The following is a 57671-nucleotide window of genomic DNA, read 5'->3' as shown; positions in this document are numbered from 1 at the left end:
GCGCCTTCGCCGGGCAGTTCTTCCCAGCCGTATTCGGGCGTGGCGAGGCCTGCCGCAGCGACCGCATTGCGCAATTCGTCTTCGGCCTGATCCCACATTGCTTCGCTGCCGAAACGCTTTTCGGGGCGCAGCGCCAGCTTGATCGAATACGTAAAGCCAAAGTCCTTGTAGATCCGGTCGGCCAGCGCGCAGAAATTGCGCACTTCGTCGACGATCTGGTCTTCGCGGCAAAAGATATGCGCATCGTCCTGGGTAAACTGGCGCACGCGCATCAGCCCGTGCAGCGCGCCATGCGGCTCGTTGCGGTGGCAGCAGCCGTTTTCGTAAAGGCGCAGCGGCAGTTCGCGGTACGATTTGATCCCCTGGCGGAAAATCAGCAAGTGCGCCGGGCAGTTCATCGGCTTGAGCGCCATCCACTGCGCATCGTCGGAGACCAGCGGGCCTTCATCTTCGACATTGGGCACTTCGTCGGGGATGACGAACATGTTTTCGCGATATTTGCCCCAGTGGCCCGAAGCTTCCCACTGGCGCGCGTCCATCACTTGCGGGGTCTTGACCTCGCGATAGCCGGCGGCGTCGATCGCGCGGCGCATATAGGCCTCCAGCTCGCGCCAGATGCGATAGCCCTTGGGGTGCCAGAATACCGAGCCGTGGGCTTCGGCCTGAAGGTGGAACAAGTCCATCTCCGCGCCCAGCTTGCGGTGATCGCGCTTGGCCGCTTCTTCGAGCCGCGTGAGATGCGCGTCGAGCTGCTTCTTGTTGAGCCAGCCGGTGCCGTAGATGCGGCTGAGCATCGCATTGGCCTGATCGCCGCGCCAATAGGCGCCCGACACGCGCGTCAGCTTGAACGCCTGGGGATCGAGCTTGCCGGTCGAGGCGAGGTGCGGGCCCCGGCACATGTCGAACCAGTCGTCACCCGACCAATAGACGGTCAGCTCTTCGCCTTCGGGCAGTTCGCCGGCCCATTGCGCCTTGAAGGTTTCGCCGCTGGCCGTCCAGCGCGCGATCAGGTCGGCGCGGGCCCAGGCTTCGCGGCGCAACGGCTTGTCGGCTGCGATGATCGAGCGCATTTTCGCCTCGATCGCGGGCAGGTCGTCCTCTGTGAAGGGGCGGTCTTTTGGCGCGAAGTCGTAATAGAAGCCATCGTCGGTCGACGGGCCAAAGGTGATCTGCGTGCCGGGAAACAGCGCCTGCACCGCTTCGGCCAGAACGTGGGCATAGTCATGCCGCACGAGTTCGAGCGCATCGGCTTCATCGCGGGCGGTCACCAGCGAGAGCTGCGCATCGCGGGTCAGCGGGCGGGTGATGTCATACAGTTCGCCATCGACGCGCGCGCCGATCGCCGCCTTGGCCAGGCCCGGCCCGATTGCCGCTGCAATCTCCGCCGGGGTGGTGCCGCACGCGACTTCGCGCGTCGAACCATCGGGCAGGGTGATCGTAAGCATTTCGGACATGGGACTGAAACTCGCCTTTTCGCGGTAAGGCGGTCGCTTTGGCAGAAAGCGCGCGGTTTCGGAAGGGGGCAGAAGGCGTTTCAGGCGCGGACGCGGCGCGACAGCCAATCGGCGACGAGCCAGCCCGCGATCAGGCAGACAAACGGCATCGCCGGATAATGAAACCGCGACTGCCCCGAAAAGACCACCGCGATCGCGGTCGGAAACAGCGCGACGACATAAGCGACCATCCACCAGTCGATTACGCGGCGGCCCTCGCCATGCCGCAAGGCCACAATGCGCCAGGGCGCTGCGGCAAAGGCGATCAGCAAAAGCCAGTACCACACCTGATTGGCCGCGCGAACGGCAAGAAAGGCATGCGGCGCGGCGCGGAACGCCCACGATCCGGTTTCATAGGCCCATTGCCCTTCGCCATCCGGGCCCCACAAGTGCCAGACTTTCAGCGGTGCCAGCGCGGCAAACCGCGCCGGATTCGCCTTGATCCAGTCGGTGCCGAGCCGCCGCGCCTGTGCGTCATAGGCCACTTCGTCGGTGTCTTTCAGCGGATCGAGCCGATGCACCAGCGGATCGTCGGGGGTATAGCCGCCGCGCGCGCTGTCGTTGTTTCCGGTCAAGAGGGTGATCCCGCCGTTGGTCGAAACCGTCACCCACGCGCCCAGCTCGCGATGATTGCGCAAGGTCCACGGGCCAATGACCAGCGCGGCGGCAAGCAGGACGACCATCCCCCGCGCGGCGACCAGCGGCATGCGGCGCCACACCTGCCCCTCGCGCAAGAGCATGATGAGCAGGATCGCCGGCACGATCACCAGCGTCTGCGCCTTGACCAGCGTGGCAATCCCGAAAATCAGCCCCGCCGCGCCCGTCGCCGCCCAGTCGCGCCGCGCGACCATCAGCCAGATCCCGGCCATCAACAGCGCGGTATAGGTCGTTTCGGTCAGTGCGAGCGGGACATAGAGGATGGAATTGGGATAGACCGCCAGCGCCAGCAGGCCGATCCGCCCAGCCAGTTCTGACCCGCCCAGTTCCGACCCCGTCAGTCGTCGCCCGAGATCGAGCGTCAGCCATGCCGTCAGCGCCGAGGCAAGCCAGTTGATCGCGCCGACCGTCCAGATCGATACGCCCAGCACGCGAAAGCCGAGCGAAAGCAGCCAGGGCCAGCCCACCGGCCAGAACGCCGTCGGCATCCCGCGCCCGTTGAGATAGCCCAGCCCATGCGCCAGCATCGCGCCATGGCCATAGTACCAGTCGGCATCCGACGAAGGCGTCACCGCGCAGGCGATCATCACTGCGCGCGGGACGAGGAACAGCGCAAACAGCACGGGCAGCGCGCGCGGCGCCATCAGCAGGGCGACAAACCGGTTGGCAAGACGGTCAAGCATGGCGGGGCTATACACCGACGGGGGTTAATTGCGGGATAAGTCCCTTTTCGCCGCCGCCCGGCACGACTACCACGGCGCCATGGTCACGGATCCTTGCGCGCCCCATTCGTTCTATACGCTGCCCGATGGACGGCGGCTGGCCTATCGTCATCTCGCCGGAACCGGGCCGACAGTGGTGTTTCTGCCCGGGTACATGTCGGACATGGGCGGAACCAAGGCGGGCGCGGTGTTCGATTGGGCGGTGCGGCGGGGGCATGGGTGTCTGTTGCTCGACTATTCGGGCTGCGGGCAGAGCGATGGCGATTTTGCCGATGGCACATTGTCGCGCTGGTGCGGCGAAGTCGCGGCGCTGATCGATCATTGCGGGCTCGATCGCGTCGTGCTGATCGGATCGAGCATGGGCGGCTGGCTGATGCTGCTGCTTGCCGAGGCGCTGGGCGCGCGCATTGCCGGGCTGGTGGGGATCGCCGCCGCGCCCGATTTTACCGACTGGGGGCGCGATCCGGCGGCCAAAGCGGCGCTGGCGGCGGGCCAAGTGGTCCATGACGAAAGCCCCTATGGCCCCGAACCGACGCCGATGTATCCCGCGTTCTGGGCCGATGGTCAGGCGCGTTGCCTGCTTGGGCGACCGATTGCCTTCGACGGGCCGGTGCGCCTGCTTCAGGGGCAAGCGGATGCCGATGTGCCGTGGGCAATTGCCTTGCGCCTTGCCGCCGCGCTTCGTTCAGCCGATGTGCAGATCCACCTGATCAAGGACGGCGATCATCGCCTGTCGCGCAATGCCGACATGGCCTTGTTGCTGGCCACGCTGGCGGGGCTGGTCGAATCGGATGCCAAAGGAAGTGCCGCATGATCGTCTTGCTGCCGATTGCCCTGTTGATGCAGATCGGGCCGGATATTCATTCGTACAATCAGGCGCCGCTCCCGGTGATCACGCAACAGCGGCGCGATGCGGCGAAAACCGCTGCGCCGCCGCTCCCTGTCGACCCGCTGGGCGAATGTATGGCGCGTGCGCGCGCCGATTCGACGATCGGCCTCGCTTATGCGCGCGACTGGCTGTCGCGCGCGACGACGCCCGAGGCGCGCGCGCGGGCCGATCAGTGCCTTGGCCTGATCCTGTCGGACACGGGTGATTTCGCCGGGGCACAAAGCGCCTTTGCCGATGCCGTCGCGGCGATCCCGGCCGGGCAGATCGCCTCGGCCGTGCCGCTGATGGCAATGGCGGGCAATGCCGCGCTGGCCAATGGCGATCCGGTCCATGCGCTGGACTGGTTCGACCGCGCGCTGGCCGTGAAGGATTATGACGAGGCCCCGGCGCGCGGGGCGATCGAGGCAGACCGCGCCCGCGCGCTTGTCACGCAAGGTCAGACGGCACAGGCCGCGACCGCGCTGGCCGAAGCGCGGCGGCTGGCTCCGGGCGATGCCGGGGTGTTCCTGTTGTCGGCCACTCTGGCGCGGCGGGGGCATGATCTTGCCGGCGCGCAGGGCTATATCGAAACCGCGGCCACGATCGATCCGCGCGATCCCGCGATCGGGCTGGAAGCAGGGGTGATCGCCGAACTGGCCGGGCACGAGGCGGCGGCGCGCAAATCGTGGAATTCGGTGATCGCCACCGCGCCCGACAGCGTCGAGGCGGGAACCGCGCGCGGCTATCTGTCGCAACTGGGCCCAGACACGTCGGCGCCCCTTGATCCGGCCCTTGATCCTGGGGCCTCCCGCCCCACATCGAGCCCTACACCCTAGAAATATAGGCGATAACGCGATGAAACTCTCGGTGCTCGACCTCGTCCCCGTGGTAGAAGGCGGCACTTTGGCCCGCGCCTTTGCCGATGCCGCGCTGTTGGCGCGCGCTGCCGAAGAGGCGGGCTATCATCGCTATTGGATCGCCGAACATCACGGCATGGAAGGGATCGCGGGCGGGGCGACAGCGGTCGTGCTGGCGCATGTCGGCCATGCCACGCAGACCATCCGCATCGGCGCGGGCGGGATCATGCTGCCCAATCACAATCCGCTGGTGATCGCCGAACAGTTCGGCACGCTCGACGCCTTGTTCCCCGGTCGTGTCGATCTTGGCCTTGGCCGCGCGCCGGGGGCGGATCAGCGCGTTGCGCGTGCCTTGCACAAGGACGTGAACCGCTCGGCCGAGGATTTTCCGGGCGATGTCGTCGAATTGCAGGCGCAATTTGCCGGTGATCCGCGCCTGCCGCTTCAGGCGAATCCCGGCCTCGGCGCGCATCCCGAGCTGTGGATCCTGGGATCGAGCCTGTTCGGCGCGCAGCTCGCGGCGATGCTCGGGCTGCCTTATGCCTTTGCCTCGCATTTTGCCCCCGATCATCTCGACGCGGCGCTGACGCTCTATCGCGAACGGTTTCAGCCTTCGGCGACGCTTGATGCGCCGCATGTCATGGCCGCGATCAACGTGCTCGCCGCCGACAGCGATGAAGAAGCCGTCTTGCTGGCCAGTTCGATGGATCAGTCGTTTGTCCGCTTGCGCAGCGGCACCCCCGGGCGTCTGCCGCCGCCGGTGCCGGGCTATCGCGACAGCCTGCCCGCCCCGTCACGCGCCATGCTCGATCACATGCGACAGGTTTCGGCGATCGGTTCCCCGCGCACGGTTGCCGACCGGCTGGCCGCGTTTCAGGAACGCACCCGCGCCGACGAACTGATCGTGGCCGGCGCGACATTCGACCCGGCCTTGCGCCGCCGCAGCCTGGCCTTGACGATGGCGGCGGTGCGCGATCTGGTCGGCTGACCATGCCTGTACGGATATGTTGGCCGGATAGGCAAAGCCACGAGTGGGGGGCTGCAATCACAGGTTAATGCGCGGACGTTAGGGATTGCAGGCCTGAAGAGGCTTGCACGTCTTGGCGGGTGCGGATAGCTCTATTCGAATAATGCGTAGCTATGTAATATAATAATAAGCATCTCCAGTGAGGGCAGGCTGCGCGGGGAAGGAACATTATGGCCACGCTGACCGATACCGCATATCCCGATCAAGTGTCCGGGCTCTCGCTCGAAGCCACGCTGGCGCAACGGTTCGCCGATTCGCTGCTTCCGTCCGAAGCGGCCGACTTCGATGCCGCCCGACTTGCCGAGGCGGCGCGCTTTACGCTGCGTGCGGCGGCGCGGCGCAAGGGCGCGGAGCCTTCGCTGGCGATCGAAAGTGTGGCCGGGACCGATGCCAGCCCACGTTGCCTGCGCATCGCGGTGATCAATGATGACATGCCGTTTCTGGTCGATTCGGTCTGCGCCACAGTGACTCAGCATGGTCTGGCGATCGATCGGCTGGTCCATCCGGTGCTGGCGGTGCGCCGCGACCCGGAAGGGCGGCTTTGCGCGCTGCCCGATGGCGAAGCGATCGGCGAACTGCGCGAATCGATGATCTATCTCGAAACCGAGCGAGTCGATGCCCGCGCCCGGCGCGCATTGGTCGAGGACATTCACCGCACGCTGGCCGACGTTCATGCCGCCGTGGCCGACTGGTCGCAACTGCAGGCGGCGATGCTCGACGATGCGCGGACATTGCCCGATGCCGAGGCGGCGGCGCTGATGCGCTGGTTGGCCGATGGCATGCTGACCCAGCTGGGCCGGGTGGTGTGCCGCCGCGACGGGAGCCCCGAAGGCCGGCTGGGGATCTGTCGCGCGAGCCATGCCCCGTTGCTGAGCGAGGAATCCTACGCGCGCGCCTTTGCCTGGTTCGACGGCGATGGTCAGGGCGCTCCGGCCCGTGTGCCTCTGGTGGTCAAGGCCAACCGGCTGGCGCGGGTGCATCGCTTTGTCCCGCTCGACTTGTTCATCGTGCCGATAATGGAAAAAGGGCAAGTCGTCGCGCTGTCGGTCCATGCCGGGGTGTGGACCAGCGGGGCGCTGTCTGCCTCGCCCGATCGCGTTCCGCTGATGCGCAGTCAGCTTGAAAGCCTGACTACCCGGCTCGGTATTGCGCCGCAGGGCCATGCGGGCAAGGCGCTGGTCCATGCGCTGACCGCTTTGCCGCACGACTTGTTGATCAGCTTTGCCGATGACGATCTCGAACGCATCGCGACCACGATGATGAGCCTGCTCGATCGGCCTCGCCCGCGTCTGGAGCTGGTCCAGGCGCCGCTCGCGCGGCATCTGTTCGCCTTTGTCTGGCTGCCGCGCGATGTGCAATCGACCGAAGTGCGCCAGCGGGTGCAGGCAATGCTCGAAGATGCCGCCGGGGCGCCGGTGATCGACTGGAGCCTGCAAGTCGATGGCAATGCGCTCGCCATCATCCGCTTTGTGCTCGATATTCGCGACGGCAGCAGCGAACTCGACGCCACCGCGCTCGATCACGCGCTTCAGGCGATGGTGCGCGGCTGGGAAGTCGGGGTCGAGGCCGAATTGGCCAAGTCCGAAGATCCTTCGCGCGCGGCGGCGATCGCGGCGCGCTATGCCGACAGCTTTCCCATCGGCTATCGCCATGCCTATGGCCCGGCGGAGGCGGCGGACGACATTCGCGTGCTGCGCGTGCTTCATGGCGGCGGCGCGCCGCATCGTGCGGCGCGGCTGCACCGGATGGGCGCCGAAGAAGGCTTGCGGCTGAAACTCTATCAGCGCGACGGCGCGATCGTGTTGTCCGACGCGGTGCCGGTGCTGGAAAACTTCGGTTTCAAGGTCATGCAGGAAGTGGCGACTGCGCTGGCCAAGGGCAAGCTCGGCCATATCCACGATTTCCTTGTCGCCGCGCCCGCCGATACCGATGGCGATGCGCTGCTGGCGCGCAAGGGTGAAATCGAGGACGCGTTGGCCGCCGTGCTCAATGGCGGGGCGGAAGATGATAGCTTCAACCGCCTGATCACGAGTGTTGGCCTGTCCCCGCGCGAGGCAAACTGGCTGCGCGCGTGGTTCCGCTATCTGCGTCAGACCGGACTGTCGGCCAGCCTGGCGACAGCGGTTGCCGCCTTGCACCACGCCGCGCCGGTGACGCGCGGCTTGATCGATCTGTTTGTCGCGCGCCACGATCCGGCCTTTGTCGGCCATCGCGACGAGGCGGCTGCGGCAGCCGAAAGCGCGATCCGCGCCGGGCTCGCGCAAGTCGCGGCGATCAGCGACGATCGCCTGTTGCGCGCATTTCATGCGGCCATTGCGGCGATCTTGCGCACCAACGCCTTTGCCCCCGCCGGGCAGGAAGCGCTCGCGTTCAAGATCGATTCCGCAGATGTCCCCGGCCTGCCGCGCCCGGTGCCGTGGCGCGAGATCTTTGTCTATTCGCCCCGTGTCGAGGGGATTCACTTGCGCGCCGGGCCGATTGCGCGCGGCGGCTTGCGTTGGTCCGACCGGCGCGACGATTTCCGCACCGAAGTGCTCGGCCTGATGAAGGCGCAGCGGGTGAAGAACGCGGTAATCGTGCCGACCGGGGCCAAGGGTGGGTTCTATCCCAAGCAATTGCCCAATCCGTCGCGCGATCGCGATGGCTGGCTGGCCGAAGGGCGCGGCAGCTATCAGGTGTTTATCCGCGCGCTGCTGTCGGTGACCGACAATCTGGTCGCAGGCGCGGTGGCTCATCCCGAGGGCGTTGTCCGGCGCGATGGCGATGATCCCTATTTCGTCGTCGCGGCCGACAAGGGCACGGCGACCTTTTCCGATGTCGCCAATGCGATTGCCGAAGCGCACGGCTTCTGGCTCGACGATGCCTTCGCCAGCGGCGGCTCGAAAGGCTATGATCACAAGGCGATGGGCATTACCGCGCGCGGGGCGTGGATTTCGGTGCAGCGCCACTTCCGCGAACTGGGCGTCGATGTGCAGACCGACCCGGTGCGCGTCATCGGTGTGGGCGACATGTCGGGCGACGTGTTCGGCAACGGCATGCTGTTGAGCCAGGCGATCCGGCTGGTCGCCGCGTTTGACCATCGCCACGTGTTTCTCGATCCCGCTCCCGATCCGGCGGCGGCCTGGGGCGAGCGCGCGCGGCTGTTCGCCTTGCCCCGGTCGAGCTGGGACGATTATGACCGCGACCTGCTTTCGCGCGGCGGCGGCATTTTTCCGCGCAGTCTGAAAGCGATTCCGCTCAGCGACGAAGTGCGCGCGATGCTGGGGCTCGCACAAGCCGAGATTGACCCCGAATCGCTGATTTCCGCGATCTTGCGCGCCAAGGCCGATCTCTTGTGGTTTGGCGGTATCGGCACCTATGTCCGCGCTTCGAGCGAAAACAACGTCACCGTGGGCGATCCGGCCAATGACCCGATCCGCATCGCGGCAAACGAAGTGGGCGCGCGCGCGGTCGGCGAAGGCGCCAATCTGGGCATGACCCAGGCCGCGCGGATCGAGTTTGCGCTTGTCGGCGCCGGTGGTGCCGGCGGGCGGATCAACACCGATTTCATCGACAATTCCGCCGGGGTCGATTGCTCGGACAACGAGGTCAATATCAAGATCGCGCTCGCCGCTGCCAAGCGCGCGGGCAAGCTGGACGAGGACGGGCGCGTCGCGCTGTTGTCCGACATGACCGACGCGGTGTCGGACCTGGTGCTGGCGGACAATCGCCTGCAGACTTTGGCGCTGTCGGTTGCCGAGCGCGGCGGCGCGGCGGCGGTGCCCGCGCTGTTGCGGTTGATCGACGTGCTCGAAGATGCCGGTGAGCTCGATCGCGCGACCGAAGGGCTGGCCGAGGCGGAGGAGTATGCCCGGCGCGCGGCCTCGGGCCATGGCTTTACGCGGCCGGAACTCGCCGTGGTGCTCTCGACGGCCAAGCTCGCCTTGCAGCGCGCGCTCGAAGAGAGCGATGTGGTCGATGATCCGGTGCTCGAAAGCGAGCTGATCGCCGCCTTCCCCCCGGCGATGCACGAGGATTTCGAGACGGAGATCGTCCACCATCGGCTGCGGCGCGAAATCATCGCGACAAAGCTGGCCAATCGTATCGTCAACCGGCTCGGCCCGGTGCATCCCTTTGAACTGGTCGAAGAAGAAGGCTGCAGCCTTGCACAAGTCGCGGCGGCTTTCGTTGCTGCCGAGCGACTGCTTGATTGCGACACGACCTGGGCTCTGCTCGATCGGGCGGACATGCCCGAAGAAGCGCGTCTGGCGATGTTCGACCGTATGGCGCGGGCCGTGCGCGGCCATATCGCCGATGTCCTGCGCGCCGGGCACGGGACCGAAGCGATCGATGATCTGATCGAGGATCTGGCGGGCGGGGTCGGCCTGTTGTCGCATACCGCCGCCGAACTCTTGCGCGGCGAGGCGCAGGCCGAAGGGCGGCGGCTGGCGGCGGAACTGGCCGGGGCAGGCGTGCCCGCCGAGATCGCCGCGCGCGTGGTGCATCTCTATGACCTCGATGGCGCGATCGGTCTGGCGCACCTTGCCGCCGAGCGGAAAGTCGATGCGACCGCGCTGACCGGGGCCTTTGCCGACCTTGGCGCCGCGCTCGGGCTCGACTGGGCGCAACAGGCGGCCAGCAAATCGAGCCCGTCGGACCCGTGGGAGCGCCTGCTGGTCGCGGGTCTCGCGCGCGATTTTCAGCAGATGCGGCTGGAATTTCTGGCTCGCGCGGGCAGCGCCGATCCGGCGGTCCATACGGCGGCCTGGCTCAAGACCCATGCCGGGGCGATTGCGCAATTTCGCGCGCTGATCGCCCGCGCGCAGGCAAGCGGCGGCGTCGCTCCGGCAATGCTGGCGCAATTGGCAAGCCAGGCGCGCACGTTTTTGATGCGTTAGGTCTGTTGCGTCAGGCGGCACCGGCCCGCTCTCCCAACCCAACCACCCACAAGGTACGATCGTCGGGTGGTCGGGTGGGGGAGCGGGCCGGTGCCGCCTGCTTCGTGCGAGAACGCAATAAAATTTGCCGATCGCGGCCATTTTTGAAAGCGATCGGTTGACGCGCGGCCCATTTTCCCCAAATCCGGCGCTTCGAACGAGTTTGGGTCGAACGAGTTTGGGGCAAGAGGCACGCAATGGCAGATGTGGTGATCGTGGGGGCAGGACATGGCGGGGCGCAAACCGCCATCGCGCTGCGCCAGAATGGCTTTGCAGGGTCGATCGAAGTGATCGGGCGCGAGCCGGAATTGCCTTATGAACGCCCGCCGCTGTCCAAGGAATATCTCGCCCGCGACAAGACCTTTGACCGGATCATGATCCGCCCGGCGGCGTTCTGGGCGGACAAGCAGGTGACTTTCACGCTCGGGCGCGAAGTCGTCAGCGTCGATCCCGTGGCCAAGAGCGTGACCACCGACGATGGCGAAACCCGCGCCTATGGCTCGCTGGTCTGGGCGACAGGCGGCGATCCGCGCCGGTTGACGCTCGACGGGCATGACCTCGGCGGGGTTCACGCGGTGCGCACGCGCGCCGATGCCGACCGGTTGATGGCCGAACTCGATGCCGGGGCCAAGCGCGCGGTGGTCATCGGCGGCGGCTATATCGGGCTCGAAGCGGCCGCCGTGCTGACCAAGTTCGGCGTGCATGTCACGCTGCTCGAAGCCTTGCCGCGCGTGTTGGCGCGCGTTGCGGGCGAAGCGCTGTCGGCGTTTTACGAGGCGGAACATCGCGCCCATGGCGTCGATCTGCGCACCAATGTCGCGGTCGCCGCGCTTGAAGGCGCCGACGGCAAAGTGACCGGCGTGCGGCTGGTCGATGGCGAAGTGCTGCCCGCCGAGATCGTCATTGTCGGGATCGGCATCATCCCGGCGACCGCGCCGCTGATCGCCGCCGGGGCCAAGGGCGGCAACGGGGTCGATGTCGACGAATATTGCCGCACCAGCCTGCCCGACATCTATGCCATCGGCGATTGCGCCGCGCATGCCAATGACTATGCCGACGGCGCGGTGATCCGGCTCGAATCGGTGCAGAATGCCAATGATCAGGCAACTGCCGTGGCCAAGGGGATCACCGGCAATCCGGTCGTCTACAAGGCGGTGCCGTGGTTCTGGTCGAACCAGTATGACTTGCGGCTGCAGACGGTCGGCCTGTCGATCGGCCATGATGCCACCGTCACGCGCGGCGATCCGGCGACGCGCAGCTTTTCGGTGATCTATCTGAAGCAGGGCCGCGTCATCGCGCTCGATTGCGTCAACGCGGTCAAGGACTATGTCCAGGGCAAGAAACTGGTCGAAACCGGCGCCGTGATCGCGCCCGAACGGCTGGCCGATGCCAGTGTCCCGCTTAAAGAAATGATCTGAGCGCGATCACGGCACCGGCAGCACGGGGACCAGGCGGTCAAGCGCCCAGTCGGCGGCATCGGCGACCGCCGGATCGGGGTCGCCGAGCAGCCGCGTGACCGGCCCGAACAGCGCGGGATCGCCGCTGTTTCCGGCGGCATAGAGGCAATTGCGGACAAACCGGTCGCGGCCGATGCGCTTGATCGGCGATCCGGAAAACAGCGCGCGAAACCTCGCGTCGTCGAGCATGAGCAAGTCGGCAAGGCGCGGCGCGGTCAATTCCGCGCGCGGCAGAAAGGCGCGGTTGGCCGCCGCCGCGCTGGCGAACCTGTTCCACGGACACACCGCCAGACAATCGTCGCAGCCATAGATGCGGTTGCCGAGGCTCGCGCGGAACTCATGCGGCACCGGCCCTTTGTGCTCGATCGTCAGGTACGACACGCAGCGCCGCGCATCGAGCCGATAGGGCGCAGGGAAAGCCCCGGTCGGGCAGGCGTCCTGACAGGCCCTGCACGATCCGCAGCGGTCGGCGTGCGGCGCATCGGGCTCCAGCGACAGCGTGGTAAAGATCGCGCCGAGGAACAGCCACGATCCGTGTGACCGGCTGACGAGATTGGTATGCTTGCCTTGCCAGCCGATCCCGGCGGCAGCGCCCAGCGGTTTTTCCATGACCGGCGCGGTATCGACGAAGACTTTGACCCCGGCGCCGGGCGCTTCGGCAACGATCCACCGGGCCAGCGCCTTGAGCGCGCGCTTGACCACATCGTGATAGTCGGCGCCCTGGGCATAGACAGAAATGCGCGCGTGATCGGGTGTCTGGGCCAGCGCGAGCGGATCGGCGGCGGGGGCATAGCTCATCCCCAGCGCGATCACGCTTTGCGCCTCTGGCCACAGGCCTTGCGGCGACCGGCGGTGCTCCAGCCGCGTCGCCATCCATTCCATCGATCCATGCGCGCCTTCGCCCAGCCACTGTTCCAACCGGCGCGCGCGCAGCGGATCTTCGTGCGCCGGGGCAAAGCCGCAGGCGACGAAGCCCAGAGCCAGGGCCTCGTCCCTGATTCGTTGGGCCAATCTCCCTCGGGCAAATCCTGATGCTCCGTTAACCAAACTTGCTGTCCCGTCCATTCATCGCTTACGGTTAATGCGCGGTTCCATGCGATACGAACCAGCAGCAAGCTTTGTGGGGGAATTGGCCGCGATGGGCAAGGAAGCCGACGTCCCTCAAAATGATCCGCCTCAAGATCTGGCAATCGAGGCGCGCGGTCTGGTCAAGCGATTCGACGGCACAATTGCAGTCGATGGCGTCGATATTTCGGTGCCGCGCGGGGCGATCTATGGCGTGCTCGGGCCCAATGGTGCGGGCAAGACCACGACCTTGCGCATGTTGCTCGGCATTATCGATCCCGATGCGGGCTATCGCCGTGTGTTGGGCACCGAAAACCCGACCGAAGTCGCGCGCCGCATCGGCTATCTGCCCGAAGAGCGCGGGCTCTATCCTTCGATGAAGGCCTATGAAGCGATCGCGTTTCTGGCCGCGCTGCGCGGGGTGCCGCTGGCCGAGGGGCGCCGCCGTGCGCGCCGGATGCTCGACGAATACGGGCTGGGCCATGCCGCCGACCGCCAGATCAGGCAATTGTCCAAGGGCATGGCGCAGCAAGTGCAATTGATCGGCACGCTGATCCACGAACCCGATCTGGTCGTGCTCGACGAACCGTTTTCCGGGCTCGACGCGATCAACCAGGGGCGGCTCGAACAGTTGATCCGGGGGCTGGCCGCGCGCGGGGCGACAGTCCTGTTTTCGACTCATGTCATCGCCCATGCCGAACGCATGTGCGATCAGGTCGCGATCATCGCCGGGGGCAAAGTGCCGTTTGCCGGGCCGGTCGATGTCGCGCGCGACCGCTTGCGCCCGCAAGTCCGGCTTGAAACGCGTGTGCGTGACGGGATCTGGCGCGCCGCGCTGCCCACCGATGCGCGCTGCGATGTCAAGGCGAGCGGCAGCGCGTTCTGGTATTTCACTTTGCCCGAAACCGGGGTCGAGCCTTTGCTGCGCGCGCTGATCGAAGGCGATGCGGGGATTCTCAGCCTGTCGATCGAACGCGCCGGGCTTCACGATGCGTTCGTGGCCATTGCCGGCGAGGCGGCGGCGCGTGCGCTCGAAGAACACCGCGAAGAAGCTGAAATTCTGGCCAAAAAGGGGCGCCGCTGATGTTTGCAGAACGCATGCGGGCCGTATGGGTGATTGCGCGCCGCGATTTCGTGGCGGTGGTCTTTTCCAAGGCTTTCATCTTTTTCCTGCTCGGGCCGCTGTTCCCGATCATCATCGGCTTTTTCGCAGGCGCGATCGGCGCCAGCGTGCAGCATGATCTCGATCGCGCGGTGATCGGCGTGGCCATGCCCGCGCGCGACGGCGACAAGCTGATCATGGCGCGCGATGCCATGGCCGATCACATGACCGGCGGTGTGCCCGACATGGTGGTGATCGACCGACTGCGCCCCGGCGAGCATTTCGATGCGCGCGCGATCTTGAAAAAGCGCCAATTGGCAGCGGTGGTGACGGGCACGCTCGACGCCCCGGTGCTGACCGCGACGCAAGGGCGGATCGACGACTGGCGCGGCATGGTCGCGCTGTTCGCCGCGCGCGCGCGGTCGAGCGAAGCGATCGCCTATCCCGATGTCCGTGCCGATGTCGTCATCACCAGCGCCGCGCACGAACACAACGGGCAAGTGGTGACCGCACAGGCCGGGCAATTGCTGCTGTTCTTGTTGACGATGCTGCTGGCGGGCATGGTGCTGTCCAATCTGGTTGAGGAAAAGGCCAACAAGATCATCGAGATTCTCGCCGCCTCGATCCCGATGGATGCCTTGTTCATGGGCAAGCTGTTTGCCATGCTGGCGGTCAGCATGGTCGGAGTCGCGGTCTGGGGCACCGGCTACGGCATGATGGTCCTGGCCGGGGCGCGCTCGATCCCGCTGCTGGCAACGCCCGCCGTCGGCTGGCCGCTGTTCCTCGCGCTCGGGTTCCTCTATTTTGCGATGGCCTATCTGCTGCTCGGGTCGATGTTCCTGGCGATCGGCGGCATGGCCAACACCGTGCGCGAAGTGCAGACGCTGTCGATGCCGGCGACGATGATGCAGCTGATCGTGTTTTTCCTCGCGAGCTTTGCGCTGGCGCGGCCGGGCACCTGGATCGAGACGCTGTCCGAAGTGTTTCCGGTCAGCTCTCCTTATGCCATGCTGGCCCATGCCGCCGAACATCCCGCGATCATGCCGCATGTCATCGCGCTCGCCTGGCAGGGGCTGTGGGTGGTGATCATGGTGCGCGGCGGGGCCATGCTGTTTCGGCGCACGGTGATGAAATCGGGTCCGGGGCGCGTCCGCAAACGGGCTGCGAACCGGGCGGGGAATCGGGCGGGGCAACCGGCCTGATTCGGTTATTGACATCAATGTAGGTTATCGGAATACTCCGGTCAAAGAGGGGGCGCGGATGACCCCCTTGTGGAGGATTCCAGATGGCCACCCAGCTCGCACCCGAAGCCGGTTTTACCTATCGTCGCTCGCCCACCGCCAACGAGGCGTTCGAGCAATGGCTCAAGTCCAATCCCCAGGCGAAGCCGGCGCATAGCCATCCCTGGGACGTCAGCCGGTCGTCGATCTATGTCAACGACACCTGGGGCCCGATCTTTGCCGAAATGCGGGCAAAGGCGCCGATCAACAAAGTCACCGGCACGCCTTATGGCGATTACTGGAATGTCACCACGCACAAGGCGGTGCTCCATGTCGAATCGCTGCCCGACGTGTTTTCCTCGTCATGGGAACATGGCGGCATCACCATCGGCGATCCGCCGGAAGGCGAAGATCCGGCTATCCTTGCCGAGCGGCAGTTGCCGATGTTCATCGCCATGGACCGGCCCGAACACACCGGCCAGCGCCGCACCGTGGCCCCTGCTTTCACTCCGGCGGAAATCGTGCGGATGGAAGGCGAGATCCGTCAGCGCACGGCCCAGGTGCTCGATGCCCTGCCGATCGGGGAACAGTTCGACTGGGTCGACCGGGTGTCGATCGAGCTGACCACCGGGATGCTGGCGATCCTGTTCGGCTTTCCCTGGGCAGACCGTCGCCTGCTGACATTCTGGTCCGATTGGGCGGGCGATGTCGAGCTGACGCTGGCGCGCGAACTGGCCGATGACCGCTTTGCCATCCTGCAGGAAATGGCGCACTATTTCGGTCGCCTGTGGATGGAGCGGACCGGCAAGGCACCGACGCCCGATCTCATTTCGATGATGATCAATTCCCCGGCGATGAATCACATGAGCCCGCAGGAATTCATGGGCAATCTCGTGCTGTTGATCGTCGGCGGCAACGACACCACGCGCAACACGATGTCGGGCATCATCCATGCGCTGCACACGTTCCCCGATCAGCGCGAAATCCTTGAAAACGAGCCTTCGCTGATCCCCAATGCGGTGCAGGAATGCATCCGCTTCGTCACCCCGCTGGCGCATATGCGGCGCACGGCGACCGCCGATGTCGACTTGCTGGGCCATCAGATCAGCGCCGGCGACAAAGTCGTCATGTGGTATCTTTCGGCCAATCGCGACGAGACGATCTTCGACCAGCCCGACAAGCTGATCGTGACGCGCGACAATGCGCGTCGGCACTTGTCGTTCGGGCATGGCATCCATCGCTGCGTCGGGGCGCGTCTGGCCGAGTTGCAACTGCGCGTTCTGCTTGAGGAAATGCAGGCGCGACGGCTGCGTGCCCATGTCACGGGCGGGGTCGAACGCGTGCGCGCCAACTTCGTCCATGGCTTCCGTCGCATGGAAGTCACGCTCGACCGCTATTGACGCAGGGCAGGGGGCATCCGGTCATCCGGCGTTCATCGGCGGGGCCCCATTCGGGCCTTGTCCCGCCGGTGGATGGCTTGCCCCCCCGACCCTGATCCCCTGCGGGACACCCCCCCTGAATCAACAAGATAGCATCAACAAGATAGCTAGGCGTGCGCGCGATTGTGTGGCAGGCGCCGCCGCGTGCGCCGTCTTGCCGTCATCCTGCTCGCGCTTGTCGCGATCCCGCTGGTATGCTGGCGCGATGCACATCCGCCGCCACCGCCGGGGCCGCGTATCTGGATTCGCGATCTTTTGCCCGGGCTATCCGTGCCGAGGCGCTATGGCCCGTTTGTCTTGGCGGGCGTGTGGCAGATCGGCGGGGATCGCGCGGCGATCGGCAACTATTCGGCGCTGGGTGTGCTGTCGGACGGGACTCTTGCCGGGCTCAGCGACCGGGGCACGCTGCTGACCTTTTCACGTCCGGACCGACCGGGGCCATGGTTTGCGCACAGTGCGCAGCCGCTGTCGCTGAACGACAGCTTTGGGCAAGCGCACAGCGACGGCGAGGCGATGGTGATTCTCCCCCCGCACGACGACGTGTTGCTGATTTACGAAGGCACGCCCGACCTCTTGCGCTTTACCCGCGATCTTCGCCATTTCCAGCGGATCACCGTGCCCGCGCTGTCTGCCTGGCCTGAAAACCAGGGGCCCGAGGCGAGCATGCGGCTGGCCGACGGGCGCATGGTCATGCTGGAGGAAGGCTATGATCCCTGGTGGGACGGGCGCGGCCACGAAGGGCTGGTGTTTCCCGGCCTGCCACGCACTGGGCAAGACCCCGCGCGGTTTCACCTGATCCTGCCGCAAGGCTGGCGCCCGACCGAATTGACGCAGGCGCCCGATGGCACGCTGCTGCTGCTGGAACGCAAATTTACCCTGACCGGATTTCGCACCGCGATCGCCGCCATCGATCCGGCGGCGATTCGCCCCGGCGCGACGGTGCGCCCGACCGAACTGGCGCGAATCGAAGACCCGCGCATTCGCGACAATTACGAGGGCATGACCATGACGCGCGAAGCCGACGGCGGGCTGGCGCTATGGATCATTTCCGACAGCAATGCGATGGTCTGGTTCCAGCGCACGCTGCTGCTCAAGCTTCGCATCATTGGGCCCGTCTAAACCGGGCACATCTAACACGAAAAGCCCCGCCGGGGCGGGGCTCATCATGATGTCTTGCGGCGCCCGTGGGCGCCGACAAGCCAAGTCAGGCGGCGACGGCCACCTTCTTCAGCTCACGCTTCACTTTGAGCGCGCGCGTGCTGAGCGATTCGTCGCTGGTCTTCAGCAGCCAGTTGTCGAGGCCGCCGTTGTGTTCGACCGAACGCAGGCCGTGGGTCGACACGCGGAACTTGAAGCTGCGGTCGAGCTTTTCCGACAGCAGCGTGACGTTCTGCAGATTGGGCAGGAACACACGCTTGGTCTTGTTGTTGGCGTGGCTCACATTGTGACCGACTTGGCGGCCCTTACCGGTCAGTTCGCAGATGCGCGACATGGCTTAAAACTCGCTTGTTTTCGTATGAAGCAATTCGGAAAGCGCGGCTCTTATCTATTCGGCGGGCGAAGTCAAGGATTCGCAACCACCGTATGCCCGTGCTAGCGGATCGGCATGACCAATCGCTGGCCCCTGCCCGAACCGATGGCCCGCGCGCTGGCCGAAGCGAAAGCTGCGACCGACAAGGGCGCTGTGCCGATTGGCGCGGTCGTGGTCAAGCACGGTGTGGTGATCGCAGCGGCGCACAACGGCCCGCGCGATTGTCACGATCCGACCGCGCATGCCGAAATCCTGGCGATTCGCGCGGCGGCACAGGCCTTGGCGCAGGACCGGCTCGACGGCTGCGACTTGTGGGTCACGCTCGAACCATGCGCGATGTGTGCGGGCGCGATCATCCATGCGCGGATTGCGCGGGTCTATTACGCCGCGCCCGATCCCAAGGGCGGCGCGGTCGAACATGGCGCGCGCCTGTTCGATCAGCCGACCGCGCTGCACCGGCCCGAAGTCTATGCCGGATTGGGCGAGGCCGAATCGGCAGAGATGCTGCGCAGCTTTTTCCGCGAGCGGCGTTGAATTGGGCGGCACCGGCCCGCTCCCCCACCCGACATCCCAACGATAGTACCCTGTGGGAGGTCGGGTGGGGGAGCGGGCCGGTGCCGCGACCTCACCGCGCAGGAGGAGTGATTCGCAGCATCGCGCTGTCGGGCGTACCGCGCACTTCGCAGGGCGCCGGGTGCATCGTGCGGTCGTGGCACAAGTGCACTTCCTGCAGCGACAGGCCTTCGCCGACCATCAGGCCGATCGATTCGCGGGGATAGCGCGGGTTGGCGGCGGCAAAGGCGGCGCGCAAGTCGCCTGCGGTCAGATGGGGGCGCCGTGCCAGCGCGGCCATGTCGGGAAAGCGAAGCGCATGAAACATCGCCGAGCCTTGCGCGAAATAGGCCTGGGGGCTGGCGGCCATGCAGGTGCCGTGCTTGGCCCATTCGTGCGCGATCAGCGCGGGCGAGGGGGTGGTGCAGAGCATCTGCCGCGCGACGTCGGCGGGAACTTGAGTCGTGACCGGCGGTTTGGCCGGGCACCATTGCGGCCAGGTGGCATTGTCGCTGTCGGGCCACAGGCCATGGAGCACAAAGCCGAACCGCGCGACCCTGCCCTTGCATTCAAGGTCATTGCCGGGATGGACGTCGCAGAAATCGGGCGCCCAGGTCAGCGCGAGCACGTAATGCGTGATCGGCAGCAGGCGGGTGGGGCCATCAGGGGCGGCCACAGGCGGCGCGGCGACTGTTTCGGGCGTGCGGCATGCCAAAGGCTGCGCCAGCGCCGGATGGGCCGCAATCAGCGCGACAAGCGCGAGCGCGCCGCGAAGGCTCATAGCGGGGTGAAATCCAGCCCGATGTCGGCGGCAGGCGCGCTTTGCGTCAGGCGTCCGACCGAGATGAAATCGACTCCGGTCGCGGCGATCGCGGCGATCGTGTCAAGCCGCACCCCGCCCGAGGCTTCGCACGGCACACGGCCCGCCACCAGCGCCAGCGCCTCGCGCAGCATCGGCGGCGCCATGTTGTCGAGCAGCAGACGCGTGGCGCCTGCGGCCAGCGCAGGCGCGATCTGGTCGATCCGGTCGACTTCGCAGATCACGTCGCGCACGCCCGCGCCCAGCGCGCGGCGCACCGCTTCGGCCACGCCGCCGGCCACGGCGACATGGTTGTCCTTGATCATCGCGGCATCCCACAGGCCCATGCGGTGATTGTGCCCGCCGCCGGTGCGCACCGCGTATTTTTCGAGCACGCGCAGTCCGGGAATGGTCTTGCGCGTATCGAGCAGGCGCGCGCGGGTGTCGCCCATGGCATCGACATACGTCCGCGTCAGCGTGGCAATCCCGGTCAGATGCTGCACGGTATTGAGCGCGCTGCGTTCGGCAGTGAGCAGCGCGCGCGCCGATCCCTCGATCCGCATCAGCGCGGTGCCGGCGGCGACTTGCGCGCCCTCGCTGACGATGAGGTCGATCTTGACGGTGGGGTCGAGCGCTCGAAAGAACGCCGCCGCGATCGGCAATCCGCACACGCTGACTGCATCGCGACTGTCCATCACCCCGGCAAAGCGCGCCTCGGCGGGGATCACGCTTTCGCTGGTGACATCATGTCCGCCGCCGGGCAGGCCCTGGCCCAGATCCTCGGCCAGAGTGCGCGTGACAAAGTCGTCAAGGTCGAATCCGGGCAAGGCAAAGCCGCGAAGCAGAGTGGTTGTCATGCCCGATGTCATAGCCGCTCACACGCTGCCGCGCCACTGTCAGGACATCGACCGATGGTGTGTTGCGCATGAATTTACACCGTTGCCATACCCCGGTCGTCACCCCGGACCTGTTGGGTCGGACGGCCCCGACGGCATCGCGATGTGCCAGGATGAGTCGTTGCAACTCAGACGAGGGGACCGTCCAGCCCAACAGGTCCGGGGTGACGGAAAAGGTGGGCCGGCGCGCATGGGGGCGGGCTGCGTGGTGAGCCCGGTCCCCGTGCCTTAGTGGACGAAGCGGGCGACCACGTCGCGGTACGAGCGGCTGACTTTCACTTCGGCGCCCGATTGCAGGACGAGGAAGCATTCGCCGTTGGTATGCGGGCGGACCTGGCGCACCTGGTCGAGATTGACGATCTTTGAGCGGTGCACGCGCTGGAACACGCGCGGATCGAGCCGCCGTTCGAGATCCTTCATCGTTTCGCGCAGGATCAGCGAATTGTCGCCGGTATAGATGCACATATAGTCGCCCGCAGCCTCGATCCGCTCGATCGAATCGACATCGACGCGAAAGATCTGGCCGCGATCCTTGATGTTGATCAGCTTTTCAAAGCGGCCCGCGACCGGCTCGGCATCGTCTTCCATCTCGGCGACGGCATCGGGCGCGACTTCGGCCAGCACGTGCTTGAGCTTTTCGACTTCTTCGAGCCCGCGCTTTTCGGCAAGCCGGGTGCGCGCGCGGTCGAGCGCATCGGCAAGGCGGTCTTCGTCGACCGGCTTGAGCAGATAATCGACCGCATTGGCTTCGAACGCCTTCAGCGCGTGTTCGGAATAGGCCGTGACGAACACGAACAGCGGCGGGTCGATTTCCATCACCCCTTTGACCACGCTGAATCCGTCGAATCCGGGCATCTGGATGTCGAGAAAGACGAGGTCGGGCTTTTCGGTCTTGATCTTGCGGATCGCCTCGCGCCCGTTGGAGCAGGTGTCGATGATTTCGACATCGGGAAAGGCGGCAAGGCGCAGTTGCAGGCCCTGAATGGCCAGTTTCTCGTCGTCGACAAGGATCGTGCGAATGGTCATGGCGTTTCCCTGGACTGGTATGAGCCGATCACCCTGCCACCGCGGGGTTTAGCGCAGGCTGAACGGATCGGGGCGGCCGGGGGGCGGCCTCGCGGACTTCAAAGGGCAATTCGATCGTGACGATGACGCCGCCGTCGGCCCCGCTGACGATGTCAAAGCGCTGGTTGTCGCCATAGGCCTGCACCAGCCGGTCGCGGATATTGGCGAGCCCGACGCCGGTCGATTGCGTGCCATGGCCCCGGCCCCGATCATGACCCCGATCATGACCCATGTCGTGATTGGCGCCAAACAGCTCTGCCGGATCGATGCCCGGCGGCAGGCCCGGCCCGGTATCGGATATCACAATACGCAGCACCGATCCGATCTGGTGGGCGTTGATCGTGATCTCCGCGCCTTCTTCCATCGGGCTGACCGCATACTTGATCGCGTTTTCGACCAGCGGTTGCAGCAGCAGCGAGGGCATCAGCGCGTCGCGCGCCGCGTCGTCGATCTGAAACTGCGTGCGCAGCCGTTCCTCGAACCGCATCAGCTCGATCCCGAGATAGAGTTTCAGCGTTTCGACTTCCTGCGCCACGGTGACACGCGCGGTCGGCTCGTTGATCAGCGTATAGCGCAGAAACGAGGACAGCCGCGACAGCATGGCATTGGCCGGCTCGGTCTGTTTGAGCAGCACCAGCGTCGAGATCGAATTCAACGTGTTGAACAGGAAATGCGGATTGAGCTGATAGCGCAGCATGGCGAGCTGCGCGCTGGTCGCCTGATTTTCAAGCTGGAGCAGCTGATGGTTCTGCTCTTCGACCTGGATATAGAAATTGATCGCGTAATAGAGCGCCGACCATGCCCCGAGCAGAGTCAGATCGAGGTAGAACACGCCGAGGAACAATTGGGCAAAGCTTGAATCGGCGCTGGTCCGATAGAGGCTGACCACCCAGGAATCGATGAAGGCATAAAGCCCCACCGCGATGGCCAGCACGACCGCCGTCACCCCCCAGGTGACGATCGCGCGGCGGTTGATCAATGCGCGATAGATCACCGACAGGATCAGCGAGATCGAAAACCCGGTGATCGTCGCGATGATCACGATGATCAGGAATGACCACGGCACCGCGTTGGCCAGGCTCGACATCGCGCGCAGCAACAGTGCCCCGCCCCAGCCAAGGAACTGCAGGCGCCAGAACGCGCGGTTCTTGTTGCCGAAAAACGGCGTGGGAGGCAGCGGCAACATCGCCATGGTGTCGAGCTTAGCCTGTCATGCGCCCGCGCGCCATGGGGCGATGGCGCGAGAGCGGAGCGGTTGGCGCATCAATAGCCCTCGGCCAGGCCCATCGGCAGGCGCGGATCGATCGCACCGAACAGATGCGCGGGCGGGATTTCGACGCCTTCGTCATCGACGGGCGGCGGCGTTGCCCCGGCAATGCGCGGAGATCCGGCGACGATTGCGGCGATGTGGTTGCCATGGCGGTGCTCGACCATTTTCTGCCCGCGCGCGGCCAGGATCGCCAGCGTGTCGGGCGACAGGCCATAGCGTTCGTAATAGGTCTGGTCGGGCAGCCATTGCTGATGGATGCGCGGTGCCTCGATCGCTTCGGTCAGGGTCATGCCGTAATCGATCATGTTCAGCATGACCTGCAACACGCCGGTCGGGATGCGGCTGCCGCCCGGCGTGCCGATGACGAGCGCGAGCTGGCCGTCCTTGGTCACGATCGTCGGGGTCATCGAGGACAGCGGGCGCTTGCCGGGGGCAATCGCGTTGTTGGGCCCTTCGACGAGCCCGTACATGTTGGTCGCGCCGGGCTTGGCCGAGAAATCGTCCATTTCATCGTTCATCAGGATGCCGGTGCCGGGCGCGGTGACATGCGCGCCAAACCAGTCGTTGAGCGTATAGGTCACCGAAACCGCGTTGCCGGCGGAATCGACGATCGAATAATGCGTGGTGTTGTTGCCCTCGGGACTGGCCGTCACCCCGCCGAGCGAGAGCGAGGGCGTCGCCTTGTCCATCGCGATCCCGGCGCGCAATGTCGCGGCATAGGTCGGCGAAATCAGCCGCGCGGTATCCAGTTTCACGAAATCGGGATCGCCGAGCAGCAGGTTGCGGTCGTGATAGGCGCGGCGCAGCGCCTCGATCAGGACGTGCGTCGCATCGGCGGAATGGAATCCCATCCGGGTCATCGGATAGCCGGACAGGATCGCCGTCGTTTCGCAAATCACCACCCCGCCCGAACTGGGCGGCGGGGCGGAAATGATGTGATAGCCGCGATAATCGCATTCGAGCGGCTTCATGGCGCGGACGGTGTAGCGAGCGAAGTCCGCCTTTGTGAAAATCCCGCCGTTCCTGCGGCTGGCGTCGATCATCGCCGTGCCGATCGGCCCTTTGTAAAAGGCCTCGGCACCGTGGTCGGCAATCGCCTTGAGCGAGTGGGCGAGGTCGGTCTGGACCAGCCGGTCGCCGGCATGCCAGGGTGCCCCGGAATTGAGGAAAATCGCGGCTGTGGCCGGATCCTTGCGCAATTCGCCCGCCGCTTCGGCCAGCATTTCGGCATCGCCCCGGTCAAGCACGAAGCCATCGCCGGCGAGGCGAATCGCCGGGGCCATGAGGTCTGCGCGCGGCTGGCTGCCCCAGTGTTCGCGCGCATATTCCATCCCCGCGACCGTGCCCGGAATACCAGCGGCGAGCCAACCGCGCGCCGATTTGCCGGGGATGACGTTGCCCTGTTTGTCGAGATACATGTCGGCGCGGGCGGCACCGGGCGCAGTTTCGCGAAAATCGAGGAAATGCGTGCTGCCGTCGGCCAGCCGGACAGTCATGAAACCGCCGCCGCCCAGATTGCCCGCCTCGGGAAACGTGACGGCTAGCGCATAGCCCACTGCCACGGCGGCATCGATCGCATTGCCGCCATGGCGCAAGACGTCGAGCCCGGCCTCGGTGGCCAGCCGATGTGCGGTGACCACCATGCCGTGATCGGCGGCAACGGGTACAGGTGAGGCGGCCAGCGCCATTTGCGCGGGTTGCGCGAGGACGAGCGCGCCCGCTGCGGCCATCTGCAACCAATTGCCCAATGCGCCCATCCTGTCGTGACCCCCTGCTTTGCCAGATTACGGCACAGGACTAGCAGGCGCGGGCGGATGGACAAGAGGGGGCGTTTGAAAGTCAGCCGTCGAGCGACTTGTCGGCAGCATCGGCGAGGCCTTTTGTCCAATAGCCCGATGCCTTGAGCCATTCGCGCGGATGACCGAGCGTGCCCTGCACATGGGCGCGCAAGGCCTTGGCCACGCCGGTTTCGGCGGCAATCCACACGAAGCCTTCGCCTGCGGGCAAAGCCAGCGCCTTGAGCGCGCCGAGCAGCGCGGCGGCCCCGTCGGCGGCATCTTCGGCGCCGTTGCGATGAACCCAATGGCCGCTCCAGGCCGCACGCGTGGCAAAGACCTGTTCGTCTGCCGCGCCATTGACGAGGCCAAGCGTGATGACCGGGGCGCCTGCGCGCAGTTCCTCGACGCGGCGGCCGATCGCGGGCAGAGCGCTTTCATCGCCGATCAGGAGATACCAGTCGAAATCGTCGGGTACGACCGTCGATCCGCGCGGGCCGCCGATGGCGAGCCGGTCGCCCACTTGCGCGGCGGCGGCCCATTGCGTTGCCGGGCCGGTGTCGTGCAGCGCGAAATCGATGGTCAGCGTGCCGGCCCCGGTGTCGAAGCGGCGCGGGGTGAAATCGCGCATCACGCTTTGGCCGCCTGCATCCTCGAAAAACAGCTTGATATGATCATCGGGCGAGGCGCTGACGAAATCGTGCAGTTCAGGCGAGGTAAAGCCGATCCGGCGCATGCGCGTGCCAAGCGCTTCGATCGTTGCGACGGTCAGCGTGCGGCGGCGCGTGTCGTGGCGCAGGCGGGCGATCTGGTGGCGGCTGATCGGGTTGTGGGGCATGGGCGGGGGCGTTCCTTGCTCGATGGTCATTGGACCTGCGGTTGCGGGCTCGATAAGACCAAGCCGGCGGCGCAGTATGGAGAGGCGGTTCACGGAGAAGCAGATCCTGACGATTGGCGTCAATGCATCTAAGATATATCTGCGAGTGCGAATTGCAAGATGAAAAGATATATCGTTTGTTGGCGCGTCATCGCATCCGGCCCGCGAAAGCCGCCATCGGGCCCGTCCTGATCCTTTGGCCCCGATCCTGTGGCGCAAGGGCCAAGGAACAGAAAAAACTGACAAAATGGTCATGTTTGGGGGCTTGTGTTATACTATAACATCACATAAACCGCCGCTAACGTTCTCCCAAGCCCTTCGGATATAAAGACAGTCGCATGATCATGTTTTCAGGACGCCTCTTGGCCGGGACCGCGCTGGCTGCGCTGCTGCTCGGTGCGACACCCGCCTTTGCCGCCGATCCTGCGCCGGCTGCGGATCCGGGGCAGGCCGATGCCGCCGCTGCGCCCTCGCCGATCGTGGTGACCGCGCGCAGGCTCGATGAGGCGCGCTCGGCAATTCAAAAGAGCCTCGGCGCCGATTCCTACGGCATAACCAATGCCGAAATTCAGGCCTTGCCCGGCGGGGACAACCAGCAGTTCAATCAGATCATGCTGCAATTGCCCGGCGTCGTGCAGGACGGCTTTGGCCAGTTCCATGTTCGCGATGACCATGCCAATCTGCAATATCGCATCAACGGCACGATCCTGCCCGAAGGCCTTGCGGTGTTTGGCCAGACGCTTTCTCCGCGCCTGATCGACCATTTCGACCTGTTGACCGGCGCGTTGCCTGCGCAATACGGCCTGCGCACGGCGGGTGTGATCGACATCCATACCAAGAGCGGCTTTAGCAACGGCGGCGAAGTCTCGCTCTATGGCGGCAGTCATGACACGATCGAGCCGAGCATCGAATATGGCGGCTCGACCGGCAAGACCAACTATTTCGTTTCGGCAGACTATCGCCACGACGCGCTGGGCATCGAAAACGTCAACAGCGCGCGCAGCGCGGTGCATGACGCCACCGACCAGTTTCAGGGCTTTGTCTATCTCGATCGCATCCTGTCCGACAGCGACCGGATCAGCTTTGTCGGCGGCTATTCGAACCAGTGGTTCCAGATTCCCAATCCGGTCGGCCTGACCGCGACATCGGCGATTCCGGTTGCCGGGCAGACCAGCTATGCCTCCGACGCGCTGAACGAGCGGCAATTGGAACGCACCGGCTTCGGGCAGATCTCGTTTCTGCACGACAGCGGGCCGCTGACGCTGCAACTGGGCGGCTTTGCCCGCTATTCGGGGCTGACCTATCGCCCCGATACGGTCGGCGAACTGCTGTTCAACGGGCTCGCGCAACAGGCGTTCAAGAACGACATGGCGCTGGGGCTGCAAGGCGATGCCTCATGGCGGGTGGGCGGCGGCCACACGCTGCGCTTTGGCGGGTTTGTCCAGCATGATCATACCATCAGCGACACGACCACGGCGGTATTTCCGATCGGAGAAGACGGCAATCCCAACGGCGCGGCGCAAACCATCGTCGACAACGGTACGAAAAGCGCCGTCATGTTCAGCGCCTATGTTCAGGACGAATGGCAGCTTTCGAGCAAAGTCACGGTCAATTATGGCGGGCGCTTTGACTATTACGACGCGTACCGTCAGGAAAATCAGTTCAGCCCGCGCGTCAATTTCGTGTGGCAGCCGGGCGCCAGCACCACATTCCACCTCGGCTATGCGCGCTATTTCTCGCCGCCGCCGTTCGAACTGGTGGCCAATACCAGCATCGCGCGGTTTGTCGGCACGACCGGCGCTTCGTCTTCGCTGATCGACACCACGCCGCGCGCCGAGCGGCAGCACTATTTCGATCTTGGCGTGCAGCGCAAGCTGGCGCCGGGGCTGACCGTGGGGCTGGACGGCTATTACCGCCTGTCGCGGCACATGATCGACGAGGGCCAGTTCGGCGCGCCGATCATCCTGACCCCGTTCAACTATGCCTTTGGGCGGGTTCGCGGCATCAATCTCTATGGCAATTTTCAGCGCGGCCCCTGGCTGGTCTATGGCAACTTCGCGGTGGCCAAGGCGCAAGGCCGACAGATCGAATCGAGCGAATTCTCGTTTTCCGCCGATGATCTGGCCTATATCGCCAGCCATTATATCTATGTCGATCACGACCAGACCTACACCGGATCGGCCGGTGCAAGCTATGCCTTCAAGGACGGCGCCCTCAGCGGGCTCAAGCTCGGGTCGAGCATGATCTACGGCTCGGGCCTGCGCGCGGATCTGGCTTTGCCCGATGGCAGCACCGTTCCCAATGGTGCGCGCTTGCCCGCCTATGCCCAGTTCAACCTTGCGGCGAGTTACAAATGGGCCAAGCCGGGGGTCGAGATCCGCTTCGACGTCACCAATCTGTTCGACGCGCGGTATGAAATCCGCGACGGCACCGGGGTCGGTGTCGGCGCGCCGCAATGGGGTCCGCGCCGGGGCTTCTTCTTCGGCATTTCCAAGGACATCTGACGCGCGCTCCGGCGGGCGTGCCCTGCGTCGCCTGATCGGCCAAGATCAGGGCGCGGGGTGGCTCGGGGTCGGATCGGGTGCCCAGGGCGATGTGGCCGGCTTGGTCTGGCCGCTGGGGGCGGTGCCGGCCGCTTCCTGATCGCTCTCTTCGCGCGAGGGCACGGTGCAATAAGCCGTCAGCAGCACGCCTGCGGCCCACAGCAGCGCCTTCCAGCGACTGGCAAAGAGCGTGTTGAGCTTGGGCCCGGGAAACAGCATGGCGGCTATCGTAATCGCCCGTGGTTAAGATTTGGTCTGTCCGCGCATGTGCGCGCGAAGCGGACAAAGAAAAAGCCCGGCGATGAAGCCGGGCTTTTCCCTTTCGCAGCAGTTGCGCGAAGCGTGAGAAATCAGCGCTTCGAGAACTGGAAGCTCTTGCGGGCCTTGGCGCGGCCGTACTTCTTGCGTTCCACGACGCGCGGGTCGCGGGTCAGGAAGCCGGCGGCCTTGACCGCGCTGCGCAGAGCGGGTTCAAACTTCGACAGCGCCTGGGCGATGCCGTGCTTGACCGCGCCGGCCTGGCCCGAAAGCCCGCCGCCCTTGACGGTGCACACGACGTCGTACTGAGCGTCGCGACCGGCAACCTGGAACGGCTGGTTGATCACGAGGCGCAGCGTCGGACGCGCGAAATAGACTTCCTGATCGCGGCCGTTGACGGTGATCTTGCCCGAGCCGGGCTTGATCCACACGCGCGCCACGGCGTCCTTGCGGCGACCGGTGGCATAGGAACGGCCCTGGGCGTCGACTTCGCGTTCGCGCAAGGGCGCGGGCGGAGCCGAGGGAATGACCGGTGCGAAATCTTCGGTTCCGGCAGTGGCTTCGGCGGGAGCCGCAGCGGCCAGATCCTTGAGGTCCGCGAGGCTGGAAACGGTATCGGTGTCAGCCATTATGCACCCACCTTGTTCTTGCGATTGAGCGACGCGACGTCGAGCACTTCGGGCTGATTGCCGGCATGCGGATGGTCCGTGCCGTTATAGAGATGCAGCGCGCGCATCTGCGCACGGCCAAGCGGCCCGCGCGGGATCATGCGTTCGACCGCCTTTTCCACGACGCGTTCGGGGAAACGGCCGCCGAGCAGCTTGCCCGCAGTCAGTTCCTTGATCCCGCCGGCATAGCCGGTGTGCTTGTAATAGATCTTGTTCTTCAGCTTGTTGCCGGTGAACTTGACCTTGTCGGCGTTGATCACGATGACGTGATCGCCGCAATCGACGTGGGGCGTGAAGCTGGGCTTGTGCTTCCCGCGCAGGTGATTGGCGATGATGACCGCAAGCCGACCGACCACCAGGCCGTCGGCATCAATCACATGCCACTTTTTTTCCACCTCGGCCGGTTTAATCGACCGGGTGACCTTGCTGAGCGCCTTCATGGGCTATGGGTTCCCTAGACATTGTTCCGGACGCCTGACCATCAAAGGCCCCGCGTCACGGCGAGTGATGGGGGCCTTTGTTGCATATGGCGCGCAGAGTCAAGGTTTCGGGCGGCTTTGCGGAGAGGTAAAATAATACCTCAACCCATTTCTGCGCTCAGGCAGCGCGCCGCCCGACGGCATGCGCGGCCCAGGTCGTCGCCACCACCAGCAAGGCCCCCGTCGCCTGGTGCAGCACCGCGATCGGCAGCCAGACCCCGCTCCACACGGTCGCGATGCCGAGCAGGACTTGCGTGCCGAAGGCGCTGTGCAGCGCGATCGAGGCCGGGCGATTGCCCGCAGACCGCACGCGCCGCGCCAGCACGACCATGGCGACGACCACCACCCAGGCCCACCAGCGATGGAGGAAATGGACGAGATAGGGATCGTGGCTGGCGGCAAACAGCGCGCCCTTTGTCCAGTCGATCCCTTCGGGCCAGAACCGGCCCTGCATCAAGGGCCAGGCGTCCCAGGCAAACCAGCCAGCGCCCGCGACAACCCCGGCGCGCAAGCCCGCAAGCCAGGCGCCGAGCACAAGTTGGATCACCAGCGCGGCCAGCGTCGCAGCGGCCAGCGGGCGCAGCCGCGCGGGCGCCTGGCCCTGTGCCCTGCCAACTTGTGCCCTGCCAACTTGGGCCCTGCCGACTTGTGCCGTGCCGACCAGATCGAGCGCGGTCCACACCACCCCGGCCAGCGTGGTCAGCGCCACCAGCAAATGCGTGGCGAGGCGGAAATGGCTGACTTTCACATCATGCGAAATGCCCGATTTGACCATCCACCAGCCGATTGCGCCTTGCAGCGCGCCGAGCGCGAGCAGCGCGGCAAGGCGCGGCTTGTACCCGGCGGGAATCGCGCCGCGCACCCAGAACCACACCAGCGGCAGGGCAAACACCATGCCGATGCCGCGCGCCAGCAGGCGATGGACCCATTCCCAGAAAAAGATGAACTTGTACGTCGCCAGCGTCATCCCGGCCGGGCCGTTGATGCGGATGAATTGCGGGGTGGCCCGGTATCGCGCGAATTCGGCCTGCCATGCGGCATCGGTCAGCGGGGGCAGCGTGCCCGAAACGACATTCCATTCGGTGATCGAGACGCCCGATTCGGTCAGCCGGGTAATCCCGCCGACCACCACGATGGCGATGATCAGCGCGGCGACAACCGCCAACCAGCGGGCCACAGCGAGTGGACGCGCGAGTGGACGGGCGAGCGGACGGGCGGTGTCGTTGGCAAGAGGCATGGCGCACGATCTGAAGGCGGATCGCGCCCGGCGCAAGGGCGAACCTCCGGTTACCCCGAAGGGGTCATGACACTTTGCGCAAACCGGCACCTTGCGTAATGATACATTGTTACATATATCGAGGCCATGCACGAGTCCCCCCATTCCACCGCTCCCCGCCATCATGGCCGGCTTGATCGCTTTGGCGTCATCCTGTCCGGCCTGTGCATGGTTCATTGCCTTGCCGGGCTGTTGCTGATCGGCGTGCTGGGGCTTGGCGGAGGCTTGCTGCTCCATCCCGCCGTGCATCGCATCGGGCTGATTCTGGCGGTGTTGATCGGCGCGCTGACGATCGGTGCCAATGCGCTGCGCCATGGCCACCGCCTGCCGCTGGGGCTGGGACTGTGCGGCCTGATGCTTATGGCCGGGGCGGTTCTTTCCGACCATGGCGCGGGCGAGGCGATCCTGACCATCGGCGGCGTTGCGCTCGTCGCCAGCGCGCATATCATCAACTTGCGCCGCGCGCCCTGCTGCTGACGCTCTGCTCGATCGGCGGCGTGTATAGCGGTGCAAAAGGCGGTAGGGCGGCCGCATGACAGAGCTTTCGCCTTTGCCGACCGCCAAGACCGGCACGATCCATGAGGTGTTTGCCGTCGCGCTGGGGCTTGGGCTGACTTCGTTTGGCGGGCCGATTGCGCATATTGGCTATTTCGAACGGGTCTATGTGCGCGAGCGGGCCTGGCTTTCTGCGGAGGAATTTACCGGGCTCGTGGCGCTGTGCCAGATGATTCCGGGCCCGGCGTCGAGCCAGTTGGGCGCGCTGATCGGGCTGCGCCGCGCGGGATGGGGCGGGGCGCTGGCGGCATGGCTGGGTTTCACGCTGCCCTCGGCGCTGCTCATGTTCGGCTTTGCCCTGCTGGCGTCGGCGCTGCACGGGCCGGTCGCGACGGCGGTGCTCCATGGGCTCAAGCTGGTCGCGGTCGCCGTGGTGGCGCAGGCGGTGTGGAGCATGGCGCGCACGCTGTGCCCCGATGCCGCACGGATGGCGATCGCGCTGGGCTGCGCCATGCTGGTTGTGCTGGCGCCGCATGGTCAGCTTGTGGCGCTCGTGATCGGCCTTGTCGGCGGGATCGTGCTGTGCCGGTCGATCGCGGCGCGGGGCGGCGTGCCACGGCTTCCCGTCGGCAGGCTCGGGGGCCTTGGCGCGCTTGGCCTGCTGCTGATCCTGCTGGTCGGTTTGCCGTTGCTGGCGCGTTTGCAGGTACTTGGGCGTTTGCAGGTACTTGGGGAGGGGCATTCGCTGATCGGCATGGCCGCCATTTTCATGCGGGCAGGGGCGCTGGTGTTTGGCGGCGGGCATGTTGTCCTGCCGCTGTTGCGCAATGCGCTGGTGCCGACCGGCTGGTTGCCCGACGATGTCTTTCTGGCCGGCTATGGCGCGGCGCAAGCCATGCCGGGGCCGCTGTTCACGTTTGCCGCCTATCTCGGGGCGGTCATGGTGCCGCATGGCGCCGGTCCGGGTGTCGCGGCGCTATGGTCGGCGGTCGCGCTCGTGGCGCTGTTCACGCCCGGCGCGCTGATCGCCGTGGCGGGCGTTGCGGTGTGGAACTGGGTGGGGCATCACCGGCTGGCGCGCGGGGGATTGGCCGGGATCAATGCGGCGGTGGTCGGCATTCTTGGCGCTGCGCTCTACGACCCGGTCTGGACCGGCGCGGTGACACGCGTCATCGACGCGGCGATCGCGTTGGCGGGCTTCGTCCTGCTGCAACGCTGGCGCGTGCCGCCGATCGCGGTCGTGGGCCTGACTGTGGTCGCCAGCGTGATCGCGCGCTGAATCCGATCAGTGCCGGTCGATGTAATCGGCCAGCGATTCATTGAAAAGCGACAGGCCTTCTTCGAGATAGTCGCTGACCAGCGGGATGCCGACGATCATGTCGGGGATCTGCGCGCGTCCGACATCGTTCGCCGCCTCGCGCGCTTCGCGCCATTGCGCCAGAGTGAAATCCCCGCGCCCGACCAGAATCAGTGCGACGAGATCGGCCTGTTCATCGTCGTTGAGATCGCTGATCGCCGAGACGAGTTCATGGCGCGTATCATCGTGGGCGCCGAATTCGAGCGTATCGACACCGTTGTCGTCGCTGGGGTTGGAGCCGCTGTCGGGGTCGCTTTGGGGAACCTTCACATCATAGAGGCGCGCCTTGAGCAGGATTTCAAAGGCGCTGTCGGGCGTGATCGTCAGTGTGGGCACGGCCGGGTCCTTTATGGGAGTGCGTCGTATCGGTGACGATGAGCATGCTGCACGGCATCGTATCGGCCAGCCGGGTCGCGACCGAACCTTCGAACCAGCGCGCCAGCATACCCTTGTGGTTATGGCCTGTCACGACCAGATCGGCCTTGATCTCGTGCGCATAGGCAACGATTTCGGCTGCCGGGTCGCCATCGCGGATGCACGTGGTGGCGATGAGGCCTTGGCGGGCAAGACGCTGCGCCGCTTTGTCCAGCGCCTGGTGCAGGCATTGCCGCTCGCTTTCCAGCAGATCGATCGAAACCGTCGCCGGATCAAGCAGCAGCCCGCCCGTGGTCACGACAATTGCGAGAATGTGCAGCCGCGCCTCGCACAAGCGCGCGAGCGCGGCGGCTTCATGCAAGGCGGCATCGCCGACTGCGGTGCCGTCATAGGCAATGATGATGGTCTGATACATGGGCATGTGTGCCGACCCGGTCTGGAAGCCGCGACGGTCGCGCTTCAGGGGGCTTGTTTATCGCCATGGGCAGGCTCGGGGCAGCTTCGGAAATTACCCATTGGTCCGGTGCGGCCGGTCGGATCATCCCCCGGTCAGTACCAGCTTTTCATCCAGACCCAGCCTGTCCAGGTATCGTCGGCGGGCAACGACTGCGCGGAAATGATCGGGTAAAAATAGATGAACATCGCGCCGGACAACGCGGTGAACCACGTCAGCACGCGCACGCCGCGTCGCCCATGGCTTTCCAGAAAGCTGGCAATGACCAGGCACAGCGCAATGGCCGAAGAATTGTAGTAATAGAAGAACCCGATCTGTTTCGGGATCAGGATCCACACCGCCAGCGAAAACACATAGACGCCCAGCGCCGCCTGAAGCTGCACGGATCGTCGGCGCAGCCAGCCGCTTGCCGCAACGGCGGCGATGATCAGCCCGCCCCAATAGATGACCGGGTTTCCGATCAGCAGCACCGCCTCATAGCGGCCATTCACTTTTTCAAAGAGATACCACATCGGGCGCAGCATCAGCGGCCATTGCCACCAGTCGCTCTGATAGGGGTGGGCCTGCATGTGGCCGCTTTGCGCATGCAGCATCTCGAACTGGAATCCCAAAAGATGGCCGGGCGTCATCGCATCGTGGGTATAGAAAAAGGCGGGCCAGAATGTCGCCAGATAGGTCAGCACGCTGACCAGGCCGAGCTTGGCCACATCGGGCAGGACATGGTCGATGATGGCGCCCGCCTCATGCGCGTGCGCCCGGGATTTCGACCATCCGGAGGCCGCGAAGAAAAGCGCCGCATAAGGAATGGCCAGCCATTTCGAACCGACCGCCAGCCCCAGCAGGACCGCGCCGGCATAGTCCCAGCGCCGCCCCCCTGCCGATGCGCGCGCGCCCTGCATCAGACAGCCCGCAGCAAGCAGCACGCATGCGGTCATCGGCATTTCGAGCATGGCAATGCGCGCCTGAATGAAAAACGTCTGATCGAAGACCACCAAAAGCGCGGTGAGCACGGCTGGACGCACCTTTTGGAACATCATCAGCGCGATCCAGAACACGGCCGCAATGCTGATCGAGCCCAGAAACGCGCTCGGCAGGCGCCACCCCAGGCTGTTGTCGCCGAACAGCAGGATGCCCGCTGCAATCATCGTCTTGGCAAACAGGGGGTGTTCGATATTGACCGGTCCGCCGTGCGTGATCAACGCCCGCGCGGCGGGGACATAATGGGTCTCGTCGAAATAGACCGCCGCCGGCTGACCGATGCGCCAGGCAAACAGCGCAAAGCTGCCCAGGCCGAGGAGCAAGGCGGCCAACAGGGCGTGAAAACGGCGTTGCGGGGCGGGGCGCTCAGTCATGGGAATACAGGCCTGTCACCGCGCCGGATGCTCGGCATAGCCTTTGTTTGGCCAGACGAAATTCGTGTGGGTCAACGAAATGCTGAAATCGAGCGCGGTCACCTGATGCCACCAGCCGATCGGGAGGAACAGCGCTTCGCCCGGCTCGATCACCACTTCGAGCAGGCGGACGTCCTTCAGTCGGGGATGGGCTGAAAGATCGAGATCGGGATCGGTCAGATCGCTGATTTCGCTGAACACGTGAAGGTGGTTGTACAGCTTGGGCGTCTCGGCCGGCGAGGCCAGGATTACCCGCTTGCGCCCTGCGATCTGCACCAGCAGATTGTTGGTCAGGTCGTGATGCAGGGGGGTGAATGTGCCTTCTGGGCCGATCCAGATCAGCCCCGGATTTTCTCCGGCCCGATGGTCGAGAATGCCCTCGAGCGCGCCGAGGTCAGGCGCCAGCGGCGCCAGCGCAAGGGCATTGCGTGCGGCATTATAGGCAGTCAGATAGGTGTCGTTGCCCGCAGACGATGTGATCAGATCGATGAATGCGTCAAAGGGCATGTCCCGCCCGTGGGCATCCTTGTCGAGCTCAAAGCGGGCATTGCCCTGCCTTGCGCCCTGATACGAAATCACGGCGCTGCCGATGCGCTCGCGCAAGTACCGCGGGGTCCATGTGTGCAAGGCCGGCCAGTCGGCGATGGCATCGCACAGGATGACCGGGCGGCCCGGCGCATAGAAATTGTCGAGAAATTCGTCGCCGGTTATGCCCGAAACGCGAAAGATGTCGCTGGCCGCGCTCGACAGCGCGCGCTGGCGCTCCATCGTTTCAAACAGCCATTCGTATTTCGCGATTTTCCAGTCGGCTTCGGAGCGTTCCGGCGGCGCGACCGGTACTGGCTCGGCCGGTCTTGCCGGTTCAACGGGGATCGCATCGGCAAATTCGTGCAGACGCAGTTTGGACTGGTGCTCGGCAAACGGACAGCCCCCCTCGGGCGGCAATCCGCGATAATACAGCTTCTGCCATTTGTCGGACGGCTTTTCCGGCGCAGTTTCGCGCACATGCTGCTGAAAGGCATCGCGCGAGCGCGACCATGCTTCAAACGATGCCTTGAGATCCGGGTCTTCGTTGATCGACAGGACGCGGGGCGTGATCGTCTCGATGACCTTGCGTTCGATCGGAAAGATATGCGCGATGACCTCGTTTTCCTCAAAGCGCACGACATGGCCGGGGCGCGTGAGTTTCCAGTTCATCGTGAAAGTATAGGGCGACCAGTCGGTTTCGATGATCCCGCTGAGCGGCGCGATGCCGTCCTTGGGGCTGTTGGGCGGGCCGCTGACCAGCATGTTCCAGCCCGGCGGGGTGCGGAACAGCCCCTGAATGTGAATGGTGAATGTGCCGAGGCCGAACAGCGCGACGGGGACTTCATGATCGCGCGCGCCGGGGTCCGGGCGCACCACGACATCTTCGGGCGCGATGCCGCCATTCCATTCAGCTTCAAAACCGCAGGGGGAAAGGATGTCCCAGCCATAGGAATTGGCAATGCCGAGCGGCAGGCAGCGATAGGGAAATGCTTCGGGCGCGGCATCCATCCATCCCCGCTTGGACGAGGCGGGGACGATGCGCGGCTCCCATCCCGGAAAAACGAAGCATTTCAAGTCCATGAAATTGTTCCAATCGTTCGCCGCAGCTTGTCAGGATGCCAAGAACAATTGCCTCCGGCATTGCGCTAAATCAACGCGTTTCCTTGGCTGCAATATGTAAGGTAGTCGACCTGTGTCAAATACGGGTGGCGCGGTACGGTGCCATGTTGCCATTGGCCGGAAGCTTTCGTATTTATGGCTGAAAGTCGTTTTGGTTTACTGAGATTCTTGGGGGAGGTTGTAATGTCACGGAAATTTGTACTTGCAAGCAGGGTTGTCACTCTGGCCGCAGTTTCATCGATGGCACTCGCGCCCGCCCTTGCGGCATCTCAGCAGGTTTCAGGCGATTCCCCGCAAGGCCAGACTTCCGATGCGGGCGCCAAGAAGCACAAGCGTCGCAGTGGCCTGTGGATACAGCTTCTGGGCTTGGCTGCAGTCGGCGGCGGGGCGGCTGCGATCGCCAGCAGTTCGGATTCGACGGCCGCGCCGACACCGACGCCCACGCCCACGCCCACGCCGACACCCACGCCGACGCCGACGCCGACGCCCACGCCCACGCCGACACCGACACCGACGCCCACGCCGACGCCCACGCCCACGCCCACGCCGACGCCGACGCCGACGCCGACGCCCACGCCGACGCCGACGCCGACGCCGACGCCGACGCCCACGCCGACGCCGACGCCCACGCCCACGCCCACGCCGACGCCCACGCCCACGCCGACGCCCACGCCGACGCCCACACCGACACCGACACCCACGCCCACTACGTTGACGAGCACGTTCAAGACGGTGAGCGCGACGCTTTCGGGTACGCAGTCGGCGCCCGCTGCAACGCCCAACACAAGCCTGTTCGGGGTAGCGGGGAGCAATTCGCAAACCACCGATTCAAGCTTGGCCGGCTTTACGGGAACCGTGAGTTTCACAACCCCGGGCGGCACGGTAACCGCGCAATACGGCGGATCGGGCAACTTCGCGCACGACGTCACCAAGCTGGGGCAAACCGGGGTGACGAAGGGTGACTTGACAATCACGAGCAGCACCGATTCTGCTGTGACGACAGCGGGAGGCGGCAGTTTCGAAGATTACGCCGGCGCGGTCGGGCTGGCTTACACCAGCTTTGGCGTGTGGAGCATTGCCCCATGCGACAACAATTCCAGCTGCCTGCCGAAATATGCGGGGGCTTTCGCCGGAGGGCAGCCCGGGCAGACGCCAACATCGTCGATGCCGACAACCGGCAGTGCAACCTACACGGGCGGCGCGGTTGGTTATGTGGTGCAGCCGAATGCTACCCACACCGCCGGTGAATTCTATGGCTCTTCGAGCCTTACCGCCAATTTCGGCACTGGCGGGATCACGGGATCGATTACCGGGATTACCGCTTACAGCACGAACAACAGCGGAAGTGGTGCTACGCAACTGGGAACGGTCAACAATATCGGGCTTACTGCCACGATCAGCGGCTCGAACTTCTCGGGCACTACGAACGTGACCGGCGGTGCCGGAACCGCGTTCAACATCGCAGGGGCCACTGGCAGCGTGGCCGGATCGTTTTATGGCCCCACTGCGCAGGAGGTTGCCGGCGTGTTCAGCCTGAGTGGCGGCACCAACAGCGTCGCTGTTTTGGGCTCGCTGGGCGCCAAGCAGGCGACTCCGTCCGACCGGCGGCTGAAGCAGGACATTGTTGCGGCCGGCACTTTGCCCAATGGGCTGAAGCTCTATAGCTGGCGCTACCTTGGCGGTGCGCACCGCTTCGTGGGCGTCATGGCGCAGGATCTTCTTGAGGATCGCCGTTTCAGCGATGCGGTAGAGGTCGATGCCGATGGGCTGATGCGGGTGAATTATGCCCGTATCGGCTATCTGCCGGCCGACATCGAGGCGATGCGGGGCGAAGGCGAAGCGGCGGTTGCCGCCTATCGCGGCACGCTGCACTGATCGTGCGGGGGTGGGAAGCGGCGGTTCGCTTCTCACCCCCGACGAATCGCCCTGACACTTCATGGCCTGAGAGATTTGGTGATCGGACTGACCGCGTGCATTCTGGCGCAAGCTGCTGTGGCTACGGCGCCTGCTGCCACGCCATCAACCGTCGCGCCGGTTGCGCAGCCAGAGCATCACGCAGACGACAGGCTGTTGCAGGCCGAGATTCTCATCACGAAGAATGCGTTTGACGAGGCCCGCAAAATCCTCACCGAGCTGGCCCAAAAGCCTTATGGCGAACGCGCCCGGGACAATCAGGTCCAGTTCCTGCTCGGGATGCTCGATATTCATGACCAGGATTACGACAGTGCGATCAGCCGGTTTCGCCGCATTCTCGTGTCCGAACCCGGCGCGGTGCGCGTGCGGCTGGAAATGGGCCGCGCCTATTATCTGAGCGGTCGTTACAGCGAAGCCGAGCGCCAGTTCATGTATGCCCGCGCCGGCAAGATTCCCAAGGCGGTGCGCGCCAATATCGATCGCTATCTCGGCGCCGTTCGCCAGCGCAAGACCTTTTCCTATGGCTTTGCCATCGCCCTTGCGCCGGATACAAATCTGAATGCCGGGCCCGCCACCAACGCGGTGACGCTCTATGGCCTTCCGTTTCAGCTTTCGCCCGGCGCCAAGGCGAACAGCGGGGTCGGGGTCATGCTCGATACCAATATGGAATGGGCCCCGCAGGTGGGCAAACGCGCAAAATGGCGCATCGGCGCGCAATTGCACCGTTCGCAATACCGCCAGACCGATTTCGATGACATGACGACAAGCATTTACACCGGCCCGCGCCTGACCTTGAAGCGATGGGATCTCAACTTGCTCGGCAATTTTGCCCGCCGCTGGTACGGCGACAGGGGCTATACCAAGGCCTATGGCCCGAGCGCCGATGCCACCTATTATGTCAGCCCCCGGTTCGGGGTCGGGGTCGGCGGCGCGGTCAACCGGGTCGATTACGATCAGAACCTGTCGCAGAACGGCCTCGGAAAAACGGTGAGCCTGAGCACATTTTATACCCCGACAACGTCAAGCTATGTCCGTGGCGCGATCACGGCGGGCTGGCAGGGGGCCAGGGATCCAGCTTATGCCTTCGATTCATGGCAGTTCGGATTGGCCTATATCCGCGAATTCCCCGGCGGGATAACTGCCAGCATCGCGCCGGCCTTTACAAAACTGGATTATGATTCGCCCCTGACAGCGTTTGAAACGGCGACGTTTTCAGGGATCAGGCGCGACAAGCAGTATGCGGTGCAACTGTCACTGTTGGAGCGACGCTTTGACTTTCATGGGCTGACGCCGCGCATTGCCTATACATTCATCAAGAATGACAGCAATATCAGCCTCTATACGTTCAAAAGAAGCCGCTTCGAACTGGGGCTTACCGCTTCATTCTGATCGGATTGCCAACGCGGCCTCGCAAATGCGGCCCAGCCTCGCAAGCCCGGATCGCGCCGCGATACCCGAGCGGCCCGCAAATTGTATATCGAGAAGAGCGGCCGTCACCATAAAGCCCCATGCTTGCGGGGTTTTATGGTGGGCGCGGCAGGGATTGAACCTGCGACCCCACCCGTGTGAAGGGGATTGGCGATTTCGCGTAAGTGATTTGAAATTACGCGATAAAATCAAGCCTCCAAAATTGCCGTGTACGAGCTTTGTACGAGAGCTTCTGATGTACGCTCTGCCTGCGTACGCAAAAGCCTTTGGTGGGTATTGTTTAGCACAAATCGCGCCTCGCGTCTTGTCCAAACATGACCCCGGCAAGGGGGCCTCGCCTGACAAACGAAAAACCGCTGGAAGGGCGGCAACCCTTCGCAGCGGTTGTTGGAATAGCTGTGCGGCTATAGCGGAATCTTATCGCTCTCAAGACTGCGTGACAAGCATCATTGGTGAGGAGGGGCGCCATGAGCACCACCCTTGCCCATAGGGGGCTACCAGCGGGCGTGGGGCGCTTCGATCTGCTGCGTCTGTTCGAGCAGGTGGCACGACCGGGCTTTGGCCTGTCCTCCACCGCCGTGGCGCTGGTGCGGCACTACGTCCTCAAGACCATGGACGGGGATTACCTGTCAGGCCGCATCTGCGCGGTCTGGACGCAGGCCCGCCGCTTTGCCGAGCAGCTAGGACTGACCCCGCGCTCGATCAATTCAGCTGAGCGCGAGTTGGAGCAGGCTGGCTTCATCATCCGCAACGCCGGGATAAACGGTGAGCGCGCTGGTGATCGGCAAGACGGGATCGTGGTCTGGGCAGCAGGCATCAATCTGGCCCCACTGGTCGAGCGCTTTGTCGAGATGCAGGCCAAGGCGGAGGCATTGGAATTGCAGGCCCGAGCCATCCAGCAATGCCGCGCTGAAATCCGTCAGTTGGGCCAGCGCATTCGTGAGGCGGGTGACGAGGGTCTGCGCGAGCGGGCCGAGACCATCCTGCCCGATGGTCGCACGGCACGGATCACCAGCATCGACCGCCTGATTGCCATCCGCGAGGCATTGTCCGCCATGCTTGCTGCTATCGAATGTCCAACTGAACCAGAGCCCCGTGCGCTAAAAACTTCCGACGCGCCGGAAGAAAACTGCGCACGCAATATACAAGACAAAAACTCATCACGAAGGCGTACCGCGCGGCCCAGCGATCCGCTTGAGCGCATCCGGCCCGCGACCGCGCTGGTCGTGGCCACCGAGAGCTATCGCGGCATCGTCGAGTCGCTGGGCGGGCCGACCTGGCCCAACCTTGTCGAGGCGTCGTGGCGCAGTTGCGGGCGGCTTGGGATTACCCAGAACACCTGGGGCCGGGCTTGCCAGCAGTTCGGGCGGGAACGGGCAGCGCTCAGCGTGTTACTGATCGACCGGAATGCCGAATTGCCGGTTGGCCATCGCTACCGGGTGGCATCACCGGCACGCTGTCTGGCGGGCATGGTGCGGCGGGCAGGCTCGGCAGGAGTGAACCTTGCGGGGCTTTTCCGGGCAACGGAGCGCAATGTCCAACATGTGCCGCCAGAGGCCACTTTACTTGTGGAGGCAGTCGAGCCCCAGGCTGGGCCTTTGGCCAATCTCGCCGCGAGGCTGGTGGTCAGCATGGAGCGCCGCGTCGCATCGGATAGTTGAACCTGTTCAGCATCTCACGCGTCCAAAGGTCCGCACTCTCACAAGCCCACACGTCCACATGTGAACGGGTAAGGAAATCACCATGACTATAATCGCCATCGTCAGTCAGAAGGGCGGCTCCGGCAAAACCACCCTGTCGGTCAACCTTGCCGCCGCCGCCGAAGCCACGGGCGCCGTCGCGCTCATCATCGACACCGACCCTCAGGCCACAGCGAGCCAATGGGGCGCATGGCGCGCGGACAAGGCGCCGGAGGTGATCGACAGCGCTCCGCCGCGTATTCAGGCAAAGGTCGATGCCGCTAAGGGCCAAGGCGCAACCTTCATCGTCATCGATACGCCGCCCCACGCCGATAGTGCTGCCAGCAGGGCGGTCGAGGCTGCTGATCTGGTGCTGATCCCCTGCCGCCCAAGCGCCTTTGATCTCGCAGCAATCAAGACTACGGTCAGTCTGGTAAACCTGTTCGACAAACCCGCCTTAGTGGTCTTCACCGCTGGCCCGCCTCACGCGCCGCGTATGTACGAGGAGGCCATCGAATTGGTCCAAAGCTTCGGGATCGATGCTTGCCCGAACATCCTGCCCGACCGTGCCATCTATCGCCATGCCAGTGCAGCGGGTGCCTCGGTGATCGAGTTCGAGCCTGCGGGCAAGGCTGCCGCCGAGATTGCCGCGCTTCACGAGTGGACCATCTCACAAGTGAACATGTCCACAAGTCCACAAGAGGGGGCGTGAGCAGATGAGCCGCTTTGCCAATCTTGCCGACAAGCCCAAGGCCAGCCCCAAACCGCAACACAAGCCTGCCGCGCCCGACAATGAAGGGGCGGTCGCAACAACAGTGTCTATTAGCGCGCCGCCCCGATCGAACAGTCGGGCCGGTCGCAAGGCCATCGCAGGCTACTTCTCGCTGGAAATGTCGCTGGCGATGCATGTTTGCGCCCGCAAACACGGCCTTAGCCTTCAGGAACTGATGGCCGAGGCATTTGATGATGTCCTCCGTAAATATGGACAAAGTCCGGTGGGGGAATGATCATGATTGGGACAAAGCTGTAATGCCTGTCCTGCTCGTCGAATGTCCGCTTCTTTTAAGATTGGGCATTCGCGTGTTCGGTTACCTTAGACCCTGAAGCGATCAACGCGGGCGGATGCGGACTGACAGCTTCTCGCGGCAAGACGAGTTGAGCCGCCGACGGATAAAGAAGCTCCCGAATGATACCAGCCCTGTGCAACACCAGAGGTACATTGAATTGCGCCAGGGCGGCAGGGTGTCGCGGTACAGGCTGACCGCAAAAAATGCGCACCGTGTGACGGATCACGATCTCACATTGTGACGCGCAAGGTTCCGATCAGGTCAATTTCCGAGATTTTTCCTTTTTGAATCAAATGCAAAATCGGATTGTCGAAAAAAGAGGACACATCCATATACGTAAGTTATTAATAGCGCTGTGTGACAGGCTGCCAACAGGTGATTTCGATGGACCCCATAATCGAATTTCTCGAAATCAACGGCCCTGCGCTTTCGAGCGACATTGCCCGTTATCTGGTTTGCGAGAAGGGGATGAGCCCGGTGGCAGCCCGGAAGCGCATCTCGCGTGGCGGGCAGGACGTGAAGCGGCTCCAAGGACTTGTCTTTCCTCACAAGGCGAGCTTGATCTACCTCAACCACCAGTTTGCCTCCTATGAATACTGGAACAACCTTGCCGACGCGCTGATCGTCACCAATTCCGCCTACGGCTTCGCGATCGCCGCATTGCGGCAGCGGGGGGGCATAATCTCTGAAAGACAGTTCTCGATCGTGTGCGGCTCACCGGTACGCCAGCAGCGACAACTGTCGCCCGAGACTATTCTGGTCCGGCTCAGGAACGCCAATCTCGTGCGTATCGAACCGGTGCCGGGGATCGGCGACTGCGTTGCGCTGATACAGCGCGACGGCGAGTACCGACCCGAACCTGAACTGATGCGTGCCCGGCTCATCACAGAGGGGATCATGCTCGCAGCAGTCAAGGACTGGCTGCGCAATCTAGGTATCGCGAGCTACGAGAAAGTCGCCCTGCGTACCGACAAGGAGCTTCCTCGAGTCGGAACATTCACGTGGGATCTCAGCGCTCCGTGCTATCTCGGACATATGATGCGCACCAAGGCGGACGGCACGCTCACGCCCGGGTTCGTTGCTTGCGACATCTATCACGGCGAAGAGATGACCGAAACGGGTGTCGCGCCGTTTATTCGCAAATGCACAATGCTGCGGGCGCTTCGCAAGGTGGGGCCGTGCATGCAGATCCTGCTCGCCGAGCGTTTCACGCCCGGCGCGTTTAGGTTGCTTAAAAGCTACGGCGTCATACCTGCGACCCCCAAGTCGCTGTTTGGCGAGGAGATCGCCGAGGCGCTTTCCGAGCTGACCAGCGTGTTACACCGTGCCGCGCATTCCGCCATCGATCCCGCCCGCTTCGAGATCCTGTTTAGCAAGCTCAGCAAAATTGACGGCGCTACAAACCAGTTGCGCGGAACTCTGTTCGAATTCATTTCCGGCGAAATTGCACGCCTGACGATCGCTTCCGATATACGTCTCAATCAGAACTTCCAGGCTCCGTCGAAGGAGGGGCAGCCGGATGCCAAGGCCGAGGCAGATGTCGTCGCCGTCAACCGGAACAAGCTGGTTACGCTGATCGAATGCAAGGGATACAGCCCTTGGGCAACGGTCCCGGAGGCAGAGTTCGACCGCTGGCTCGAGCATAACGTGCCGACTTGTTACGCCGCGCTGCGCCGCCATCCCGATTTCGCGAAGCTGGCCCTGCATTTCGAGTTTTGGGCTACAGCCGCGCTCAGCGATGAATCCCTTGCCAAGTTCGAGCGAGCCAAAGCGGCAATCAGGCCGACCCGTTACACCATTGATCTGAAGCTAGGACCCGAGGTGCGAAAGGCTATCAAGGGAACCCGGGACAAGGGCTTGCTCACCGCCTTCGACAAGCATTTCGTGCGGGACGAAATGACGCCCGCCCCAAATAGTGACCCGGACTTGTCACTTCTCGAACAGGACTAAAAGGCGGGGTGTGGGTCCGTTTCCTACCACGAGCCTTGCCGATCAGTTGGGTGCAACGACGCTGCGGACCTCGCTGCACAGGCCGCAGCTGTCCTATCGGCGACCGAAGCCTTTGATATTAATCAGTTGTTGGTCGCTGATAAATTTCGAAGCCGTCAGGAAGTGGTGCGCCGTTCCAATCAGTTGCGATCGCGACACTGTGGCGACCTCGTGTCAATGCCACATAGAACCGCGCCCTACTTTGCGACGCAAGCTTGCTGCTTTGGTTCTTTAGCCACGCCTTCATCGGCTGAGTTGGCAATATTATGACGTGATCGAAGCCGCGGCCCTTCGCCTCGCCGAAGTTCATCACCGGTGCATTCGGATCGACACCAACGCTAGTTGACTTGTCGCGCAGCTGCATCGGCTTCACACTGGCAATGTAATGAGCGTAGTCCGAAGGTTTGACGAGAAAGAGACCGCTGTTTGCCGGAGCGCCGGACCGGCACCTCTCGCATTCGCAGGCGGTGCTCGCCGGGAGTTCCGGGTAGAGTCGCGACGATGCCGTGCAGATTAGCGCACTGTTGCGATGCGAGCGGCCCAGCGTCGCTTCGTCGATAGCGAACGGGACGTTGCGAAGTTCGCTCTGCACGAACCTCACAATGCCGCCGTCAGAGTACTTCTTGTACTTTTTCTCGTGATGCGTGAGGTAGGTTACTTGCCGGGGATCGCCCACAATCAGCAGCCGGGCGGGGCTTCGCGCGAGAGCAGCCAAGATGTCGAGGTCATATCCCGCAAGATCCTGGACCTCGTCAACGAACACGTGCGGGAAGATGCGCGCTATGCGGTCGATGACAGAGCCACCGCTGTTATCGTTGCAGCGGATCATTAGCTTCGGGAGCTTGTCGGAGAAGACTCGGCCGACCCGGTCGAAAAAGTGCTTTCGAAACTCGGTCTCGGCATATGGGATGGGGTGTCCGTTCACCACGGTCTTGATACCGGACTGGGTCACCGCGAACACCATCCCCGCTACATCGAAGTTGAAGGTGCATCCTTGGAACGGCTTCACGCCGTGGGTGATCAGAAAGCTAAACCAAGTCATGATCGTCACGTGGGCGGGCACGCGCCCAACCATCTCGAAGAACTTCTGACGGATCTCCGCTTCATTGGATTCGGTATAGGTCGTGATCAGCACGCGTGCGTCGGTGACCTTCATCGCTTGCTCGATGAGGTACGTCGTCTTGCCGGATCCAGCTGCGGCAATGATGATCCTGTTGTCGCCGATCACGGCGCGAACGCCTTCAAGATGTAATCCGGGTAGGTAATCTTGTCGTCGGCGTTGAAGATGGCGAGCGCGGTCTCGGTCTTGTTCGACCGCATGTGAAGCCGGAGCTTATCCTCGGTGTCGAGGTCGACATCGAGGATCTTCTTCAGTTTCGCGAAGCTGTTCGACTTAAGCAGTTTCGGCTCGAGGGTATTGTAGTTGTACGGTTTCTTGCCCGCCATGAGATCGCCGCCGTCCTCAACATCGTCGAAACAGATCCGGATCGCCTTTGATCCCTTGTAGGCAGAGTACTTTTTTTCGACAGCCGCAACGTCGCCGTCGTTGTCAGTGACCACGGCGGTTGGAATCTCCAGCGCCTCGGCAATCTCGAGGAATCGAAGGAACGCCGTGCCGACAGAGATGACGTCAATGCCATCCTGGATCGGGAGCCGGCCGTCGTTCGCGTCCATGTAGGCTCGCTGCACGACGAGTTCGTCGGAATCGCCTTCGACCAGAATTGCCTTCTCCGCGAGTACAAGTCGGAGTGTGTCGTAGCCGGCGAGTTTCCTGAAAAAGTCGCCAGCCTTGATGTCGGCCATCCTAGCTAACGCGCCGGCGCGGATCACGATGAGATGGTCAAGACCGAGCTTGTTCGCAACGAAACTGCTGTGGGTCGAGATGATGATCTGCTTCGTGCCGTGCTCCTCTGTCAGGTCCTTGATTAGGGCGCTAAGCCGTGTGTGCGACAGGTGGTTCTCCGGTTCCTCCAGGAGGATCGCCGTCGCCTCAGCGTTCTTCTTGGTGCTAAGCGCCAGCTTCGTCTTAATAATGCACTGCTCACCCTTGCCGATATAGTGAAAGGGTATGAGGTCGATGTAGGTCATCAGGCTGCTCTCCCAGGCGTTCTGGGAGGAGAGGTCGACCGAGATGCTAACTGACTTTTTGCTGATCTTGGCAGCATCGGTGATCCGCTCGTTAATCAGCTTCAAGTTCTCGTCGGACACGAATGCCTCCCGCAGCTTCCGATGCGCCTGCGAAATGGACGCGCGTTCCTTCTCCTCGAGCGCGTCGCGGATAATGCGGGAGACGTATAGGTCCGATCCGTTTTGAAGCCGCGCGCTGGACGAGTCTATTAGGGCTGACTTTATCGGGATGTTCCTCGCGGTGATTCCAGCGCGGGCGAACGAGCGCATCGTCGTCGTGTAGTATTCGACCGGTATTGAAGTCAGGCTGCCGGTGTCTAGCAGTTTTGCATAAGGATCCTTGTAATTGTCTTCATCGAAAGCGATGCGGAACACGACGCCGGAGCACTTAGCTTTCTCAGAGTTTCCGTCCCCCTCTAGCGCGGCGAGTTCGGGGGAATCCCCCGAGAAGAACAACTCGATGGTGATTGTAGGAGGCGCCAGTGGGGCGGCGGTGCCAAGGCTTTTGACGTATTTGTCCTGCGCTGCGAGGTTAAATAGGTAGCTCGTCACGTCATTCTTCAACGGTCGTCCATGCAGAAGCCCTGTGAGGGCGAGATGGATCGCCTCGAGGATCGTAGTCTTGCCCGATTCGTTCGCGCCAACGATCACGTTCAGGCCTTCATTCAGCTTCAGGGTAAAGGTGTCCTCGTAGCACTTGAAGTTGGTAATCTTTACCTTCTCGATCCTCATCTGCCCCCCTCCGTGCTTAGCTCGCACGACGCCGCTATGACGTAACTCCGCTTGTGCCGACAATCCTAGATCGTGCTGCTGAATTCAATCATATCTGTCGTCGATCCGTGGATCGCCTGCCCGAATAGTGGTCTAAAAATCCATGATGAGTTCCTTTCTGTTTAAGGAACTCCCATGGTCGAACGGCAACATATTCCCGCCCAAAGCCTTTCAAAAACTACGCTACGTTACCCCAAGTGACCCTCCCGCGTAGCGCTGTTCGTGCTCTGGTCGCGATCGGTCAAACGGGAGTTATGTCGATCAGCGCCCTCCGAGCCGCATCGCGGCGATCGATCAATTGGCGGAGTTCATCGGTCTCCTGCGATGACAGATTTCCGCTCTTGCCCTGTCGATAGATCTCCAAGTGGAACTGATACCAGGCACAGTAGGCGTCCGCGAACTCCGTCAGTGCTTCCCGGTGGCCCTTGGAATGGGAGATGATCGCTACCGCATCGACAGGCGCGTACTCAACGTCATCACTTATTATCCCGAGTGACCGCGACGTCCGCCACACCGCCCAAGCCACCACCATCCGCAATTCGTCTTCTGTAAAGAACATTAGGCACTCCCAACGTGTCAACTGCCACCCTGCCCGGATTAATGCGTACAGAATCGATCGTCCTGCAACAGACAAAGGCGCGAGCAGCGGAAAGCAATCGCTTAGTACCTTTTGTAGGCAGCGTAATCGAGGCGTAAGTGAAGCGTCGGTGGCGTTCACCACGAGCACCACGTGCACACGCTTGGGTCGAAGGCAACGGTTGGGGAAGCATAGCGATAGCCGCTTCGACCAGCCTGATCAGCAGTGACCGACAAAATTGGACGGTTGTTGGAGCGGGTATGAATGGCCTGCTCTGGTCGTTAGACGTCAAAGTGAGAGCGGGAGGAAAGGCTTTCGAGTTCCCTGAACCCGAAAGGATTTCCTATGCCTCACTGCCACCAGGAGCCCGCAGCGTATGTGGGCCAGCTTGCTGAAGCCGCCAGCAGTTTAGTGCCGCATATAGCTGGGGGTGAGAAGGTCACCCGCAGGATGCTCAATTCGGCCATGGAGGCCGCTACTGGCTTCACTTCGGCCGTGGGGGCATGGTCCCAACGCGACAGCTTTCAGATGCTGGAAATGGCCGTAATCCGATGGCTTCAAGAGCAATCGATCCGGCTCTCTGTCCAGCAGGCACTCGCATTTTTCAACGATCTCCAAGCCCGCCTACCGACCCAAACGGTCCGCAGTGAAGAGCAGGTCGAGCATCAGCACTTCTCGACACCACTTGGACTGGCCTGGTTGGCGGCCCATATTGCAAACATCCAATCCGACGACGTGGTGCTCGAACCCAGCGCTGGCACCGGAATGCTGGCGATCTGGGCCAGACATGCTGCCAGCCTCCATCTCAACGAGATCGATCCAGTCCGTCAGGAGATACTGCGTCACTTGTTCCCCACCGCGCAAGTGACCGACTTTGATGCTGCGCGCATTGGCGTCCATCTGACGCAGCGCCCCAGCGTCGTGCTGATGAACCCGCCATTTGCGCGCAATGCCGCTGGCCTCGAAGATCCCACCACGGCAGCGCGCCATCTGGCAGCAGCTTTGGGTGTTCTGAAACCCGATGGCCGACTCGTTGCCATCATGCCCGATAGCTTTCAGCCCCAAGGTCGCCGAGCGGAATTGTTCCAGCGCGCGCTGCAAGGTGCGAGTGTGTCATTCCATGCCCGACTTGAAGGGGCCTTTGCCAAACAAGGCACTTCGATCCCGATCCGCCTGCTGGTGATCGACAAGCGCGCCGGCGCGATCGGTACCACAGTCATCAACCGAACGAACCTTGCAGACCTGCTTCCGTTCCTGTCCAAGGTTCCGGCGCGACGCCGCGTCGTATCCGAATTGCCGCTTGTGACCGCGCCACCGGCTCAGCCTTCCAAATCCACCGGGCACTTGCTTGGTGGATTCCGTTCCGCCGCGCCAACATTCCAGCCAGCCAAGCGGAGCAACGACGCCAACGGCGCCATCCCTCTCGCCTACACCGTCCGCGACACAATCGCCGACGCCGAGCAGGCCATCGGCGTCTATGTCGCCTATCGTCCGCAACGCCTGGTCTTTGGCGATGCAGCGGATCACCCGACGCAACTGGTGGAATCCGCAGCCATGGCCTCGGTCGCGCTTCCAGCGCCCAGCTACGTCCCCCAGCTTCCCGCCAAGGTGATCCGCGACCGCGTGCTAAGCCGCGCCCAGCTTGAAACGCTGGTCCATGCGCTCGATGCGACCTCATCCGATCTTGCTGGCCGTTATCGCGTACCGGAACGCGGGCTCGAACTGGTGCCCGATGCTGAAGGTGCCTGCTACCGACGCGGGTTCTTCTTCGGTGATGGCACTGGCGCCGGTAAAGGTCGCCAGCTTGCCTCGATCCTGATGGATCAATGGCTGCGGGGCCACCGCCGCCATCTCTGGATCAGCGAGAGCAATGCCCTGATCGAGGACGCCCGCCGCGACTGGCAGGCGCTTGGCGGCATCGCGCTCGACATTCAACCTCTATCCAAGATCAAGCCCGAAGCGAAGATTCGACAGGCCGATGGCATCCTGTTTGCCTCCTATGCCACGCTGCGCAGCGGCACCGGCGAGAAGACTCGCCTCCAGCAATTGCTCGAGTGGCTGACGCCGGATTTCGACGGCGTGATCCTGTTTGATGAGGCCCACGCGATGGGCGGTGTTGCCGGTGGTGAAGGACGGTTCGGCGCCACCAAAGGTTCCCAGCAAGGCATCGTCGGTGTCGAATTGCAGAACCGCCTGCCGCGCGCCCGGGTGATCTATGCCTCAGCCACGGGTGCGTCCGACGTGAACAATCTGGCTTATGCCACGCGGCTTGGCCTCTGGGGCGAAGGCACGGCCTTTCCCGATCGCACCTCCTTCATCGCGCGCATTCGCGAAGGCGGCATTGCGGCGATGGAACTGGTCGCCCGCGAATTGAAGGCCATGGGCGTCTATACTGCACGCGCGCTGTCCTATGCTGGGGTCGAGTACGACATCCTCGAACATGCGCTGACCCCGCGCCAGATCGCCGATTTCGACGCCTATGCCGATGCCTGGGCGATCATCCATCGCAACCTTGAGGCGGCACTGGGCGCATCGGGGGTCACCGATCCGCTTGAGGGCAAGACCCTCAATGGCAAGGCGCTGTCAGCGGCGCGCTCGCGCTTTGAAAGCTCGAAGCAGCGGTTCTTCGGCCAGCTTCTGCTGTCGATGAAACTGCCCTCACTGCTTCCCGCTATCGAGGACGCACTGGCCACCGACCACAGCGTCGTCATCCAACTGGTCTCGACCGCCGAAGCCTTGCTCGACCGGCGCCTTGCCGATCTCTCTGCCGAGGATCGGGCCGAGATACAGTTCGACCTGTCGCCCCGCGAGATCGTCGCGGATTATCTCGACAATGCCTTCCCGACGCGCGCCATGGAAAGCTACTGGGATGAGGACGGCAATGAGCGCTCGCGCCCTATGGTTGATGAGGCGGGCAATCCGGTTCACTCACAGGAGGCGCTGCGGATCAAAGCCGAAACGCTGGAACTGCTGGGCGCGCTGCCGCCCATCGTGCCCGCGCTCGACGCGATCATCTCCCGGTTTGGCACTGATGCGGTGGCCGAGATCACTGGCCGGACGCGCCGTCTCGTGACGTTGCCCGATGGCAGTCAGCGGCTTGAATCGCGCACCGCTAACCAGTCGCTGGCCGACGCCAACGCCTTCATGGGCGGGGCCAAGCGCATCCTCGTCTTCTCAGATGCGGGTGGCACGGGCCGATCCTACCATGCCAGCCTCGATGCAAAGAACCAGCAGCGCCGGATGCACTTCCTGCTGGAACCGGGCTGGCGGGCGGACCGCGCCATTCAGGGCCTTGGCCGGACCAACCGCACCCATCAGGCATCGGCGCCGGTGTTCCGCCCCGTTACCACCGATTGCCGCGGCGAGCGACGGTTCATCTCGACCATTGCCCGTCGCCTCGATGCGCTTGGCGCGCTGACGCGCGGCCAACGGCAGACGGGTGGGCAGAACCTGTTCGATCCTGCCGACAACCTGGAGAGCGATTACGCCCGTGAGGCGCTGACCCGCTGGTATCATCTGATGCATCAAGGCAAGCTCACCAGCATCACCTTTGCCGATTTCTGCGAGCGCACCGGCCTCCAGCTCGAGCAGGAGGGCTGCTTGACCGACAACCTCCCGCCCATCCAGCGCTGGCTCAATCGTATTCTGGCCCTGCCTATCGCGCTTCAGAACGCCGTTTTCGATGAATTCCTTGGGCTGGTCGAGGCACGGATCGATGCAGCGCGCAAGGCGGGCACTTTCGACGCGGGCGTCGAGACGCTGGTGGCCGACAAGCTCACCATCATCGAGGAGCGGATCTTGCGCGAGGATGCCAATGGCGCCTCGACCCAGCTTCTCACGCTCGAAGCCCAATGGGCGCCCAAGTTCACGCCGCTCGCCGAGATCGCCAAGCGCATCGGCCCCAAGACCCGGCTGCTGCGCAATGGCCGGTCCTCGCGCGTGGCGCTGCTGATCCCTGAGCGAACCCGCCTGATGGATGATGGCACGCCGGTCGCCAGCTTCACGCTGCATCGCCCCGGCGGGCGGAGTTGGATCACCGCCGATGAACTGGCCGAAAGCCACTGGGACGATTGTGAGCGCGAGGCTTTCGAGCAGGCCTGGCAGGTCGAAGCCGATGATCTGGCCACCAAGCCTTACACCGAGCGCTTCTACCTCGCGACCGGTCGCCTGCTGCCGATCTGGAACCTTCTGGGTGACGAGGCGCAGGTCCGCCGCCTTGTCACACAGGATGGCCGGTCACTGCTCGGCCGCATCGTGCCCGCTGAGGCGGTCAACATGCTGCTCGACAAGCTGGGCATCGGCGATCGCATCGCGCTCTCGCCTGATCAACTGGTGGAGGCGGCGCTCGCAGGCAAAGTGGTGCCTATCGATGCCTTGTCTGGCACGAGCCTCAAGCGATCGCGTGTGAATGGCGAGCAGCGGCTTGAGGTCGTGGGCTTTGATCCCCGCGCGTTGCCATCGTGGAAGGCCAAGGGCTGCTTCACCGAGATCATCGCCTATCAGACCCGGCTGTTTATGCCGGTGAACAATGCTCGGGAGATCGTTCAAGCGTTGGCGGCCTAGCGATAACTCAGAAGCAAGCGATCAAGCCGCGGCGTTGCGAACACCGCGCTTGATGCGCTTGTCGATAGGCGAGGGCGCACCCGAAGAGCGCGGATCCGGCGTCATCGCCTTTGGTGTCACCATGCGGAACGACCGCAGAGTTGCGACCTCCTCGGGATGACGGGCCAGTATCTCGATGAGGCCCACTGCCGCGTCACTTGGCGGCGTGCGGCCGCTTTCATACTTCTGGAAAGCCCGCTTACCGCCACCAATGATGACGCCAGCCTCTTCCTGGGTCAGGCCGAGCTTCTTCCGCACAGTCTTGATGCGTGCAGCATAGGCCTCGCGCAGTTCCTTGAACGCCTCGTCAAAGGCCTGCAGATCCTCGCCGCTATGGATGGCGTCCCCATCGCCATCAGGATACCAGCCCGGCACGTCGACGACGCGCGAGAGCGAGCCGACGCACACCGTCTGCGGGCGCGTGTCGCGGCGCAGTTCCTGGCCCGTCTCTGGGTGAATTCGCGTCTCGCTCATCTCAAACCTCCTTGAAGGATGTCAGCACGACATCGATCAATGTCTCGCCGGCAAACTTCAGATACAACCAGAGGCCATCGCAAGGGATGTTGTAGGTGTCGTGCCACAGCCGATGGTTCGGCGGGTTGTGCGCGGTCTCGGACTTGATGAAATCACCCGGTTCCAGCGCCTGCACGACATCGACAATATCCTCGAGCGAATAGCCGATCTTCTGGGCATCGCGAGCCGCCTTGCTCGTGATCTCAAGCGTGTCCACATCAGCAAACTTGGCCTGGATCGCTTTGAGGTCATGGTGCGGGGTCCGCTTTACCGGCATGTCTACTACACCTTAAAGGTCATTTTTTCAAGAGGCGCTTTTGCAAGGCTGAACGGGGGAATCGGCGATGCAAACTGTTCGGATCGCTGCCTTAGCGCCCCACGAGCCGTGAGGAAACAAACGCCCAGAGAAAAGGGGAAAGCCATGGGGGCGAGGCCCCCTGGAGGCGAAAGCGTCTCCATGATCCGGGCCTCTCGACCCCAGCGCGGGAGACCCTATCATGCAGTCCACCACCCTGACGCACGCCAAGCTGCGTCTTTCCGAGAGCAATGTTCGCAAGGCCAATGGCGACGCGGGCCTTGAGGCCCTGGCCGCCAGCATCGCCGAACACGGCCTGCTGCAACCCCTGATCGTCAGCCCCTCTGTGGGCAAGAAGACCCTCTACGATGTCCACGCCGGTGGCCGCCGCTGGCGCGCGATCGGCCTGCTGATCGAACGCGGCGTGCTGCCCAAGGATTACGCGATTGACGTGCGACTCTGCGAAAGCGAAGACGCTGCCGCGCGCGAGATCAGCCTTGCCGAAAACCTGATCCGTGAAGCCATGACGCCAGCAGACGAGGCACGGGCCTATCGCGACATCGTCGATGGCGGCGCCGACGCTGAAGCCGTGGCGCGTCGATTCGGCGTCACGGTCCGCCACGTCCAGGGCCGCCTGCGCCTCGCTGATCTGGCCGGGCCGATCTTCGCTGCGCTCGCCGCTGGTGAAATCACGCTCGACGTTGCCATGGCCTATGGCTCGACTGATGATCGCGAGCGGCAGGCGGCAGCGTGGGAGCGCCTGTCGACGAGTTGGCAGGCCGACAATCCGCAGGCGATCCGCCGCGCGATTGCCGAGGAAAGCCTCTCGGCCGATCACCCCATCGCCCGCTTTCTGGGCGAGGCCGAATATGTCGCCTGCGGTGGCCGGATCGAGCGCGACCTCTTTGCCGCCGAGGGCGAAGGCCGCTGGCTCGATGGCGATCTTGCCATGGACCTCGCCGCCAAGAAGCTGGCGCATGAGGCCGAGGTCGCCGAACTCGGCTCCAAGCTTGCTTGGGTGAAGCCGACGTTGGCGACCCATGTCACCTACGACGAGACCAAGGATCTGCACGCCTATTGGCCGCGCCGGGCCGAGCCCAGCCCCGAAGCTCAGGCCCGAATGGAGGAAATCTCTGACCGGATGACCGAGATCGCAGAGATCCTCGACGCACCCGATGAAGGCGATAATGTCGAGGCGCTGGAGTCGGAATACAACGCGCTCGATACCGAGCATGACCAGCTCGGCGACACCGACCTGCTCATCCCCGAAGAGGACAAGCCCAACGTCGGCACCTTCCTCGTGCTCGGCAAGGATGGTCAGCCGCGCCTGCTGGAAACCTATTACACCTCGACCAAGCCCACGCGGCGGCCCTCCGCATCGGGCGAGCCCGTGGGCACTGCCGAGACCGAGGGCGAGGAACCTGCGCCTTCGGCCAGCCTCCCACGCTCGCTCGAAGAGCAGATGTCCAAGGATCGCCGCGACGTGCTGGCGCTCCACATCGCCCATGATCCAGCGCTGGCGCTCGATCTGGCGATCTTCAGCCTGGCGCTTGGGTCTGCAGGGCATTTCGGCCACTCCGACACGGGCTGCACCATCCGCATTACCGACCGCAACGAGCCTTCGGGCCTGACCGGCATTCCGGCCAGCGCGGCGGTGACCGAACTCGAGCAGCAGCGCGCCAACCTGCCCAATGACTGGGCCAGCGAGGAGGACAGCTTCGCCTCCTTCCTCGCCTTCCGGTTGCTGGACGATAGCGTGAAGGCGGGCTGGCTCGCCTATGCCGTCAGCCAGAGCCTCAAGGCGAGCCTTGTCAGCGGCACACACGCCTGCTCCTTCCAGAGCCGCTTGGGTGCCGAGATTGGCATCGACATGGCCCAGCACTGGCGCCCGGGTGCCGAAAACTTCTTCGACCGCATCAAGAAGGCGCAGATCCTCAGCATCCTCGGGCAATTCGATCCCGAAATCGCCCTGCGCTACGCGGCGGCGAAAAAGACCGAACTGGCGACCGCTGCCGCGCGCCTGTGTTCGGGTGACACGATCATCGAGCCGGAGATCAAGGCCAAGGCGCTCGCCTGGGTGCCCGATGTGATGCGCTTTGACGGTGTTGCTGGCGACCCGCTCGACGGCGGGATGACCCTCGACGACGGGCATGCGGATGCCGAAGACCTGCCGCTCGACGCGGCCAACCAGAACGATGCCGACGACCCGCTCAGCCAAGCGGCCTGACCCTCAACCTCGAACAGCCACCGAACCCATCCTCCTTCCGTACCAGAGCGGGAGGAGGATGGCGAACCTGCGAGCAAGGCTCGGATCAGGAGGAGACCATCCCATGAAGCCCCGTCACGACATCTACGCCACCGTCACCACCCAGCTTGTCGCCGCGATCGAATCCGGCGCGGGCGAATGGCGGATGCCCTGGCACCATTCCGGCGCGCCGGTCATGCGCCCGACCAGCGTGGCTGGCCGGCGCTATTCCGGCATCAACCGCCTCGTCCTCTGGGCGACCGCCGATGCCTGCGGCTACGCCTCGGGCATTTGGGCAACCTATCAGCAGTGGCGCGCCCATGGCGGGCAGGTGCGCAAGGGTGAGATTGGCACCCATGTCATTCTCTGGAAGAAAGTCGAGCGCGGCGATGCGCCCGTCGAAGCGAGCGGCGAAGGTGACAGCCGCGCCCGCTTTTTTGCGCGCAGCTTCGTCGTCTTCAACCGCGATCAGGTGGACGGCGCCGAAGATGCCGCCGAGAAGGAAGTTGCGCCCATCACCACCTCGGTCGCCGATGCGCTGGCCTTCCTCGAAGGGCTCGGCGTCCCGGTCGAGTATGGCCTGCATGACGCCTATTACCGCCCCGACATCGACAAGGTATTCATGCCCGAGCGCACGGCTTTCGACCATGACCTCGACCTCGTGTCCACACTCGCACATGAGGTTTGCCACGCGAGTGGACATGTGGACAGGTTAGCCCGTGAGACGCTGCGCGACTACCATAAGGAACGCAGCATTCGAGCGCGGGAGGAACTGGTCGCCGAACTTGGCGCCAGCTACCTGATGGCTGATCTAGGGCTCGCCTACACGCCTCGGCCAGACCACGCCGCCTATCTCGCCAGTTGGCTGGGTGCCTTACGCCACGATCCCAAGGCGATCTTTAATGCCGCCGCGCAGGCGCAGGCCGCCGCCGACTGGATCCACGCGGCGCACAAGGCGGCGGTGGCGCCTTTGCCGCTGGCTGCATGAGGCGCGCCGTGGCCATCGCCTCCTTCTGGCCTGACGGCGCACAGGCTGCCTGCCGCATCATGTCCGGCATTTCGCCCGCTGACTGGTATCCGGCCTATCTCGATCTGGTGGCAGCGATCCGCACGAACATGCAGCGGGATATGCGATCCTTCGATCCTATCCACCGCTGGCGGGGGACCGCGCATCGGGTGCTTCTGCGCAATCCCTATGCCGACATCGGCCTGACCTGCCTCGACGGCCAAGCCGCCGTCTGGATCGGTGAGCGGATCGACCGCGATTACCGCATACGCTGCGAATGGAGCGATGTTTCCGGCCCCGCCCGCCGTTGGCTCACTAGCATCGCGCCGACTTTCGAGGCCTCCGCTGCGCGCCTCGGCTTTGCCCCTATCCATCAGCCTGTCGATCAGCCTTGGCTCGAAGCCGCCTGATCGTGCTTTCTCTGGAGATCATTATGTTCCGATTGCCCACCTCTGGCGAATGGCGCGAAGGCAGCCTTTGCCGCACCACCGCCGACTGGCCGTTCCATTGGGTTGCAGAGATCACGGCCATGGATCCAGTGACCCGCAGCTACACCTGCATCGGCACGGTCCGGCAGGCTGGAACCCGCCGTTATGATGAGGCACTCGCCAATCTGCGCCTTATGGCTCGGGCACCTGCTATGCTCCGACTCCTGCAAGCTGTCGCGCAGGTGCTGGACATGAGCGATCCTGACCACGATGCTTGCGTCGATAGCGCTGCGGATTGTGTCGACGCGCTACTTCAGCAGCAGGAATCGTTGCGGGATTTGCTGGGTCAGTTTGGGATGGCACCATGCCCTCCGCCTGTTCCAGCTAATGATCAAAATGGTGGCGAAGCGTCAGAGTGCGGGGGCCATTCGGTGTGAACAATGTCCCTACTAGGATTAGGTCCTGTTGACAAAGTGGGTTCCCCAAAGCGCTGATCTCT

48 protein-coding genes (1 of these 48 running past the window's edge) are annotated in these 57671 nt (G+C 63.9%); 25 read left to right on the top strand and 23 right to left on the bottom strand.

The features are described 5' to 3' along the window. Together thrS and AQZ50_RS11640 are read right to left on the bottom strand one after the other, a co-directional pair. Positions 1-1454, bottom strand: partial view of a threonine--tRNA ligase gene (thrS, locus tag AQZ50_RS11645; RefSeq protein ID WP_067746743.1) — the 5' portion only. 541 nt of this gene lie to the left of the window's left edge; the window shows 1454 of its 1995 coding nt (coding positions 1-1454); its start codon is at positions 1452-1454; its stop codon lies off the left edge, out of view. Positions 1455-1534: 80 nt separating this feature from the next. Further along, the gene (locus AQZ50_RS11640) at positions 1535-2833 is read right to left on the bottom strand and encodes an ArnT family glycosyltransferase (RefSeq protein WP_067746638.1); all 1299 of its coding nucleotides are present in this window, start codon (positions 2831-2833) and stop codon (positions 1535-1537) included. Positions 2834-2912: 79 nt separating this feature from the next. Here AQZ50_RS11640 and AQZ50_RS11635 point away from each other — a divergent pair, with 79 nt between their 5' ends. From AQZ50_RS11635 to AQZ50_RS11615, 5 genes are all read left to right on the top strand, one after another. Beyond that, positions 2913-3686, top strand: a complete 774-nt coding sequence (locus AQZ50_RS11635; RefSeq protein ID WP_067746637.1) for an alpha/beta fold hydrolase — start codon at positions 2913-2915, stop codon at positions 3684-3686. Continuing rightward, entirely contained in the window at positions 3683-4576 is an 894-nt protein-coding gene (locus tag AQZ50_RS11630) for a tetratricopeptide repeat protein (RefSeq protein WP_067746636.1), read from the top strand. The genes AQZ50_RS11635 and AQZ50_RS11630 overlap by 4 nt, the downstream gene beginning before the upstream one ends. 19 nt (positions 4577-4595) lie before the next feature. Next, positions 4596-5585 carry an LLM class flavin-dependent oxidoreductase gene (locus AQZ50_RS11625; RefSeq protein WP_067746635.1) on the top strand — a complete coding sequence of 330 codons (990 nt, stop codon included), beginning with the start codon at positions 4596-4598 and terminating at the stop codon, positions 5583-5585. 209 nt (positions 5586-5794) lie between these two features. After that, entirely contained in the window at positions 5795-10501 is a 4707-nt protein-coding gene (locus AQZ50_RS11620) for an NAD-glutamate dehydrogenase domain-containing protein (protein ID WP_067746634.1), read from the top strand. A gap of 236 nt (positions 10502-10737) precedes the next feature. Next, positions 10738-11958 (top strand): NAD(P)/FAD-dependent oxidoreductase, encoded by a 1221-nt coding sequence (locus AQZ50_RS11615; RefSeq protein ID WP_067746633.1) that lies wholly within the window; start codon positions 10738-10740, stop codon positions 11956-11958. A 6-nt stretch (positions 11959-11964) separates the two neighbouring features. Here the strand turns inward: AQZ50_RS11615 and queG are convergent, their stop codons facing one another. Continuing rightward, positions 11965-13008, bottom strand: coding sequence for a tRNA epoxyqueuosine(34) reductase QueG (gene queG, locus AQZ50_RS11610; RefSeq protein WP_369801414.1), 1044 nt, complete (start codon positions 13006-13008; stop codon positions 11965-11967). A gap of 127 nt (positions 13009-13135) precedes the next feature. On the opposite strand from queG, the gene AQZ50_RS11605 reads away from it, so the two are divergent. From AQZ50_RS11605 to AQZ50_RS11590, 4 genes are all read left to right on the top strand, one after another. After that, positions 13136-14146: an ABC transporter ATP-binding protein gene (locus tag AQZ50_RS11605; protein WP_067746632.1), complete on the top strand. Its 1011-nt coding sequence runs from the start codon at positions 13136-13138 to the stop codon at positions 14144-14146. Next, a complete protein-coding gene (locus AQZ50_RS11600) occupies positions 14146-15366 on the top strand; it encodes an ABC transporter permease (protein WP_067746631.1) in 1221 nt (406 codons plus the stop codon). Before AQZ50_RS11605 ends, AQZ50_RS11600 begins: the two co-directional genes overlap by 1 nt. Before the next feature lie 83 nt (positions 15367-15449). Next, positions 15450-16784 carry a cytochrome P450 gene (locus tag AQZ50_RS11595; RefSeq protein ID WP_067746630.1) on the top strand — a complete coding sequence of 445 codons (1335 nt, stop codon included), beginning with the start codon at positions 15450-15452 and terminating at the stop codon, positions 16782-16784. Between the two features lie 183 nt (positions 16785-16967). Beyond that, positions 16968-17942: an esterase-like activity of phytase family protein gene (locus AQZ50_RS11590; protein ID WP_067746629.1), complete on the top strand. Its 975-nt coding sequence runs from the start codon at positions 16968-16970 to the stop codon at positions 17940-17942. A gap of 85 nt (positions 17943-18027) precedes the next feature. Here AQZ50_RS11590 and rpmB read toward each other — a convergent pair whose 3' ends face one another. Then, positions 18028-18315, bottom strand: a complete 288-nt coding sequence (rpmB, locus tag AQZ50_RS11585; RefSeq protein WP_067746628.1) for a 50S ribosomal protein L28 — start codon at positions 18313-18315, stop codon at positions 18028-18030. 144 nt (positions 18316-18459) lie between these two features. Between rpmB and AQZ50_RS11580 the strand changes: the two genes are divergently transcribed. Beyond that, positions 18460-18888, top strand: coding sequence for a nucleoside deaminase (locus AQZ50_RS11580; RefSeq protein WP_067746741.1), 429 nt, complete (start codon positions 18460-18462; stop codon positions 18886-18888). A 91-nt stretch (positions 18889-18979) separates the two neighbouring features. On the opposite strand, the gene AQZ50_RS11575 is transcribed toward AQZ50_RS11580, so the two are convergent. The 6 genes from AQZ50_RS11575 to AQZ50_RS11550 form a co-directional block, all read right to left on the bottom strand. Further along, the gene (locus tag AQZ50_RS11575) at positions 18980-19687 is read right to left on the bottom strand and encodes a ribonuclease T2 family protein (protein WP_067746627.1); all 708 of its coding nucleotides are present in this window, start codon (positions 19685-19687) and stop codon (positions 18980-18982) included. Next, positions 19684-20562 carry a carboxylating nicotinate-nucleotide diphosphorylase gene (gene nadC / locus AQZ50_RS11570; RefSeq protein ID WP_067746740.1) on the bottom strand — a complete coding sequence of 293 codons (879 nt, stop codon included), beginning with the start codon at positions 20560-20562 and terminating at the stop codon, positions 19684-19686. The genes AQZ50_RS11575 and nadC overlap by 4 nt, the downstream gene beginning before the upstream one ends. Positions 20563-20829: 267 nt before the next feature. Further along, on the bottom strand, positions 20830-21627 hold the full coding sequence (locus AQZ50_RS11565; RefSeq protein ID WP_067746626.1) for a LytR/AlgR family response regulator transcription factor: 798 nt from the start codon (positions 21625-21627) through the stop codon (positions 20830-20832). A 28-nt stretch (positions 21628-21655) separates the two neighbouring features. Beyond that, entirely contained in the window at positions 21656-22858 is a 1203-nt protein-coding gene (locus tag AQZ50_RS11560) for a sensor histidine kinase (protein ID WP_067746625.1), read from the bottom strand. A 71-nt stretch (positions 22859-22929) separates the two neighbouring features. Continuing rightward, complete coding sequence (gene ggt / locus AQZ50_RS11555) at positions 22930-24666, bottom strand: gamma-glutamyltransferase (protein ID WP_197412473.1); 1737 nt, start codon at positions 24664-24666, stop codon at positions 22930-22932. Positions 24667-24775: 109 nt separating this feature from the next. Beyond that, the gene (locus tag AQZ50_RS11550; RefSeq protein WP_231730244.1) at positions 24776-25549 is read right to left on the bottom strand and encodes a siderophore-interacting protein; all 774 of its coding nucleotides are present in this window, start codon (positions 25547-25549) and stop codon (positions 24776-24778) included. A gap of 383 nt (positions 25550-25932) precedes the next feature. Here AQZ50_RS11550 and AQZ50_RS11545 point away from each other — a divergent pair, with 383 nt between their 5' ends. Continuing rightward, positions 25933-28092 carry a TonB-dependent receptor gene (locus tag AQZ50_RS11545; protein ID WP_082703612.1) on the top strand — a complete coding sequence of 720 codons (2160 nt, stop codon included), beginning with the start codon at positions 25933-25935 and terminating at the stop codon, positions 28090-28092. A 45-nt stretch (positions 28093-28137) separates the two neighbouring features. Here the strand turns inward: AQZ50_RS11545 and AQZ50_RS11540 are convergent, their stop codons facing one another. The 4 genes from AQZ50_RS11540 to AQZ50_RS11525 form a co-directional block, all read right to left on the bottom strand. After that, positions 28138-28350 (bottom strand): hypothetical protein, encoded by a 213-nt coding sequence (locus AQZ50_RS11540; protein ID WP_067746622.1) that lies wholly within the window; start codon positions 28348-28350, stop codon positions 28138-28140. A gap of 131 nt (positions 28351-28481) precedes the next feature. Further along, positions 28482-29018, bottom strand: coding sequence for a 30S ribosomal protein S9 (gene rpsI / locus AQZ50_RS11535; RefSeq protein ID WP_067746621.1), 537 nt, complete (start codon positions 29016-29018; stop codon positions 28482-28484). Then, a complete protein-coding gene (gene rplM / locus AQZ50_RS11530; RefSeq protein ID WP_067746620.1) occupies positions 29018-29497 on the bottom strand; it encodes a 50S ribosomal protein L13 in 480 nt (159 codons plus the stop codon). Before rplM ends, rpsI begins: the two co-directional genes overlap by 1 nt. Positions 29498-29654: 157 nt before the next feature. Next, on the bottom strand, positions 29655-30773 hold the full coding sequence (locus tag AQZ50_RS11525; protein WP_067746619.1) for a COX15/CtaA family protein: 1119 nt from the start codon (positions 30771-30773) through the stop codon (positions 29655-29657). A 126-nt stretch (positions 30774-30899) separates the two neighbouring features. Between AQZ50_RS11525 and AQZ50_RS11520 the strand changes: the two genes are divergently transcribed. Both AQZ50_RS11520 and chrA read left to right on the top strand, forming a co-directional pair. Then, positions 30900-31289: a MerC domain-containing protein gene (locus tag AQZ50_RS11520; protein ID WP_067746618.1), complete on the top strand. Its 390-nt coding sequence runs from the start codon at positions 30900-30902 to the stop codon at positions 31287-31289. Positions 31290-31344: 55 nt separating this feature from the next. Beyond that, complete coding sequence (gene chrA / locus AQZ50_RS11515; protein WP_067746617.1) at positions 31345-32586, top strand: chromate efflux transporter; 1242 nt, start codon at positions 31345-31347, stop codon at positions 32584-32586. A gap of 6 nt (positions 32587-32592) precedes the next feature. On the opposite strand, the gene AQZ50_RS11510 is transcribed toward chrA, so the two are convergent. The 4 genes from AQZ50_RS11510 to AQZ50_RS11495 form a co-directional block, all read right to left on the bottom strand. Beyond that, on the bottom strand, positions 32593-33000 hold the full coding sequence (locus AQZ50_RS11510; RefSeq protein ID WP_067746616.1) for a DUF3775 domain-containing protein: 408 nt from the start codon (positions 32998-33000) through the stop codon (positions 32593-32595). After that, positions 32963-33454, bottom strand: a complete 492-nt coding sequence (locus AQZ50_RS11505; RefSeq protein ID WP_067746615.1) for a universal stress protein — start codon at positions 33452-33454, stop codon at positions 32963-32965. Before AQZ50_RS11505 ends, AQZ50_RS11510 begins: the two co-directional genes overlap by 38 nt. A 134-nt stretch (positions 33455-33588) precedes the next feature. Beyond that, positions 33589-34845 (bottom strand): phospholipid carrier-dependent glycosyltransferase, encoded by a 1257-nt coding sequence (locus tag AQZ50_RS11500; protein ID WP_067746614.1) that lies wholly within the window; start codon positions 34843-34845, stop codon positions 33589-33591. 15 nt (positions 34846-34860) lie between these two features. Further along, positions 34861-36492, bottom strand: coding sequence for a DUF6065 family protein (locus tag AQZ50_RS11495; RefSeq protein ID WP_156427338.1), 1632 nt, complete (start codon positions 36490-36492; stop codon positions 34861-34863). A 386-nt stretch (positions 36493-36878) separates the two neighbouring features. Between AQZ50_RS11495 and AQZ50_RS20475 the strand changes: the two genes are divergently transcribed. The 7 genes from AQZ50_RS20475 (at position 36879) to AQZ50_RS11460 (ending at position 44569) form a co-directional block, all read left to right on the top strand. Further along, positions 36879-37493 carry a hypothetical protein gene (locus AQZ50_RS20475; RefSeq protein WP_156427337.1) on the top strand — a complete coding sequence of 205 codons (615 nt, stop codon included), beginning with the start codon at positions 36879-36881 and terminating at the stop codon, positions 37491-37493. 31 nt (positions 37494-37524) lie between these two features. After that, complete coding sequence (locus AQZ50_RS20470; RefSeq protein ID WP_156427336.1) at positions 37525-38406, top strand: transferrin-binding protein-like solute binding protein; 882 nt, start codon at positions 37525-37527, stop codon at positions 38404-38406. Positions 38407-38484: 78 nt separating this feature from the next. Next, positions 38485-39834, top strand: coding sequence for a surface lipoprotein assembly modifier (locus AQZ50_RS11480; protein WP_156427335.1), 1350 nt, complete (start codon positions 38485-38487; stop codon positions 39832-39834). 506 nt (positions 39835-40340) lie between these two features. Further along, positions 40341-41534: a helix-turn-helix domain-containing protein gene (locus AQZ50_RS11475; protein WP_067746610.1), complete on the top strand. Its 1194-nt coding sequence runs from the start codon at positions 40341-40343 to the stop codon at positions 41532-41534. A gap of 82 nt (positions 41535-41616) precedes the next feature. Next, positions 41617-42264: a ParA family partition ATPase gene (gene parA / locus AQZ50_RS11470; RefSeq protein ID WP_067746609.1), complete on the top strand. Its 648-nt coding sequence runs from the start codon at positions 41617-41619 to the stop codon at positions 42262-42264. A gap of 4 nt (positions 42265-42268) precedes the next feature. Further along, entirely contained in the window at positions 42269-42559 is a 291-nt protein-coding gene (locus AQZ50_RS11465; protein ID WP_067746608.1) for a ribbon-helix-helix domain-containing protein, read from the top strand. Between the two features lie 444 nt (positions 42560-43003). After that, positions 43004-44569, top strand: coding sequence for a hypothetical protein (locus AQZ50_RS11460; protein WP_067746607.1), 1566 nt, complete (start codon positions 43004-43006; stop codon positions 44567-44569). A 118-nt stretch (positions 44570-44687) separates the two neighbouring features. Here AQZ50_RS11460 and AQZ50_RS11455 read toward each other — a convergent pair whose 3' ends face one another. The 3 genes from AQZ50_RS11455 to AQZ50_RS11445 form a co-directional block, all read right to left on the bottom strand. After that, on the bottom strand, positions 44688-45836 hold the full coding sequence (locus AQZ50_RS11455; RefSeq protein WP_067746606.1) for a UvrD-helicase domain-containing protein: 1149 nt from the start codon (positions 45834-45836) through the stop codon (positions 44688-44690). Then, complete coding sequence (locus tag AQZ50_RS11450) at positions 45833-47467, bottom strand: ATP-dependent nuclease (protein ID WP_067746738.1); 1635 nt, start codon at positions 47465-47467, stop codon at positions 45833-45835. The genes AQZ50_RS11455 and AQZ50_RS11450 overlap by 4 nt, the downstream gene beginning before the upstream one ends. A gap of 280 nt (positions 47468-47747) precedes the next feature. After that, on the bottom strand, positions 47748-48065 hold the full coding sequence (locus AQZ50_RS11445; protein ID WP_156427334.1) for a hypothetical protein: 318 nt from the start codon (positions 48063-48065) through the stop codon (positions 47748-47750). Between the two features lie 468 nt (positions 48066-48533). On the opposite strand from AQZ50_RS11445, the gene AQZ50_RS11440 reads away from it, so the two are divergent. Then, entirely contained in the window at positions 48534-52646 is a 4113-nt protein-coding gene (locus AQZ50_RS11440; RefSeq protein ID WP_231730243.1) for a strawberry notch family protein, read from the top strand. Between the two features lie 21 nt (positions 52647-52667). On the opposite strand, the gene AQZ50_RS11435 is transcribed toward AQZ50_RS11440, so the two are convergent. Both AQZ50_RS11435 and AQZ50_RS11430 read right to left on the bottom strand, forming a co-directional pair. Further along, positions 52668-53159 carry a type II toxin-antitoxin system MqsA family antitoxin gene (locus AQZ50_RS11435; RefSeq protein ID WP_067746603.1) on the bottom strand — a complete coding sequence of 164 codons (492 nt, stop codon included), beginning with the start codon at positions 53157-53159 and terminating at the stop codon, positions 52668-52670. A gap of 1 nt (position 53160) precedes the next feature. After that, entirely contained in the window at positions 53161-53475 is a 315-nt protein-coding gene (locus AQZ50_RS11430) for a type II toxin-antitoxin system MqsR family toxin (protein WP_008067945.1), read from the bottom strand. 220 nt (positions 53476-53695) lie between these two features. Here AQZ50_RS11430 and AQZ50_RS11425 point away from each other — a divergent pair, with 220 nt between their 5' ends. From AQZ50_RS11425 to AQZ50_RS11410, 4 genes are all read left to right on the top strand, one after another. After that, positions 53696-55720, top strand: coding sequence for a ParB/RepB/Spo0J family partition protein (locus tag AQZ50_RS11425; RefSeq protein WP_067746602.1), 2025 nt, complete (start codon positions 53696-53698; stop codon positions 55718-55720). Between the two features lie 103 nt (positions 55721-55823). Continuing rightward, the gene (locus AQZ50_RS11420; protein ID WP_067746601.1) at positions 55824-56726 is read left to right on the top strand and encodes an ArdC family protein; all 903 of its coding nucleotides are present in this window, start codon (positions 55824-55826) and stop codon (positions 56724-56726) included. Between the two features lie 8 nt (positions 56727-56734). Continuing rightward, positions 56735-57154, top strand: a complete 420-nt coding sequence (locus AQZ50_RS11415; RefSeq protein ID WP_067746737.1) for a hypothetical protein — start codon at positions 56735-56737, stop codon at positions 57152-57154. Beyond that, positions 57136-57609 carry a hypothetical protein gene (locus AQZ50_RS11410; protein WP_231730242.1) on the top strand — a complete coding sequence of 158 codons (474 nt, stop codon included), beginning with the start codon at positions 57136-57138 and terminating at the stop codon, positions 57607-57609. Before AQZ50_RS11415 ends, AQZ50_RS11410 begins: the two co-directional genes overlap by 19 nt. Positions 57610-57671 lie beyond the last annotated feature (62 nt).

It is taken from the genome of Novosphingobium sp. Fuku2-ISO-50 (assembly GCF_001519055.1).
GTDB lineage: Bacteria > Pseudomonadota > Alphaproteobacteria > Sphingomonadales > Sphingomonadaceae > Novosphingobium.
The sequence above is the reverse complement of the archived record's forward strand: the minus strand, read 5'-3'. Positions and strand labels throughout refer to the sequence as shown.

What these genes read in the sequence shown, in the direction of transcription:
- ggt (WP_197412473.1), bottom strand. Translation starts at nt 24,666, where the DNA reads ATGGCCGCAGCGGGCGCGCTCGTCCTCGCGCAACCCGCGCAAATGGCG.
- rplM (WP_067746620.1), bottom strand. Translation starts at nt 29,497, where the DNA reads ATGAAGGCGCTCAGCAAGGTCACCCGGTCGATTAAACCGGCCGAGGTG.
- AQZ50_RS11520 (WP_067746618.1), top strand. Translation starts at nt 30,900, where the DNA reads ATGCACGAGTCCCCCCATTCCACCGCTCCCCGCCATCATGGCCGGCTT.
- AQZ50_RS11425 (WP_067746602.1), top strand. Translation starts at nt 53,696, where the DNA reads ATGCAGTCCACCACCCTGACGCACGCCAAGCTGCGTCTTTCCGAGAGC.
- AQZ50_RS11635 (WP_067746637.1), top strand. Translation starts at nt 2,913, where the DNA reads ATGGTCACGGATCCTTGCGCGCCCCATTCGTTCTATACGCTGCCCGAT.
- AQZ50_RS11475 (WP_067746610.1), top strand. Translation starts at nt 40,341, where the DNA reads ATGAGCACCACCCTTGCCCATAGGGGGCTACCAGCGGGCGTGGGGCGC.
- AQZ50_RS11505 (WP_067746615.1), bottom strand. Translation starts at nt 33,454, where the DNA reads ATGTATCAGACCATCATCATTGCCTATGACGGCACCGCAGTCGGCGAT.
- AQZ50_RS11525 (WP_067746619.1), bottom strand. Translation starts at nt 30,773, where the DNA reads ATGCCTCTTGCCAACGACACCGCCCGTCCGCTCGCCCGTCCACTCGCG.
- AQZ50_RS11500 (WP_067746614.1), bottom strand. Translation starts at nt 34,845, where the DNA reads ATGACTGAGCGCCCCGCCCCGCAACGCCGTTTTCACGCCCTGTTGGCC.
- rpsI (WP_067746621.1), bottom strand. Translation starts at nt 29,018, where the DNA reads ATGGCTGACACCGATACCGTTTCCAGCCTCGCGGACCTCAAGGATCTG.
- AQZ50_RS11460 (WP_067746607.1), top strand. Translation starts at nt 43,004, where the DNA reads ATGGACCCCATAATCGAATTTCTCGAAATCAACGGCCCTGCGCTTTCG.
- AQZ50_RS11580 (WP_067746741.1), top strand. Translation starts at nt 18,460, where the DNA reads ATGGCCCGCGCGCTGGCCGAAGCGAAAGCTGCGACCGACAAGGGCGCT.
- AQZ50_RS11630 (WP_067746636.1), top strand. Translation starts at nt 3,683, where the DNA reads ATGATCGTCTTGCTGCCGATTGCCCTGTTGATGCAGATCGGGCCGGAT.
- nadC (WP_067746740.1), bottom strand. Translation starts at nt 20,562, where the DNA reads ATGACAACCACTCTGCTTCGCGGCTTTGCCTTGCCCGGATTCGACCTT.
- AQZ50_RS11430 (WP_008067945.1), bottom strand. Translation starts at nt 53,475, where the DNA reads ATGCCGGTAAAGCGGACCCCGCACCATGACCTCAAAGCGATCCAGGCC.
- AQZ50_RS11560 (WP_067746625.1), bottom strand. Translation starts at nt 22,858, where the DNA reads ATGGCGATGTTGCCGCTGCCTCCCACGCCGTTTTTCGGCAACAAGAAC.
- AQZ50_RS11550 (WP_231730244.1), bottom strand. Translation starts at nt 25,549, where the DNA reads ATGCCCCACAACCCGATCAGCCGCCACCAGATCGCCCGCCTGCGCCAC.
- AQZ50_RS11620 (WP_067746634.1), top strand. Translation starts at nt 5,795, where the DNA reads ATGGCCACGCTGACCGATACCGCATATCCCGATCAAGTGTCCGGGCTC.
- AQZ50_RS11435 (WP_067746603.1), bottom strand. Translation starts at nt 53,159, where the DNA reads ATGAGCGAGACGCGAATTCACCCAGAGACGGGCCAGGAACTGCGCCGC.
- AQZ50_RS11495 (WP_156427338.1), bottom strand. Translation starts at nt 36,492, where the DNA reads ATGGACTTGAAATGCTTCGTTTTTCCGGGATGGGAGCCGCGCATCGTC.
- AQZ50_RS11600 (WP_067746631.1), top strand. Translation starts at nt 14,146, where the DNA reads ATGTTTGCAGAACGCATGCGGGCCGTATGGGTGATTGCGCGCCGCGAT.
- AQZ50_RS11605 (WP_067746632.1), top strand. Translation starts at nt 13,136, where the DNA reads ATGGGCAAGGAAGCCGACGTCCCTCAAAATGATCCGCCTCAAGATCTG.
- AQZ50_RS11595 (WP_067746630.1), top strand. Translation starts at nt 15,450, where the DNA reads ATGGCCACCCAGCTCGCACCCGAAGCCGGTTTTACCTATCGTCGCTCG.
- AQZ50_RS11575 (WP_067746627.1), bottom strand. Translation starts at nt 19,687, where the DNA reads ATGAGCCTTCGCGGCGCGCTCGCGCTTGTCGCGCTGATTGCGGCCCAT.
- AQZ50_RS11450 (WP_067746738.1), bottom strand. Translation starts at nt 47,467, where the DNA reads ATGAGGATCGAGAAGGTAAAGATTACCAACTTCAAGTGCTACGAGGAC.
- AQZ50_RS11540 (WP_067746622.1), bottom strand. Translation starts at nt 28,350, where the DNA reads ATGCTGTTTCCCGGGCCCAAGCTCAACACGCTCTTTGCCAGTCGCTGG.
- rpmB (WP_067746628.1), bottom strand. Translation starts at nt 18,315, where the DNA reads ATGTCGCGCATCTGCGAACTGACCGGTAAGGGCCGCCAAGTCGGTCAC.
- AQZ50_RS11625 (WP_067746635.1), top strand. Translation starts at nt 4,596, where the DNA reads ATGAAACTCTCGGTGCTCGACCTCGTCCCCGTGGTAGAAGGCGGCACT.
- AQZ50_RS11615 (WP_067746633.1), top strand. Translation starts at nt 10,738, where the DNA reads ATGGCAGATGTGGTGATCGTGGGGGCAGGACATGGCGGGGCGCAAACC.
- parA (WP_067746609.1), top strand. Translation starts at nt 41,617, where the DNA reads ATGACTATAATCGCCATCGTCAGTCAGAAGGGCGGCTCCGGCAAAACC.
- AQZ50_RS11465 (WP_067746608.1), top strand. Translation starts at nt 42,269, where the DNA reads ATGAGCCGCTTTGCCAATCTTGCCGACAAGCCCAAGGCCAGCCCCAAA.
- AQZ50_RS11565 (WP_067746626.1), bottom strand. Translation starts at nt 21,627, where the DNA reads ATGACCATTCGCACGATCCTTGTCGACGACGAGAAACTGGCCATTCAG.
- AQZ50_RS11445 (WP_156427334.1), bottom strand. Translation starts at nt 48,065, where the DNA reads ATGTTCTTTACAGAAGACGAATTGCGGATGGTGGTGGCTTGGGCGGTG.
- chrA (WP_067746617.1), top strand. Translation starts at nt 31,345, where the DNA reads ATGACAGAGCTTTCGCCTTTGCCGACCGCCAAGACCGGCACGATCCAT.
- AQZ50_RS11420 (WP_067746601.1), top strand. Translation starts at nt 55,824, where the DNA reads ATGAAGCCCCGTCACGACATCTACGCCACCGTCACCACCCAGCTTGTC.
- AQZ50_RS11545 (WP_082703612.1), top strand. Translation starts at nt 25,933, where the DNA reads ATGTTTTCAGGACGCCTCTTGGCCGGGACCGCGCTGGCTGCGCTGCTG.
- AQZ50_RS11640 (WP_067746638.1), bottom strand. Translation starts at nt 2,833, where the DNA reads ATGCTTGACCGTCTTGCCAACCGGTTTGTCGCCCTGCTGATGGCGCCG.
- AQZ50_RS11440 (WP_231730243.1), top strand. Translation starts at nt 48,534, where the DNA reads ATGCTCAATTCGGCCATGGAGGCCGCTACTGGCTTCACTTCGGCCGTG.